General features: G+C 55.5%; 49 protein-coding genes and 1 pseudogene. 33 read left to right on the top strand and 17 right to left on the bottom strand.

Annotated features, from left to right (window positions below; all coding sequences use genetic code 11):
- Positions 1-924: 924 nt before the first annotated feature.
- From IQ254_RS08235 to IQ254_RS08220, 4 genes are all read left to right on the top strand, one after another.
- Positions 925-2895, top strand: a complete 1971-nt coding sequence (locus IQ254_RS08235) for a glycosyltransferase family 39 protein (RefSeq protein ID WP_193965691.1) — start codon at positions 925-927, stop codon at positions 2893-2895.
- 150 nt (positions 2896-3045) lie between these two features.
- Positions 3046-4206, top strand: a complete 1161-nt coding sequence (locus IQ254_RS08230; protein WP_193965690.1) for an acyltransferase family protein — start codon at positions 3046-3048, stop codon at positions 4204-4206.
- A gap of 292 nt (positions 4207-4498) precedes the next feature.
- Entirely contained in the window at positions 4499-6235 is a 1737-nt protein-coding gene (gene recN, locus IQ254_RS08225) for a DNA repair protein RecN (RefSeq protein WP_193965689.1), read from the top strand.
- A gap of 401 nt (positions 6236-6636) precedes the next feature.
- Positions 6637-8229, top strand: coding sequence for a sodium:proton antiporter (locus IQ254_RS08220; protein WP_193965688.1), 1593 nt, complete (start codon positions 6637-6639; stop codon positions 8227-8229).
- Between the two features lie 34 nt (positions 8230-8263).
- On the opposite strand, the gene IQ254_RS08215 is transcribed toward IQ254_RS08220, so the two are convergent.
- Together IQ254_RS08215 and IQ254_RS08210 are read right to left on the bottom strand one after the other, a co-directional pair.
- On the bottom strand, positions 8264-9109 hold the full coding sequence (locus IQ254_RS08215; protein ID WP_193965687.1) for a hypothetical protein: 846 nt from the start codon (positions 9107-9109) through the stop codon (positions 8264-8266).
- Positions 9110-9338: 229 nt separating this feature from the next.
- Positions 9339-11843, bottom strand: coding sequence for a cyclic nucleotide-binding domain-containing protein (locus tag IQ254_RS08210; RefSeq protein WP_193965686.1), 2505 nt, complete (start codon positions 11841-11843; stop codon positions 9339-9341).
- Between IQ254_RS08210 and IQ254_RS32035 the strand changes: the two genes are divergently transcribed.
- The 3 genes from IQ254_RS32035 to IQ254_RS08200 all read left to right on the top strand — a co-directional run bounded on the left by IQ254_RS32035 (position 11842) and on the right by IQ254_RS08200 (position 13840).
- A complete protein-coding gene (locus IQ254_RS32035; protein ID WP_255526986.1) occupies positions 11842-11964 on the top strand; it encodes a hypothetical protein in 123 nt (40 codons plus the stop codon). The two genes, IQ254_RS08210 and IQ254_RS32035, sit on opposite strands and share 2 nt — an antisense overlap.
- Positions 11965-12194: 230 nt before the next feature.
- The gene (locus tag IQ254_RS08205; RefSeq protein ID WP_193965685.1) at positions 12195-12824 is read left to right on the top strand and encodes an N-methyl-D-aspartate receptor NMDAR2C subunit; all 630 of its coding nucleotides are present in this window, start codon (positions 12195-12197) and stop codon (positions 12822-12824) included.
- Between the two features lie 200 nt (positions 12825-13024).
- Positions 13025-13840, top strand: coding sequence for an FkbM family methyltransferase (locus IQ254_RS08200; protein WP_193965684.1), 816 nt, complete (start codon positions 13025-13027; stop codon positions 13838-13840).
- 18 nt (positions 13841-13858) lie between these two features.
- Here the strand turns inward: IQ254_RS08200 and IQ254_RS08195 are convergent, their stop codons facing one another.
- Positions 13859-14506 (bottom strand): hypothetical protein, encoded by a 648-nt coding sequence (locus tag IQ254_RS08195; RefSeq protein WP_193965683.1) that lies wholly within the window; start codon positions 14504-14506, stop codon positions 13859-13861.
- Positions 14507-14748: 242 nt separating this feature from the next.
- Between IQ254_RS08195 and IQ254_RS08190 the strand changes: the two genes are divergently transcribed.
- Entirely contained in the window at positions 14749-15159 is a 411-nt protein-coding gene (locus IQ254_RS08190) for a hypothetical protein (protein ID WP_193965696.1), read from the top strand.
- Between the two features lie 4 nt (positions 15160-15163).
- Positions 15164-16420, top strand: a complete 1257-nt coding sequence (locus IQ254_RS08185) for an aldehyde dehydrogenase family protein (protein ID WP_193965682.1) — start codon at positions 15164-15166, stop codon at positions 16418-16420.
- Positions 16421-16538: 118 nt separating this feature from the next.
- On the opposite strand, the gene IQ254_RS08180 is transcribed toward IQ254_RS08185, so the two are convergent.
- A complete protein-coding gene (locus IQ254_RS08180; protein ID WP_193965681.1) occupies positions 16539-17360 on the bottom strand; it encodes a fatty acid desaturase in 822 nt (273 codons plus the stop codon).
- A gap of 141 nt (positions 17361-17501) precedes the next feature.
- Here IQ254_RS08180 and IQ254_RS08175 point away from each other — a divergent pair, with 141 nt between their 5' ends.
- Positions 17502-18713 carry a methionine gamma-lyase family protein gene (locus IQ254_RS08175; protein ID WP_193965680.1) on the top strand — a complete coding sequence of 404 codons (1212 nt, stop codon included), beginning with the start codon at positions 17502-17504 and terminating at the stop codon, positions 18711-18713.
- Between the two features lie 76 nt (positions 18714-18789).
- Here the strand turns inward: IQ254_RS08175 and IQ254_RS08170 are convergent, their stop codons facing one another.
- The 3 genes from IQ254_RS08170 to IQ254_RS08160 all read right to left on the bottom strand — a co-directional run bounded on the left by IQ254_RS08170 (position 18790) and on the right by IQ254_RS08160 (position 20068).
- A complete protein-coding gene (locus IQ254_RS08170; RefSeq protein WP_193965679.1) occupies positions 18790-19272 on the bottom strand; it encodes a photosystem I reaction center subunit XI in 483 nt (160 codons plus the stop codon).
- A gap of 121 nt (positions 19273-19393) precedes the next feature.
- Positions 19394-19519, bottom strand: coding sequence for a photosystem I reaction center subunit IX (psaJ, locus tag IQ254_RS08165; RefSeq protein ID WP_017301046.1), 126 nt, complete (start codon positions 19517-19519; stop codon positions 19394-19396).
- Between the two features lie 48 nt (positions 19520-19567).
- Positions 19568-20068, bottom strand: coding sequence for a Photosystem I reaction center subunit III (locus IQ254_RS08160; protein ID WP_193965678.1), 501 nt, complete (start codon positions 20066-20068; stop codon positions 19568-19570).
- Between the two features lie 195 nt (positions 20069-20263).
- On the opposite strand from IQ254_RS08160, the gene tsaD reads away from it, so the two are divergent.
- The 3 genes from tsaD to IQ254_RS08145 all read left to right on the top strand — a co-directional run bounded on the left by tsaD (position 20264) and on the right by IQ254_RS08145 (position 22286).
- Positions 20264-21322: a tRNA (adenosine(37)-N6)-threonylcarbamoyltransferase complex transferase subunit TsaD gene (gene tsaD, locus IQ254_RS08155; protein WP_193965677.1), complete on the top strand. Its 1059-nt coding sequence runs from the start codon at positions 20264-20266 to the stop codon at positions 21320-21322.
- Between the two features lie 72 nt (positions 21323-21394).
- Positions 21395-21805, top strand: coding sequence for a protein disulfide isomerase family protein (locus tag IQ254_RS08150; protein WP_193965676.1), 411 nt, complete (start codon positions 21395-21397; stop codon positions 21803-21805).
- Between the two features lie 133 nt (positions 21806-21938).
- Positions 21939-22286 (top strand): metal-sensitive transcriptional regulator, encoded by a 348-nt coding sequence (locus IQ254_RS08145; RefSeq protein ID WP_193965675.1) that lies wholly within the window; start codon positions 21939-21941, stop codon positions 22284-22286.
- Positions 22287-22298: 12 nt separating this feature from the next.
- On the opposite strand, the gene IQ254_RS08140 is transcribed toward IQ254_RS08145, so the two are convergent.
- Positions 22299-22712, bottom strand: a complete 414-nt coding sequence (locus IQ254_RS08140) for a hypothetical protein (protein WP_228040355.1) — start codon at positions 22710-22712, stop codon at positions 22299-22301.
- Positions 22713-22849: 137 nt separating this feature from the next.
- Positions 22850-24427, bottom strand: coding sequence for an adenylate/guanylate cyclase domain-containing protein (locus tag IQ254_RS08135; RefSeq protein ID WP_228040353.1), 1578 nt, complete (start codon positions 24425-24427; stop codon positions 22850-22852).
- A gap of 365 nt (positions 24428-24792) precedes the next feature.
- On the opposite strand from IQ254_RS08135, the gene acs reads away from it, so the two are divergent.
- From acs to IQ254_RS08120, 3 genes are all read left to right on the top strand, one after another.
- Positions 24793-26760, top strand: coding sequence for an acetate--CoA ligase (gene acs, locus IQ254_RS08130; protein WP_193965674.1), 1968 nt, complete (start codon positions 24793-24795; stop codon positions 26758-26760).
- A gap of 1168 nt (positions 26761-27928) precedes the next feature.
- Positions 27929-28309 (top strand): AbrB family transcriptional regulator, encoded by a 381-nt coding sequence (locus tag IQ254_RS08125; protein ID WP_193965673.1) that lies wholly within the window; start codon positions 27929-27931, stop codon positions 28307-28309.
- 74 nt (positions 28310-28383) lie between these two features.
- The gene (locus tag IQ254_RS08120) at positions 28384-29181 is read left to right on the top strand and encodes a CPBP family intramembrane glutamic endopeptidase (protein WP_193965672.1); all 798 of its coding nucleotides are present in this window, start codon (positions 28384-28386) and stop codon (positions 29179-29181) included.
- 33 nt (positions 29182-29214) lie between these two features.
- On the opposite strand, the gene cbiE is transcribed toward IQ254_RS08120, so the two are convergent.
- Both cbiE and IQ254_RS08110 read right to left on the bottom strand, forming a co-directional pair.
- A complete protein-coding gene (gene cbiE, locus IQ254_RS08115; protein ID WP_228040351.1) occupies positions 29215-30480 on the bottom strand; it encodes a precorrin-6y C5,15-methyltransferase (decarboxylating) subunit CbiE in 1266 nt (421 codons plus the stop codon).
- Positions 30477-31091, bottom strand: coding sequence for a precorrin-8X methylmutase (locus IQ254_RS08110; protein WP_193965671.1), 615 nt, complete (start codon positions 31089-31091; stop codon positions 30477-30479). Before IQ254_RS08110 ends, cbiE begins: the two co-directional genes overlap by 4 nt.
- Before the next feature lie 164 nt (positions 31092-31255).
- Between IQ254_RS08110 and holA the strand changes: the two genes are divergently transcribed.
- The 6 genes from holA to IQ254_RS08080 all read left to right on the top strand — a co-directional run bounded on the left by holA (position 31256) and on the right by IQ254_RS08080 (position 37219).
- Positions 31256-32242, top strand: coding sequence for a DNA polymerase III subunit delta (gene holA / locus IQ254_RS08105; RefSeq protein ID WP_193965670.1), 987 nt, complete (start codon positions 31256-31258; stop codon positions 32240-32242).
- A 149-nt stretch (positions 32243-32391) separates the two neighbouring features.
- Complete coding sequence (locus IQ254_RS08100) at positions 32392-32931, top strand: DUF4168 domain-containing protein (RefSeq protein ID WP_193965669.1); 540 nt, start codon at positions 32392-32394, stop codon at positions 32929-32931.
- Positions 32931-33968 (top strand): GTPase ObgE, encoded by a 1038-nt coding sequence (gene obgE / locus IQ254_RS08095; protein ID WP_193965668.1) that lies wholly within the window; start codon positions 32931-32933, stop codon positions 33966-33968. The genes IQ254_RS08100 and obgE overlap by 1 nt, the downstream gene beginning before the upstream one ends.
- Before the next feature lie 271 nt (positions 33969-34239).
- Positions 34240-35610: a GAF domain-containing protein gene (locus IQ254_RS08090; RefSeq protein WP_193965667.1), complete on the top strand. Its 1371-nt coding sequence runs from the start codon at positions 34240-34242 to the stop codon at positions 35608-35610.
- Between the two features lie 273 nt (positions 35611-35883).
- Positions 35884-36597, top strand: coding sequence for a response regulator transcription factor (locus IQ254_RS08085; protein ID WP_193965692.1), 714 nt, complete (start codon positions 35884-35886; stop codon positions 36595-36597).
- Between the two features lie 52 nt (positions 36598-36649).
- Positions 36650-37219, top strand: coding sequence for an FKBP-type peptidyl-prolyl cis-trans isomerase (locus IQ254_RS08080; RefSeq protein ID WP_193965666.1), 570 nt, complete (start codon positions 36650-36652; stop codon positions 37217-37219).
- 71 nt (positions 37220-37290) lie between these two features.
- On the opposite strand, the gene IQ254_RS08075 is transcribed toward IQ254_RS08080, so the two are convergent.
- Positions 37291-37803, bottom strand: a complete 513-nt coding sequence (locus IQ254_RS08075; RefSeq protein WP_193965665.1) for a 3'-5' exonuclease — start codon at positions 37801-37803, stop codon at positions 37291-37293.
- A 119-nt stretch (positions 37804-37922) separates the two neighbouring features.
- Positions 37923-38423 carry a hypothetical protein gene (locus IQ254_RS08070; RefSeq protein ID WP_193965664.1) on the bottom strand — a complete coding sequence of 167 codons (501 nt, stop codon included), beginning with the start codon at positions 38421-38423 and terminating at the stop codon, positions 37923-37925.
- Between the two features lie 145 nt (positions 38424-38568).
- On the opposite strand from IQ254_RS08070, the gene IQ254_RS08065 reads away from it, so the two are divergent.
- Entirely contained in the window at positions 38569-40170 is a 1602-nt protein-coding gene (locus tag IQ254_RS08065) for an NAD(P)/FAD-dependent oxidoreductase (RefSeq protein WP_193965663.1), read from the top strand.
- A gap of 75 nt (positions 40171-40245) precedes the next feature.
- Positions 40246-40344, top strand: coding sequence for a DUF4058 family protein (locus tag IQ254_RS33520; RefSeq protein WP_193965662.1), 99 nt, complete (start codon positions 40246-40248; stop codon positions 40342-40344).
- Positions 40345-40382: 38 nt separating this feature from the next.
- On the opposite strand, the gene IQ254_RS08055 is transcribed toward IQ254_RS33520, so the two are convergent.
- Positions 40383-40949, bottom strand: coding sequence for a DUF1028 domain-containing protein (locus IQ254_RS08055; RefSeq protein WP_193965661.1), 567 nt, complete (start codon positions 40947-40949; stop codon positions 40383-40385).
- Positions 40950-41049: 100 nt separating this feature from the next.
- On the opposite strand from IQ254_RS08055, the gene IQ254_RS08050 reads away from it, so the two are divergent.
- From IQ254_RS08050 to IQ254_RS31390, 3 genes are all read left to right on the top strand, one after another.
- Positions 41050-41517 carry a hypothetical protein gene (locus IQ254_RS08050; RefSeq protein WP_193965660.1) on the top strand — a complete coding sequence of 156 codons (468 nt, stop codon included), beginning with the start codon at positions 41050-41052 and terminating at the stop codon, positions 41515-41517.
- 288 nt (positions 41518-41805) lie between these two features.
- Entirely contained in the window at positions 41806-41991 is a 186-nt protein-coding gene (locus IQ254_RS08045) for a hypothetical protein (protein WP_193965659.1), read from the top strand.
- A gap of 252 nt (positions 41992-42243) precedes the next feature.
- A complete protein-coding gene (locus IQ254_RS31390) occupies positions 42244-42384 on the top strand; it encodes a hypothetical protein (protein ID WP_228040349.1) in 141 nt (46 codons plus the stop codon).
- A gap of 13 nt (positions 42385-42397) precedes the next feature.
- On the opposite strand, the gene IQ254_RS08040 is transcribed toward IQ254_RS31390, so the two are convergent.
- Entirely contained in the window at positions 42398-42634 is a 237-nt protein-coding gene (locus IQ254_RS08040) for a CDGSH iron-sulfur domain-containing protein (RefSeq protein ID WP_193965658.1), read from the bottom strand.
- A gap of 76 nt (positions 42635-42710) precedes the next feature.
- On the bottom strand, positions 42711-43409 hold the full coding sequence (locus tag IQ254_RS08035) for a pirin family protein (RefSeq protein ID WP_193965657.1): 699 nt from the start codon (positions 43407-43409) through the stop codon (positions 42711-42713).
- A 258-nt stretch (positions 43410-43667) separates the two neighbouring features.
- Between IQ254_RS08035 and IQ254_RS08030 the strand changes: the two genes are divergently transcribed.
- The 4 genes from IQ254_RS08030 to IQ254_RS08015 all read left to right on the top strand — a co-directional run bounded on the left by IQ254_RS08030 (position 43668) and on the right by IQ254_RS08015 (position 48948).
- A complete protein-coding gene (locus IQ254_RS08030) occupies positions 43668-44546 on the top strand; it encodes a LysR family transcriptional regulator (RefSeq protein WP_193965656.1) in 879 nt (292 codons plus the stop codon).
- 231 nt (positions 44547-44777) lie between these two features.
- Positions 44778-46787 (top strand): AarF/ABC1/UbiB kinase family protein, encoded by a 2010-nt coding sequence (locus IQ254_RS08025; RefSeq protein ID WP_193965655.1) that lies wholly within the window; start codon positions 44778-44780, stop codon positions 46785-46787.
- A gap of 79 nt (positions 46788-46866) precedes the next feature.
- Positions 46867-48222: a hypothetical protein gene (locus IQ254_RS08020; RefSeq protein WP_193965654.1), complete on the top strand. Its 1356-nt coding sequence runs from the start codon at positions 46867-46869 to the stop codon at positions 48220-48222.
- A 117-nt stretch (positions 48223-48339) separates the two neighbouring features.
- Positions 48340-48948, top strand: a complete 609-nt coding sequence (locus tag IQ254_RS08015) for a 2OG-Fe(II) oxygenase (protein ID WP_193965653.1) — start codon at positions 48340-48342, stop codon at positions 48946-48948.
- A gap of 162 nt (positions 48949-49110) precedes the next feature.
- Here the strand turns inward: IQ254_RS08015 and IQ254_RS08010 are convergent, their stop codons facing one another.
- Positions 49111-52773 carry a CAAX protease gene (locus IQ254_RS08010; RefSeq protein WP_193965652.1) on the bottom strand — a complete coding sequence of 1221 codons (3663 nt, stop codon included), beginning with the start codon at positions 52771-52773 and terminating at the stop codon, positions 49111-49113.
- Positions 52774-52967: 194 nt separating this feature from the next.
- Here IQ254_RS08010 and IQ254_RS33515 point away from each other — a divergent pair.
- A pseudogene (locus IQ254_RS33515) lies at positions 52968-53117 on the top strand (ABC transporter); the annotation flags it as partial.
- Between the two features lie 27 nt (positions 53118-53144).
- Entirely contained in the window at positions 53145-53735 is a 591-nt protein-coding gene (locus tag IQ254_RS08000) for a DUF6624 domain-containing protein (RefSeq protein WP_193965651.1), read from the top strand.
- The last annotated feature ends 73 nt before the right edge of the window (positions 53736-53808 follow it).

Below are 53808 nucleotides of genomic sequence, written 5' to 3'. Positions count from 1 at the left end.
TTTTCCCAACAGTCCGCCCACTCTACTTTTGTCTAAATTCATCGCCGCTAAGCTAGACTCCTGCCCCAGCGCTGGTGCACCTGACTTGGCGGCCTAGAAATCCAATCAAGAACTTAGGACTGCCCAGCCCTTAAATCTTTATCTAAAATTTACAGCCCTATAAAAAAATGGGTTTTTTTATGCTTTCCCTCTCCTTATTCCGGACGAAAGTAGTACCTTCTTAGGTGAAAGCTTGTTTGACATAAAATGTTTCAGGCTAAGTGATTTTTTGCTAATTTATTCGGCATTTTGGGTAAAGTTTCTAGGCTCGGAGTACACCTCTACTTTAGAGGTTCGGTGTCATAAAGTTTTTGACTGCTGTTTTTCTTATTTCAATAGTTCGGACACTTTTCTGGGCAAGTGCTAAAACCCTTGATTTCTCGTTGCCCGAGATACTGTTAAAGAGGCCTGAAACCCGCATTCTACCGTTAGCCATCAAAAACTGTCCGGAGTGTTGTTATTTCTTGTTTGGCCCCAGACTAATCAAGTCACCTACTTCTATGCAGTCCAGTATTCGTGAAAAAAGTTTTATGGCGATTCCTGGACGAGTAAGTTACACCTCGACTTGGGAGACTATTGAGATTAATAGACTTGAACATTTGACCTGCCCTTTATCCGAGTGAGAACCGCTATAGAATTTTTCTAAAAATCAATATAAATCATTTTCATACTCTGCATGGCGCTCACTATCTTGTCCTCCGAACTCACAGGAATATTTTATTAATATGATGTGAATGTCCCAAACCTGTCTTCACACAGTTCTAAATCCCAGTCCAACTAAATATCTTGCTCTTAGACACAAGAGCTTTAGCAATACATTAGCATTTAGATTATTCCTGGAAAACTAATTTCTAAGAAGTCTTATTTGAGGAGCCACCTAGCTCTATGTTTGCATTTCTTCCCTTAGTTAGCTTTGGTTTTATTTTCCTGATTCTAAATAGGAATAAAAAATGTTGTCGCGAGAATTTTCTATTATCGTCTGTCATTGTGGGCACCTCATTAACGCTCATTACTGAATTGTTAAGTCTTGGTAGCTTGCTAACATTTGGCTGGCTGTTAGGTTGGTGGATATCTATTAGTGTTGCTCTAGGAGGCATTTATCTGTATTCCACCAAGAAAAATTCTTATAGAGTATGGACTCGAAGATGGCTTTGCAGGATAAACATAACCAATAAGGAAAGCAGAAATTTATTAGAACACCGCCTCAAGATACAGCTACTAGGCATCATTTTTATCGTCGGGGCTGTTGGTCTGATTGCCCTGATGGCTCCTCCTAATGTCAATGACGCGCTAGGCTATCACATGCCTCGCGTCATGCACTGGATACAGAACCGCAATGTTGCTCATTTCCCAACCAACTATACTGCGCAACTGTTTTTATCACCCTGGGCAAACTATGTCATCTTACATTTACAGATTTTAAATGGAGGAGACTACTATGCCAATTTTGTACAGTGGTTCTGCATGATAGGTAGTATCCTCGGAGTCTCCCTGATAGCTCAACAACTGGGGGGGAATATTTATGGTCAGGTCTTTGCCTCCGTTTTCTGCTCAACATTACCCATGGGCGTAGTTCAAGGCTCAAGCAGCCAAAATGACTATGTAGCTGCCTTTTGGCTAGTGTGTTTAGCCTACTATGGTTTAAAAGCAGTAAAGACACCACCTGAAAAAGCTAACTTTCTATTAGTCGGCCTAAGTTTAGGGCTGGCCATCTTGTCTAAAGGAACGGCATATCTCTATGCTTTCCCTTTTCTAGTATGGCTTTTTGTGCTGCTCATTAGATCGCTTCGATTAGGCGTCTATAAACCTGCTTATCAGGTGGCCTTGCCAGCACTTTTAATTAACCTTCCACTTTTTGTCCGCAATTTTGAAATATTTCAGCATCCTCTAGGAAAATCTCCTGATTACATCATTTATACCAATAAGGCTATTAGTATTTCGATATTAGGCTCTAATATTATTAGAAATCTAGCGTTGCAATTCTCGACTCCCTCTCCTTCTATTAACAGGTTTTTTATTGAGAAGCTATCCTCCCTATATTCTTTTCTGGGATGGGATATTAATGATCCCCTATCAACATCCGGAAACTTCCAACTAAATAGCCTAATCAATCACGGAGATTTTGCTGGAAATCCTTTTCACTTGCTCTTGATAATCACTTCGGCTTTCTGCTTAGGGTTAGGGTATTTCTATAAGAAACTGCACAACCAGACATTATTGCTAAATTATATTCTATGTATTCTGAGTGGATTTCTACTGTTTTGCTTATTACTTGCCTGGACACCGTTTCACAATAGATTACACTTACCTCTTTTTGTTCTATCATCTGCCTTCGTCGGTTGTGTCTTGTCAGATTTCTGGGGCAGGAGGATAGTTCATGTCACTGCTATTGCCTTAATTATTGCAGCATTACCATGGATTCTCTTCGATGAAAATAAGCCTCTGGTTGCAAACAGTCATTTTCTCAAAACTGGGAAAATTGAAAATATATTTAATGTCAATAGATTAGACCTGTATTTTATCGGGAGGCCTGACATCAAAGAATCCATGATAAGGGCTGTAGATTTTATCAAATCTCAGCAATGCCCTGATATTGGGATGTCTTTTGATCGCCTGGATGTTTATGAATATCCCTTATGGGTGTTGCTTAATTCATCAGCAAATCAATATCGGCTCGAGCATGTGGATGTAGATAATCCATCAGTCAAAATGTACAGTGTTCAGCCATTCAAAGGCTTTCAGCCTTGTTTACTTTATGACACCTATTATGGAAAGGAAAAGATCCAAGTTCAAGGGTTAAACTATGCCCGAGGATTTTCTTCTCCACCAATCAACGTTTTAGCTAAAGCAGATTGATAGACTGTACTAGGTTTCTATTGATGATAAATTTTGCAAAACTGTGGTAGTTTTTATGGATTCAAGCTATATTCATGAACTCATCTGGTAGTACTCGTTATTTTTCATCTATGACAAATCAATAACCCTTTAAAAACAGAGGTAACACATATGTCTTGTCAGGAAAACTTTTCAACTCAAATTATCCATAGCTCTCCTGTAAGACAACAGAATGTATTTGAAGGCTTGCATTTTTTGCGTGCTATTTTTTCAATTTCAATTGTTGCATTAAAGACCTATGTTTTCTATATTCCAAATCTTTTTATAACTAGTGATGTAGTTTTTTTGCCCAGCGCAACTGTTGCATATTTAGCAGTTCCAGTATTTCTTCAAATCTCCTTGTTTCTCTTTTACTTTAAGAGTGATAATGAAGGGCTAGTCTATTTTGCTAAAAAAAGACTACGCCGCCTGATCTATACATACCTATTTTGGGTTGGCTCAATAACCATCTTTGAAGCCCTGTTTTGGCGGGGTTCTATAGAAAGCATCATTTTTTCTTTGAAGGGAGTAATAGAATTTATTGTTAGCGGCAATACCACTCCCTACTTTTTCTTCTTCTCTCTCATTTTTGTTACCTGCCTCGCTCAACTTCTCTTGTTGTCTTTTTTCAGGATAGAATCAAAGCTCAAAAAAGCTATCAGTTATTGTGGCCTCATACTGTCATGCATTATGGTGGTCGGATTTGCCACAGCAAATTTTTTTATGATCCAGAAAGGTTTCCAATGGCCTGGAATAGGGTTTTTCGACAGTCTCTCCCAGTGGGATTATAATCCTCTCGTTTTTATACCCTACATTTTCACAGCATTTATCACTGTTCAAGAATTAGAGGAGAATAACTTACAGCAATTCAATGGATCTTTAAGATTGAAGCTTTGGATTTTGTTTTCTTTGGCGATCGCTTTTTTTATTTTTGAATGGCATCTAACAGCTTTAGGTATCTTAATTAACCTGGGTCATGCTCCTCTCCAGCACTATATGAGACCCTCTCTCATCTTTGGCTCCTGGCTATTGTTGTACTTAGCTTTGCTGTCGGAGCAAAGGGTCCCTGTCATTGTCAAATTTATTTCCCAGTGTTCCTTAGGTATCTATGGCTTTCACGTCTTTCTCACTTTGCCAGGCTCGCTTGATATCCAGCAATTAGCCTATGTCGATGGAATTGCTCGATGGTCGTCAGTTCTGGTAATTCTTCTATACTTCATGCTTGTCTTCATTGGCTCAGTTGCTCTGACAGTGTTACTGAAGCGGGTCAAAATACTGAGAAGTTTTGTCTAACCTTGCCTGTAGCGGTTGTTAACTCTGGGCATCAGGGGTCTTACCCGTCAAATAAAGTAGATGAGCACTGAGGTTGTTGTAGGCTTTCCCGAAACGCTTTTGGGCACTTTTCTAGGTGGCCTACATCAATAAATTTATGCTAGGTATGAGGTAGTTTAGATGCTCCGCATCGGTTTTGGTATGGCCTGACTTTCTAGCGGCGAAAATGCGCGCCTCTAAATTCTTGCTTGTTTTCAGCGGCGTATCGGCAGGGCTTCCTATTAAAATACGTGGGTACTAACATGCTGCTCCCATGCTAACGGCCCTGCACATTGAGAACTTTGCCCTGATCGATCATCTCGATCTGCGGCTAGAGGCAGGGCTAAATGTGCTGACTGGCGAAACCGGGGCCGGCAAATCGATTATCCTCGATGCCATCGATGCGGTGCTGGGGGGCAAAGCTAACCAGCGATTGGTGCGATCGGGCAGCCAAAAAGCACTGGTAGAAGCCGCCTTTGAGGTACCCGACGAAATTCACACCTGGCTAGCCGAACAAGAATTACCCCTGGCGGATGGCCCTCTGATGCTGCGGCGAGAGCTGACCCTGGGTAAGACCCTGCGCAGTCGGTCGTTTCTCAATGACAAACCGGCTACGCGCCCTCAACTAGAGGGGCTGCGCCAAAAGCTGGTCGAGATTACCGCCCAGGGGCAGACGGTGTTGCTCGGTTCGGGCGATCGCCAGCGGGAGTGGCTCGATGGCTTTGGCGGTGCCCCCTTGGGAACCCAGCGCCAGCAAGTAGCTCTTGCCTATCAGGCTGCTACCCAGGCCCAAAAACGGCTCACTGCTCGCCGTAAAGCCGACCAGCAGCGCTGCGACCAGCTCGAACTGCTGCAAATGCACCAGCAAGACCTAGAGCAGGCCCAGCTTGACGACCCCCAAGAACTCGACCTGCTCACTCAGGAGCACCATCGCCTCAACCACAGCGTTGACCTCCAGCAAAACAGCTACCGGGCTTACCAGATTCTCTATGAGAGTGAGGCGGGGGATGATGCCTGCGCCGACCTGTTGGGCAAAGCTGAAGGCATTCTGGTCGATATGGAGCGCTACGACCCAGCACTTTCATCCATTCTCAGTATGGTGAGCGAAGCCCTCACCCAGGTTGAGGAGGCCGGGCGGGCGATCAACGCCTACGGGGCCAGCGTGGAGGCCGATCCCCAGCGCCTCGACGAAGTTGAAGAGCGTATGCGCCAGCTCAAGGGGCTGTGCCGCCGCTTTCGCCGCACTCTGCCCGAACTGGTGGCCTACCGCGACGAGGTGATGCAATCTTTGGCAGAACTGTCGGGGGAGGGTCAATCTGTCGAAGCCCTAGAAGCTGAGGTCGATAAGACCCAGGAAATTCTGGGAGAGGCCTGTGCCACCCTGACCCAGCTGCGCCGGAACGTGGCCCAGGAGCTAGAAACCCGCCTGGTGAGTGAACTCAAACCCCTGGCGATGGATCGGGTTCAGTTTGAGGTGGAGCTAAGGCCCATTACACCCACGGCAGCTGGGGCTGACAGCATTCGGTTTTTGTTTAGCCCCAACCCTGGGGAACCCCTGCAACCCCTGGCCGAAACCGCTTCCGGCGGGGAAATGAGCCGGTTTTTGCTGGCCCTTAAGGCCTGCTTTTCGCAGGTTGACCCGGTGGGGACGCTGGTGTTCGACGAGATCGACGTGGGGGTGTCGGGGCGGGTGGCCCAGGCGATCGCAGAAAAGCTCTACCACCTGGGCCGCCAGCACCAGGTGCTATGCGTCACCCACCAACCCATGGTGGCAGCCCTGGCCGACGCCCATTTTCGGGTCGGTAAGCAGGTGGTTGAAGCCGCTTTAGCCAAGGGGGGCAAGACTGCGGAGAACGCTACCGAACGCACCGTGGTACGAGTGCTACCCCTATCGTTGACTGAGCGGCGCGAAGAACTGGCTCAGCTAGCGGGGGGCGAGTCTCACCAGCAATCCCTGTCTTTTGCCGAGGCCCTGCTATCCCAGGCCGACGGCATTCGCCAGAAACAGTGATGAGCAATCGTGAAATTGTCCCCAAAACCCGAGGTAGGGGCGCAGGCCTTTGCCCTTTAGCCTGTGCCCTTTAGCCTGTGCCCTTTAGCCTGTGCCCTTTAGAAAGATCCCAAAGATTAGATATTATTTGATGCCAGAATCCTCCTAACGTCAAAGCCGAGCCTCTAAAAACAGGCCATGCCACAAATTTCTTTCTAAAATGCAAATGCCCGTGCATCTGAATGGTTTACGCTGAAGTCCTTAGAGTCATGGTGAGGTCGTCTGAGGCCCAGTGGTTGTAAGTAGGAAAGCGCAATTAAATGTAAAACCTGCGTAGGATGGGCAAAGCATTGCGTGCCCATCGCCTTCAGATCACGCCAGTGGTTGAGTCATCGCGTTGTAGAAAGCAGGATCAGCATTCTATGGATTTTTTGATTGCCGCCGAGCCCATTCTCGAAGATCCGACAATCGAAGCACACCTGCGTCAGTTTTGCCTGGTGCTATCGGTATCCCTAGGGGTTGCCACCTTATCCCGTGTGTTCAGTGTGCTGCGCAACATTCCCTACACCCTACTGCTGCTGCTCGTCGGTCTGGGGTTGGCGGTACTGGATGTCCGCCTGATTAATCTGTCGCCCCAGCTGATTTTGTTTATCTTTCTGCCGCCGCTGCTGTTTGAGGCCGCCTGGAACCTCAACTGGACGAGGCTGAAACAGTACTCGGTACCAGTTGTGCTCTACGCCATTGTGGGGGTAATTATCTGTGTCGGTAGCCTGGTCTGGGGACTGCAAGCCTTTGCCGGGGCCTCGTTAGCGACGGCGTTGCTAGTGGGGGCCAGCCTGTCGGCGACAGATCCGGTGTCGGTGGTGGCTCTGTTTCGCGAACTGGGGGTCGATAAAAAGCTCACCACCGTCATGGAAGGCGAGAGCCTGTTTAACGATGGCGTGGCGGTTGTCGCGTTTAACCTGGTGCTCGGGATTGCCCTCGGCCTAGAGCAGTTTGACGTGTCGGTTACCATTGCTCGATTTTTGGTGTTTGTGGGCGTGGGCATCAGCATCGGCGGGCTAATTGGCTTTGGCCTCTCCTTTTTGACCCAGCGGTTTGACATTCCTCTGGTGGAGCAGTCACTGACCCTGGTGTCGGCCTATGGCACCTACCTGGTCGCAGAAGAACTGGGCGGCTCCGGCGTGATTGCCGTGGTGACTACGGGCCTGATTTTGGGCAATTTTGGCTCGCGCATTGGCATGAACCCCCGCACTCGCCTGGTGGTGTCGGAGTTTTGGGAGTTTGTGTCGTTTTTTATTAACTCCATTGTGTTTTTGCTGATTGGTGACCAGGTCCGATTCGATGGGCTGGTGGAGGAACTCGACAAGATTGTTGTGGCGATCGCGATTATGCTGGCGGCTCGAGCGGTTAGCGTCTACGGGCTAGGGTTCATCAGCAATGCGGTCACGGGCCCTGAGATGGATCTGCCCATCAAGGGGCAAACCGTTTTGTGGTGGGGTGGCCTGCGAGGGTCGGTATCGGTAGCTCTGGCTCTGAGTGTGCCTGCGGTTTTGGGCGATCGCCAGGAAGTTATCGCCATTGTGTTTGGCGTCATGCTGTTTACCCTGCTGGTGCAGGGTCTGACCACAAAACCCCTGCTCGAGTACCTGGAGCTACTGGGCGACCAGCCCATAAAGCTGGCATACAAGCAGATGACCGCCCAGCGGGTAGCCCTTACCCGCGTCATGAACCGGCTGGATGAGATCAAAACTAACCAGGAGTTTGACCCTGAGTTTGTCGGCTACCAGATGGCTCTGGTAGAAGGCCAGCTATCAGAAGTCAAAGAGAAGATGGCTAAACTAGAGCAGCAAAACGACAGCATTCGAGAATTTGCCTCAGACCAACTGCGGGAAGAGCTATTGGCGATCGAGGCTGATACCTACGCTGAGTTCATTCGAGCGGGTCAGCTGAAGGATTCACTCACGCCGCTGCTGGATGGGGTACTGCCCGATCGCATTGGTGAGGCCCACTAGACAGGGAGGGGGTGGGCTGTGGCGTCAGGCGATGCTAGCCCAGCGTATTGTCTTGAAGCCAAATCTGCTCTTGCAACGCTTCGTTCTCTAGGCTGAGGGCAACGGCTCGCTGTTTAATGTTGTCGCGCTCAGCGGCAATTTGCTGGCAGCGGTGCTTGAGGCTAGTTTGCTGCTGAAACTGCTGGCCCAACTCAGCACTGAGTTCCGCAATTTTCTGCCGCTGGGCTTCGATGGTGGCCTTGAGCGCGACGGGGTCATCATCTAGGGCGGGTGCGTTGGCGGCGGGCAGGCTGGGTAAATCGCCAGCTTCACTCGGCCCCTGGCCGTCACCCTGGAGATAGGACTGCATGCGGGCTAGGGTGACCTGGTGGCTTGAGAGCGTGGTGTCGAGGTGCTGAATGTGTTGCCGGGCAGCCTGAAGTTGGCTGCTGAGACTGACGGTGAGCGATCGCGCAATCATCACCTCCGAGTTGAGGTCTAGCTCATGAGCTTGATGGCGCCCCACCGCCAAACTTTGGTAGTGATTTTTGATGCGTATTAGGTAGTCTTGTACCTCCGCCTGGCTCTGGTGAACCCGTACCCGCAGCCGCTCAAGCTCAAGATGCTGATCGGCAACGAGGCCCCTGACCCCAGTCAAAAGCTGATTCAGCACGTCGTGCTGCCACTGATCTTTGGCGGCGAGCTGCTGCTTTAGGTTGAGAATAATTTTTTGTTGAACGTTGGAGTACTCCTCGGTTTGAGCCAGGTGAGCCTGGAGCATGTCGTGGTTAGCCAACTGCTCCTGCATGTCTTCGATTGAGATCTTGGCTTGATCAAGGGCCTGCTGTAGCAGACATACCCGTTGCACCAGCTTAAAGTCCAGCGAACTGTCCTGGAACATGAGCAAAACCGCGAGGAGGAACATGAAGTGATGGAATGCACTGCACCCTTAGCCTGACTAGGGTAGATGCGTGCTGCAGCGAATGCGTGCTGCTGGGGCGAAATTTAAACTACCAGGCCCGGGGTAGTTGCGACTGTTGGGGGCACTACCCTGGGTGACCCAAGCACCAAAACTTTACCAGCCTAGGCCAGCTAAATCGACAGGGGCCACGGCCCTGATTGAGCCATCGTTAAAATCCCGGAATCACCCACCACAGGCTGAGTGTAAGCAGTCCTGTACATCCGTGCTGCAACCAACGCTGCCAGCCATAGCGACAGAGTTTGGCCGTTAGCCATAGTGAGAGGGTTAACCCCAGCAGTAGCGTTGCTCCCTGAAGAAAGGCTACCACTGCTGGGTGGGCAACCCAAACCGGCAAATTTAGCCCTGAGACCCCAAAGGTGGCAAAAGATACGGGCAAAATGCGGCCACCCTCCCCCAGACCTAGGCGCAGATAGTGGGCCAGGTTGGCGGCCCACACCAGGGGCAAATAGCCGTAGGCCCGCTTGACGAAGGTGCGACTTTGCCCCCGCGCCACCAGCCAGATCAGCCCTTCGATCGCCAGGGGCAACAGGGCCGGCAGGGCGAGCAGGGCGAGCGCGACTCCACTGTGGCCCGCGATGGTTGCCAGCGGTAGTTGCAGGCCCAGCCGCCCCTGCAATTCGGGCAGGCGGTGCAGGTATACGGCCCCTAGCAGCAAAAACATCAGCGCCACCTCGGCAGCGCGGGGCTGGTGGGTGGTCCACAGCTCAATGCCGGGGGGGCGCAGGTTGAGTTCCACTGAGCGGTGGGGACAGGCCTTAAGGCAGGTCATGCAGAGCACGCAGTCGCGGTTGTCTTCGAGCTGGGCCGGGTGGGAGTAAAGCGGGCAGCCCAGGGTTGCTTGGCCTTCGCCTTTCTCGGGGCCACCCTTGTAGCACTGGTAGGTGGTGCACTCGGCTGAGCAGGTGCCCTGCTGGGCCCGTAGCTCGGTCATCGAGAGCTTGGCAAACAGGCCATTCATGCCGCCAATGGGGCACAGGTAGCGGCACCAAAACCGGCGCTCAAACAGGGCCGAGAAAATCATTGCCCCGGCGGTAATCAGCAGCAGCAGGCAGGCCGATAGGTAAGCAACGTTTTCTAAATGCCATACCTCTTCCCAGATCAAAATTAAGGTAAACAGGCCAAAGAGAAACCAGGCCCCCCAGCGCTCTGCCGACTGCCGGGGCCAGCGTTTGAGCCTATCGGGAAACAGCTTTTTAGATATCCACTGGGTGACTTCACCGTAGATCATAAACGGGCACACCGCGCACCACAGCCGCCCCACAAACGGGAAGCTCAGCAGCACCAGGGGCCACCACCAGGCCCAAAACACCGTCAGCGCTACATTCTCTTCTCGCTGCTGGGGGCCAAACCAGAGCAAGGCGATTACCCCTGCAAATAGAGTCAGGGTAATGCCATAGTTGATGCGATCGGGCCACCAGGGGCTGCGCAGAAACCGCCGTAGAGCGGGGTAGCGGTTGAGCAAATTGAGCCGCAGCTGCTTCTTTTTGCTCTGGGCGGGCCAGATAATTTCTTCAGTAATCAACCCGCCCCCGGCTATCTGGGCTGCCGCCCGTTCTATCAGGTTCTCTAGCTCCCGCAGGTTGTTGGGGAAGTCATAGGATTGCAGGCGACGAATGGCTTCAGGGGTAACGGCTATGCGGCCTGTGCCCCGACGACGGCACACCAGCGATAGGTAGTAGTTGACCCAGTCTTCGATGTCGGCCTTACGCACCCGCAGCGGCGGCACCTTAATCGTGTCACTAACCAGGCCGTCAAGGGTGGGCACGGCTTGCTCTGAGAGCAGAATGATGCGGGCTTCGGCGGTGACTAGCGGAGTGGATTCGCCGTTGCGGCCTACGGGTCGATACTGCCCGGTTTCGAGCAGATGGGCCACCGGCTCGACCAGGTCGGCATCGAGTTCGTTGGGATTGTTGAGCACCAGGGTACCGGTACCTAAGGCCGCTAGCAGCCCCATGCGCCCCCCCGATCGCCCAAACAGATCGGCCCCACTGGTCTGGAGCTGGCCGCAGTCTACTTTGATGATGGGCTGTCGTCGCTGGGTTGAGCCAAAGTGAATCAGGGCGGCGAGGTTGTCTTTTTCTAGCCCCGGCTCGCCAAAGATCAGGATAGACCGCCGATGGCTAGCCGCTGTGCGAATTTGCGTACGCAGGCGATCGCCATAGCGACTGTGGCCAATTACCCCCCGCCGCGCCTTGGCCACCAGGTAGGGACGCAGCAATCCCTGGCGCTCTTGTTCGCGGTCAAACTGAAACGACAGCCGTTTGACTGCATCCACCAACTGTCGGGTAAAGGTGCGCAAAATATCGGGGTATTGCTGAATCAGGGTCTGGAACTGATCGCGATCGATAAACCAGAGCGTGCTGTCGGTAATTGTGCGGATAGTTTGTTCAGCAGACTGCTCCAGCAGCAACGCCTCCAGGTTCAGCACCGCGCCGGGCAAATAGCTCATACCGCCCATGGCGGTCTCGGTTTCCAGCCTACCCCGCCAAACAATATATAGCCCCTCGGGGTCTTGCCCTGTTTCGACGACGGGTTCCCCAGCGGCAACCGAGACGGCCTTTAAGCGGCGGGCGAGGGAGGCCAGGGTAGTCGCAGGCAGCAGGCTGAGGGGGGTGCGTTCCTGTAAAAAGATCACCCGGTCGGATACAGTCATGGCAGTTCACCCACACGCTACATGGTGTAGCCTCATGATGATGGCAAATGACCTTTGGGTGCCGCTGGCATTACTCAGCTTAATCATTGCGGCGGCGGTGGCCTTTAGCCGAGCGCAGTAGGCCAGCCCTATGGGCGCATCTTAGGGAGGGTGGCGTTATCGCGAAACCTGACACACCATTGGCAATACGTCTCATCCGGCGTGGTGCTGTGACGGTCGGTGTTGCTTGCTCATGGTTGGCTTCTATCGTTTCTTCGGGAGTTTCGGAGCTTACCTACTCGTCCAGTTTTTGGAATCCACTATAATCTGCTGCACATATAATCTGCTGCACAATGCCGCCGTTAGGTGATCATGAGACGGCAATCTAACTTTGATCGGGAAACCTTGCTTGCGGATCTGATAGAACTCGGGATTACACCCCAGATTGATGTCTTCAAGCCGCTGGCGATCGCCTACAGGGAGCCAACCCGCCACTACCATAGCCAGCACCATATCACCGACTGCCTGCGGCAGTTAGATCGCGTTCGTCATCTTGCTGAGCATCCCGCTGCGATCGCGATCGCAATCTGGTTTCACGATGCAGTGTACAACCCTCGCCGTACCGACAACGAAGCCCTCAGCGCCCAATGGGCAAGCGAATATTTAACCTCTGTAGGCGTCGATCCTGGCCTTGTCGCTAGCATCTCAACTATGATTCTCGCGACCAAAACCCACGCATCTACCAATAGCGACATCGACCTGATGCTCGATATCGACCTCAGCATCCTCGGCGCAGATCCAGAGCATTTTGAGGCCTACGATCGCGCCATTCGTCAGGAGTACGCCTGGGTACCCGAAGCTCAGTACCGAGCGGCCCGGCGCAATAGACTGAGCTCATTCCTCACCCGAGATGCGATCTTCACAACCCGCGAGTTTCGCCAACGGTATGAACGCCAGGCCCAGGAAAATTTGCGCCATAAGGTATCGCAACTGAGTGCCTAACTCGTACTCGAAGGCTGAAATATGTCCACCGTTTCGGATCGCTTGGCTCCCTAGCTCCCCTGCCCCCTAGCCCTAAGAAGAAGATTGCGCTCAATGGGTCGCCTCATGACGGTGCTTGCTGCGCTTGAAGCTCCCCGGCCAACTCTCCCCTTGGGCTGAAATCGTCTAGGCTTAAGACATATTTTCGTTAGGGCCACCTAATGCGCGTTGAAGCTTGTTGTCAGGCCCTGTTAGAACAGCTGTTGCCCGAGCTCGACCCCCAGCGCCAGGGGCTTTGTGTCGATGTGGGGGTGGGTACCTTTGCCTTTTACTGTGCGCTATTTGCCCGCCTAGGCTATACCACCGTAGCGGTAGAACCTTCCCCCGCCGATAAGCTGCGAACCATCTGTCGGCAACATTCCATTCAGCTGATTGAGCAGTGCCTATCTGATCGAGTCGGCGCTCAAACGCTACACATGGGGCAGTTTGCCAACCTGGCCAACAGCAACTTTAGCTCACTAGCGGCCGACTGGTTTGGGGCCTCTACCGACACCCGACAGGTGGCTACCCTAGACCTAGCCACGTTGCTCGCCCAGGTGAGCGCTACCCAAATTACCGCCTTTAAGCTCGACATTGAAGGCTGGGAACCAGTGGTCATTCAGCAGTTTGCTGACCTACCCGTGGCCCTGCTGCCCCAGGTGGTTATGTTTGAGTATGGTGGCGGCGGCAGTCGCCAAAAGGGTGAAAAGGGTTGGTCGCCTAAGTTTTTGGCGGGCACCTTAGACTGTCTGCACCAGCTACAGCAGCGGGGCTATGGGTTCAGCATCATGGTTGACTATGCCTCGGGTACTAGGGCCAAGGTTTTTGACCTCCAGACTCTCAACCTGGCTCAAGATACCCCCTTCTATGCCAATGGGGTGTATGGCAATATTCTCTGTTTTTATCAACAGTGCTTTTCGGCAACACAAATTCAGCGCATTTGCGCACCCTTTAGAGGCGGTCTAGCCAACTGGCTTGTGAGTAAGGTTGTCTCTTAACTCGCTATCGACTCAGGCCTAGGCATCCAAGCCTTCGGGTACCTGTTCGTCGTAGTAGTAATGCCACATAGACGCTACGGGCTCTTCAGCTTCGCTGTCGCGGCCAGCGGTGGCCGGGGCCGTTAAGAAAGCCGTTGGGTTAGCCCGGTAGGCCGCCAGCAGTGCTTTCTCTTCGATTGAGAGATCGGGGGAGCTATCTTCTTCCATTTCCTGAAGGGTGGCTTCGACCAACTCCATTTGGGCTTCAGCGGCGCTGAGTTCTTCGTGGGTGTCGGCACTGAGTAGCTGTTCTAAGGGCTGAAGTTCGGCGACGTGGTTGGAGAGGGCCTGTAGTTTGTCTTCGTAGGTTTGAGTCAGCTGCTGGAGTTCTTGCCGATGCAGCGCCTCTTGCTGTTCGAGGGCCGCCTCTAGCTGCACCTGCTGTTGGCCTAGGGTGGTCTGTAGGCGAGCGGTTTCGGCTTCAGCAGTCCGGAGTTTAGCCTGGTGAGCTTTGAGGGTCTTGATCAGGGGTACCACCTGGCCTTTGAGGGTCATATGGTCGACATCGAGCTGATGAAAGCGTTCGGACAGGCTAACGTAGGCGCGGCACAGACGAGTGTAGCGCTCCACCATTTGATTGACATGTTGAAAATTTCTCACTGCCATCTCCAGGCGATCGGTAGCCATAGGAATATCCTGCCCAGGCGGGCTAATGGGGGTCAGGGCTAAAGCTATTGAGTGATCCTTAGTTACCATGTTTATCTTCAAAATTTCAAGCGGCAGAAGATACATCTAGCGCTAAATCGAGCGGCCTTAATAAAGGCTTCGGGATTGACGACCTAGACTGGTTGTGTTTCGGCGGAGGTTTTGGTTAATGTGGCAGAATGATGGTGGTTACCGGCCCATCCCGCTCCCCCTTCGGCAGTGCTGTGCGTACCTACAAAAGCCAAAAGATTGACCAAAACGCTGACTATCCTTGCCCCTGTCGCCGCAATGGCTGTATTAAACCGATTACGCTCACCGAAGCTTTTGGCTGCGATCGCTGTCAGCAGATTTTCGTAGTGCAAGACGATGGCTACGTGATCGAGCAACTCTCTACCCACTATCCCTACAAACGCCTCTGGCGGTGGAGTGGGCAGCAGTGGCGTCTCGATCGATCGTCCTTGAGCGTGAGCTATTTGCCCCTGGTTGTACTGGCAGCCTTTGGCATCATGGTGTTTTTTTTGCTGCTGGCTACCCTACAAACCCCCGATAGCACACCCTCAACGGCTCGGTTGCTGACAACGTTGGCGGTATCACTGGCGGTTGTTGGTATGTTTTGGATGGCATCGCGGCGCTAAACCCATGGTAAATTTGGCTACCCAAGACGACTTTAGTGCCGCTGTAGAGCAGGTGCGCCAGGCTAGCTATGATTTGGTAGCCGCTGGAGCAGAGACCCAGAGCAAGCTGCTCCAGGCGGTGGCGACCCGGCTAGAAGCCAGCTTCGACGATATTCTCGAAGCCAACACCCTCGACCTAGAAGCCAGTCTCGACATGGCGGTGCCAGAGCGGTTACTCGACTGGCTTAAGCTCACCCCTGAGCGGCTACAAACCGCAGCCAAGATAGTGCGCCGACTGGCCTACCTAGGTGATCCTCGCGGGCTCATCCATCCGGCCGCTAGTCGATCGAGCAAGGCTGTGCTGGGCCATGGCCAGGTTGTGCCACTGGGAGTGGTAGCCCTGGTATACGAGGCCTTTCCAGAGCTATCGGCGATTATGGCAGGGCTGTGTCTGCGCACAGGCAATGGCCTCGTGCTAAAAGGCAGTAACGAAGCAAGCCAGACTAACCAAGCCATTTTGCGAGCGTTGCACCAAGCCCTCGACCAAATTGGCCTACCCCAGCACTGCCTGCTTTCGCTCACTGAAGAACAAGGGGATGTGGCCCGCACCTGGCTGCTTCAATCTCCCCAGGTCGATTTAATCATTCCCTACGGACGACCCGGGCTGGTGCAGCAGGTGGTGCGCCAGGCTGGGGTGCCAGTGTTGCCAATCGCTATGGGCAATTGCTACCTCTATTGGTCGGCTACGGGCCAATTTGATACCGTTGCCGCCATGATTACAGAGAGCCATCAGGGTGAGCCTGACGCGGTCAATGCCATCGAAAAAGTATTGATTCACCCAAGCTGTAGCCCATCGACCATTGTGCAGCTGTGCCACACCCTGTGGGATCAAGACTTTGAGCTCTTGGCCGACGAGGCTTTGCTCGGTGACCTGCCCGATGTTAAGCCCGCCACCGCCACCGACTGGAAGCGGCCTTTTTTGAGTAAAACCGTCGTTTTGGGTTTAGCAGACGATGTCACCGCCGCCGCCGCCTTTATGAACCACCACAGCAGTGGCCATGCTAACGCCATTGCCACCGAAAGCTATACCGAGAGCAACCGCTTTACCCAGTTGGTAACTAGCGCTGTCGTCTACATCAACACGTCACCACGGTTTACGCGTAACCCCACCCAAGCTTCTAGTATTGCCCTCGGGATGACGGCCCAGCGAGGTCGGTGCAGCGGCTTTGTAGGGCTGAGCGCCCTGCTCACCACCCAGCATATTTTGCGGGGGTTGGAGTAGACATCGAGATCTCTCAGCGTGAGTCCCGCTTTAAAGCGGCTTTACACAGCAATGGGGCAGCATCTCGCTGCCCCATTGCTGTGGCTTTACACTATGGCCCGAATGGGCGATCGGCAGCTCAAGCCTCAGTGGAATTAGCTAGCTTCACTTTTTTGGCCAGGCCTACTTTTTCTAGCAGACTAATGGTGAGCCAGGTGATATCAAACTCCCACCACTTGAGACCATGGCGGGCCGAGTATTGGTAGGCGTGGTGGTTGTTGTGCCAGCCTTCGCCATAGGTGACGAGGGCTGCCCACCAGCAATTGGTCGATCTGTCGGTGGTTTCATGACTGCGATAGCCAAACTTATGGGTGGCGCTATTCACTAACCAGGTGCAGTGGTAAACCACCACCAGGCGCACAAAAACACCCCACAGCACAAAAGACCAACCGCCCAGGGCATAGAGGGTCAGGCCCAGGGCAATTTGCATGGCCAGAAAATACTTTTCGCAAAATAAATAGAAGGGGTCGTCTTTGATATCGCGGATAAAGCGATCAATGTCGTTGGTCGCGGGCACCTCGCGCAGCATCCAGCCCATATGGCTCCACCAGAAGCCTTTGTTAGAGTCGTGGTGATCATTGCTTTGGTCAGAGTAGGCGTGGTGGTGGCGATGCAGGCCAACCCACATCAGTGGGCCATGTTGGCAGGCTAGGGTGCCGCACAGCACAAAGAAGTACTCTAACCACTTGGGTACCTGAAAGCTGCGGTGGGAGACCAACCGGTGCCAACCCAGGGTAATGCCCAGACAGCCCGTTAACCAATGTAGAAACAGGGCGACCCCAACCGCAGCCCAGGAGAAGTTAGCGGGTAAAAACGCTAGCGCCGCCAGACTGTGGACGGCAATCATAAACAGGATGGTGACCCAATCGCGGGATAAACGCTCGGTAGTTACAGCAGTCATGCAGAAGTCTCAGAATTTGGACAAGGGCCTAGACAAGACTCTTTAAAGATCAGAATTTTGCGCAGGCAGAGCAAATGTAGGGGAGAATAAGTACCCCTGTTTCTTAACGAAAAAATTTAACCATTGCAACAATCAAACCCAATGATGCTGCCAGACTCGACACTCCTTCCGATTTTTTATGGAATTGACGCCCAGGTCAAGCACAATCTGGGACGAGTGCTGAAAGCATTTAGACAGCAACGGGTTGGCAGTCACCACTTCCACAGCGTGTCGGGCTACGGCCACGATGATCTTGGCCGCGACACCTTTGATCGGGTATTTGCCGATGTGATGCAGGCAGAGGCTGCTCTAGCGCGATCGCAATTTGTGTCGGGCACCCACGCCATTGCCTGTGCCCTATACGGTGTGCTGCGTCCCGGTGATGAGATGCTAGCCATAGCAGGCACCCCCTACGACACCCTAGAAGAAGTAATTGGTTTACGCAGCGCCGGCCAGGGATCCTTAGCAGAATTTGGGGTGTCCTATCGAGAGTTACCGTTAACCGCCGCTAACACCCTCGATTGGGATGCCCTGGCTAGTGCAGTTGGGCCCAAAACCCGATTGGTGCACATCCAGCGATCGTGCGGCTACAGCTGGCGATCAACCCTTACCATAGCCGAAATCGAAAAAATAATACGCCTGGTCAAGGGGCAGAATGCCGATATTGTCTGTTTCGTCGATAACTGCTATGGCGAATTTTTAGAAGATCGTGAGCCCACCGCTGTCGGAGCCGACCTGATCGCCGGGTCGCTGATTAAAAACCCCGGGGGCACTATCGCCCCCACGGGCGGCTACGTCGCGGGTCGGGCCGATCTGGTGGCCGCCGCCGCCTGCCGCCTGACCGCCCCGGGGATTGGGGCCAGCGGTGGCTCGAGCCTAAATCAAAATCGACTACTGTACCAGGGGTTATTTCTGGCCCCCCAAATGGTGGGCGAAGCCATGAAGGGTAACTATCTGCTAGCGACCAGCTTTGACAATCTGGGCTACCCCGTCAACCCGCCCCCCAGCCACCCCCAGCGCGATGTCATTCAGGCTATTCGCCTGGGCTCACCAGAAAAGCTAGTTGCCTTCTGCCGGGCTGTGCAGCGCTACTCTCCCATCGATGCCTACGTAGAACCTGTCCCGGCCACCATGCCGGGCTATGACAGCGAGTTAGTGATGGCCGGGGGCACCTTCATCGACGGCAGTACCTCAGAGCTATCTGCCGACGGTCCCCTGCGGGAGCCCTACATTGTCTACTGCCAAGGGGGCACCCACTGGACCCATGTAGCCCTGGCGATCGAGGCGGCGGTAGACGCGATCAGGGCAATCTAGGTAGACGAACAATAAGGGACGATGAAGCTTGCGATTCACCGTCCCTGTATTAACTGACGAAATGGGCTGACTCAGCTTAGCTGTGGCCACCGCTAACCAGCGTAGTCAGCATCGGCATGTTAGCGGCCAGCAAGTAGGCAAAGGTAACCCCGCCGATACCACCGATCAAGAAGCCACCGGCAAACTCACTCCAGCCCTCATCGGTCTCAAGGCTAGCGGGCGGGGTGAAGGGGGTCGTGGTCTTAGTGACGGCAGTATTAACGCCAGCCCCCGAGTAGATCGAGAGGCAGGCGGTCAAAATGACCACCAAAGCGGCTGCGCTCAACAGCCCCGCCAACCCAGGAATATCAGAATCGCGCAGCGGGCCAAGGAGCGCGAACGGGCCATAGAGCAGGTACCCATGGGCCATGCCAATTTCTAGGCCGCGACGCTGGGGAGATAGCCCAACGCGATAGGCCGGCAAGTTACCGATAAAGGCTTTAGAAAACCCAGAGGAATTGATCGGTGTCTCTAGATTACCGATTTGTGGATCCCCGGCGGGCTTAATGAGATCTGTCATAGGGGAAGGTCTCCAACTCAAACAAAACACAGCAAGTAAAAAAGATGGTTTTAGGAGCAGCTAAGATCTCAAAAACCATCTTCATAGTTACCTCGAAAAGCGGCCTCTTCGAGGAGTTTCCCTAGGGATGCAGCAGTAAATCGGGAAAGAAGCGGTTGAATTCAATCAGAATACCGGCGGTAATCACCATCCACACCGTGGCGAGCACTGGCGCAGATGACAGATACCGAAGCAAGTTGTTGTCCATGGTCTAAAGTCTCCTGGGTGGTTGTCCTCGATCGGTACAGCAGGTTGCCTAGCGAGGCGATACGGTGATCTCGTCATCCTTGGCAAACATGGCACCGCTGGCGATGTCTTTAAACGCAGTCAGGGGCCAGGCAAACCCAGAGAGAGAGCATTTAATCGCCAGGGGCACGTCAATGATGATCTCTTTGTCTTCAGGGCTTTTGTCACCGCGCACAGCGATCAGGTAAGACCGGCCAACCCAGCCAATCCACCCGGTGATGTAGAGAAACAACAAGCTAGGAATCAGAAATTCCCCGGCGTGGGCCAGGTCGCCGTCTACTATGAGGTGAGGCAGACCGTCGCTGCCACAGAGCAAGCTAGAGTTGCCGTAAAAATCGAACCGAGCTTTGGCCTGCTCAGTTGTGGCACCTGCCGCCCGCTTCAAGAAGGCTTCATTTTGACCGCAGGGAGTGAGGCCCGATACATTGTCGCCCGCTAAGCTAGCGGAGGCCGGGGGGGCAAATCCGAACCAGAGAAAGACTACAAGCGCTACAGCAAAAAACCGTCGCATAAACCGTTCCTTTTAATTACCTAAGAAACTAGGGCGATTTGAACGTAAAGTTAAGTTTTTTGAACAAAAATTCACCCAACTTGGTCGTCATAATACCCCGCCGCCGAACCCCCGTAAAGCTAAGATCGGTAGGGTGTTTACATCTCTACAAATTACGGTGTATCCCGCTGTAGTCCTATTTCGGTAGTAATCACGATGGCGACAGTTTTAGCGTTAGAAACCAGCTGTGATGAAACAGCGGCGGCGATAGTGCGCGATCGCACCCTGCTCAGCAGCGTCGTGGCCTCTCAGATCGAGATTCACCGGCCCTACGGCGGCATCGTGCCCGAAGTGGCCTCCCGGCATCATGTGGTCACCCTGGGCGACAGCATCAGCGCGGCGCTGACCCAGGCTGGAGTCGGCTGGAACGATATCGATGGGGTCGCCGCCACCTGCACCCCAGGGCTGGTGGGCGCACTCATGGTTGGGCTAACAGCGGGCAAGACCCTGGCCATGGTGCGCCAAAAACCCTTCCTAGGCGTGCACCACCTGGAGGGTCATATCTACGCCAACTACCTGGCCAGCCCTGACCTCCAGCCGCCCTATCTCTGCCTGCTGGTATCGGGTGGGCACACCAGCTTGATCTATGTCAAAGGCTGTGGCCAGTACCAGACGCTGGGCCAAACCCGCGACGATGCCGCTGGTGAAGCCTTTGACAAGGTCGCGCGGCTGATGGGGCTAGGCTATCCGGGTGGCCCCGTCATCGATCGGCTAGCGCAGCAGGGTGACCCCAAGGCATTTCCTCTGCCTGAAGGTAATATTTCGCTGCCAACGGGGGGCTTTCATCCCTACGACTCCAGCTTCAGCGGGCTCAAAACCGCGATGCTGCGGCTGGTCGAAAAGCTCAGGGCTGAGGGCATAGACCCGCTGCCTGTGGCCGATCTGGCCGCCAGCTTTCAGGCGACAGTGGCCCGCAGTTTAACGCGGCGGGTGGTGGCCTGCGCCCGTGACTACGGCCTGTCTACGGTCGCCGTTGGGGGTGGGGTAGCGGCCAATAGCGGTCTGCGCCACCATCTGCAACAGGCGGCTACCGACCACGATCTGCGGGTTATCTTCCCGCCCCTCAGCCTCTGCACTGATAACGCTGCCATGATTGGCTGTGCCGCCGCTGACCACCTCAACCAGGGGCATCGCTCGGGGCCGGAACTTGGGCCGCGATCGCGGCTCGACCTGGCCCAAGTGATGGATCTCTACTCGCCCATACCAAGGCCCTGACGCTACACTAAGGGGGTCTGCTCACGGGGGCAAATCCTGGACAGCCCTCAGTTACTGATATCTCCCAGGCCTATGGTGCAGCTGTTGTATTCTTCGTCCCGGCGATCACAATCTTTAGTTGGGCTGGGGAGCCTACTGTTAGGGGCCGTGGTGCTATTTGGGTGCAGCCCCCAAGACCTCGGGGTCGCATCGGACAGCGCCTACGAAACTTCCCTGGCCGAGCATCTGACCAGCACCGGCAGTCTAATGTACGGAGCCTACTGGTGTCCTCACTGCGCTGACCAAAAGGCCATCTTTAACGACGCGGCTGATCTATTGCCCTATGTCGAATGTGCTGCCGATGGCGAAAACGCCCAGCCAGACCTCTGTCAGCAGCGGGGAATACAGGGCTACCCCACCTGGGAAATTGACGGTCAGTTGTATCCAGGCGTGAGATCCCTAGAGGAGTTAGCGACTCTTTCAGGGTTTCCGGCAGCCCCCTAGTTATTTCGGTTTTAGGTGACTTGGGCCAGCATGGTACAGCCGAGTCGTCACGTTGATTTCCAGGCCGCAGCCCCGATCCCCTCCTGCTCGATCCCCCCTCCTGCTCGATCTCTCTACTCATTGTTAACCTCCATTGCATAACCCTAGTTCCCACCCCCCTTCTCACCTCCATGAGGTTGCTGGTAAATCCGACAGCAGCGCCCACCCCCATGTGCACGATCCCGAGTCGCTGCGGCGCATTGTCAACCGCCTTGCCCGGGTTGAAGGGCATATTCGCGGCATTAAGACCATGGTGCAGGAGAGTCGCCCCTGCCCCGATGTACTCGTGCAGATCGCAGCGGTGCGCGGGGCCTTAGACCGGGTGGCCCGCATCATTCTCGATGAGCACCTGAGTGAATGTATCGGTCGGGCGGCCGAGGATGGCAATATTGAAGCTGAGATCGCCGAACTCAAAACAGCTCTCGATCGCTTCTTGCCCTAGGCACCGCCTGCTTTAAACTGAAATGAAGCGGCTGTGTTCCCGCAGCAGTTGACGCTCAAACTGCCTCACCCACTGACTAAATTGATCGGCCTCTTGGGCGGTGGCAAAGGTTAGGGGCTGAGCCATCAGCAAGGCTACATAGGTTTCCTTTGTCCTCACTAAGATAGCCGTTTGCTGGTCGAGTTCAATGCAAATGTGGGAGAACCCATCTAACTCTAGGGACGACATCAGGAGTGCCTTTAGCCCGAGGGCCTGAAACACGACCTGTACCCAGCTAGTGCTTTCGTTATCGGCAGTGATGAAATACTCTCGAGGTAGGCTACTAAAATCGAAAATAGAAACTCCCAGAATAGTCTCAATCAGAAGGTTCTGATTGGGGAGTGAAGGGATTTGCTGTGCCGGTACCGATGCCTTAGCCGTAGTCATAGACCCATGAAGATGACTTAGGTTGCTGAATGGGCAGGCCGCATGAAATAGGACCTGCGCGAAAAACCTCAATTAAGACTTTAGTATACCCAGCAGATGAGGAGAACTTGTGGCCCCAGGGCCGCAGACAACAATACCTAGATCGACTGGGCAGCAGTTACCGAGCGTTTAGATCGCAGCAAATAGGTAAGCATGTTCCCTTTGCCTTTTACCCACACCTCTCCACGTAATTCCAGGTTATGGGTGTTGCGTAGATAGGTGTAGGTGGTTTCGGTGACCTGAATATGGTCGGCTATGCCCATCGATTCCATGCGACTAGCTGTGTTAACGGTGTCGCCCCAGAGATCGTAGATAAACTTCTTAGTGCCAATTACTCCAGCTACCACTGGGCCGGTGTTGATGCCAATGCGCAATCGAAAGGCCTGGCCGGTGCGATCGCCAAAGGCTTGAGCGACGACCTGCATATCTAGCGCCATATTGGCCACCGCTTGGGCATGGTCATCGCGGGCGTAGGGAATCCCCCCCACCACCATATAGGCATCCCCAATGGTTTTAATTTTCTCTAGGCGATGGCGCTCAGCCAGTTGGTCAAACTGAGAAAACACATCGTTGAGGAGAGCGACCAAGTCTTGGGGACTGAGGGTTTCAGAGAGCTGGGTAAACTCGACGATATCGGCAAACAACACCGTTACCTCGGCAAAATGGTCGGCAATGGTATTGCGGCCCTGCTTCAGACGATTGGCAATGGGTAGGGGCAAAATGTTGAGCAAGAGTTGCTCTGATTTTTCTTTTTCTCCTTGAAGATCTAATTGCGCCTGTTCTCGCTCAGCCACCACGCTGGCCAAAATGAGCACCGTAAACGCCAAAACGCAAATGTACGCCTGCAACGACAGCACCGCCCGAGCCGAATCACCCGTGGCGATAATAAAGGGCCCCTGCCCCTGGGTAATGCCCCAGGTCGCAATCAAGGTAACCATAGCCGTGCCTAACGTTGCCCCCTGGGGGCCTAATCGTAGGGCCGCCCAGATCACAATGGGAAACACAATATACAGCGGGTAAGGAGGCTGTAGCTGGTTCCAGGGATCGCAAAATAAAAACCAGCTCAGGCTGATTAAAACTACCCCCCACAGGGCAATAAACGGTGGGAAAGAGAAGTTGCGGCAGCGCTGGATGCCCTGCCGCCAGGTCACCATCAGGGCTGTAATAACGACAACGCCTGTAACATTGCCAATCCACCAGTTAAACCAGGCGGTACTGAAAAAATCTCGGCTTACCAATCCCACTAGATAAAAGTAAGTAACGCCTAATGTGGCGCTGAGCGTGGCGGGTACGACTGCCCCTAAACCGATAAAAGCGCCGACGTCTTTAACGCGCCGGAGGGGGTTGGCAAACTTTACGCGCCGTAGCAGATAGAGGCCAACTAAGGGCTGAAGGGTGTTGTTAAAGGCGGCTAGGCTATCTCGATGCCACGTGTGGTCGGGAGACGTGAGGGTTTGTATCAGCGATCCCAGGGTGATACCAGGAGCCAGGGTAGCTCCAGTAATCAGCAATATGCCCTGGCTATAGCCCGCTGGTGGCCAGATTGGGAGCACCGAGGTCTCCATCCCCATCACGTGATAGCTGAGCTTAGCCACCAAAACATAGCCCGCAGCTACCATCAAAATAGCGGGCCATCGTCGCCAAAAACGCTGCATTGACGATACCAAATAGGCCATTGATACCCCTAAATGCAATAGTGACGACCCAAACCATGCCGCAACAGTGGCCGACTATTCCCTGGCGCTGGGCTCGAGATAATAGGGTGGGGTTGACTTTGATTAAATCAGTTGATGGAATGAAATCGGCGCTGCTCAATGAAGTCTTAAGTAGTTAAATGGGTCTTAGCCTTATCCTGCGGTGCCCTGTCCGCGCCACCGATCGCACGGTTAACCCAGGGGCATAACGCTGTAGAAAATTAAGACATCCCCAGAAAATATTCAAATGGCCGTCAAAAAACGTATGGTTTTCAAAGCATGTTGCTAGACTAGCGGCGGCTATGATAGGACGTTGATTTCTATTTTCACGAGACTTAGCATTGTCTATGGCTTCCCCCACCATCGAATCGATTCTCCACGAAAATCGCCTGTTTGCGCCTGTCGATGAGTTCGTTCAAAACGCCTCGATTAAGACCCTAGACGACTACCAAGCGTTAGCAGAACGGGCCGCGGCCGACCCGGCCAAGTTTTGGGCTGAACTGGCCAGCCAAGAACTGCACTGGTTTAAACCGTGGGATACCGTGCTCGATTGGCAGCCGCCCTTTGCCCAGTGGTTTGTGGGGGGCAAAATCAATATTTCCTATAACTGCCTAGACCGCCATCTCACCACCTGGCGGCGGAATAAAGCGGCCCTGATCTGGGAGGGCGAACCGGGCGATAGCCGCACCCTCACCTACGCGCAGCTTCACCGGGAGGTGTGCCAGGTGGCCAACGTGCTGAAGGGGCTAGGGGTGCAAAAGGGCGATCGCGTGGGCATTTATATGCCCATGGTACCGGAGGCGGCGATCGCCATGCTGGCCTGTGCCCGCATTGGGGCGGCCCACACCGTGATCTTTGGCGGCTTCAGCGCTGAGGCTCTCAAAGATCGCCTCAACGACGCTGAGGCCAAGGTCGTAATCACCGCCGATGGTGGCTTTCGCAAAGACAAAGTGGTGCCCCTTAAGGTAGCAGTCGATCAGGCGCTGGCGGAGGGCGGTGTGCCCAGCGTGTCGAGCGTATTGGTCGTGCAGCGCACCCAGGCCGAGATTGAGATGGTCGAGGGTCGTGACCACTGGTGGCACGAGCTTCAGGCTACCGCTTCGGCCCACTGCCCTGCCGAAGCAATGGACGCCGAAGACCTGCTGTTTATTCTCTACACCAGCGGCACCACCGGCAAGCCCAAGGGGGTGGTGCACACCACTGGCGGCTATAACCTCTATACCCACATGACCTTTAAGTGGGCCTTTGATATCAAAGACACCGATGTCTACTGGTGCACCGCCGATGTCGGCTGGATTACTGGCCACAGCTACATCGTTTACGGGCCGCTGTCGAATGGGGCCACCACGATGATGTACGAAGGGGTGCCGCGCCCCTCTAACCCCGGCTGCTTTTGGGATGTGATTGAAAAGTATGGCGTTACCATTTTCTACACCGCTCCCACCGCCATTCGCGCCTTTATCAAAATGGGCGATGACTTGCCCAAGGCCCGCGACCTGTCATCGCTGCGGTTGCTGGGTACCGTGGGCGAGCCGATTAACCCCGAGGCCTGGATGTGGTACCACCAGGTAATTGGCAATGAGCGCTGCCCGATTGTCGATACCTGGTGGCAAACCGAAACCGGCGGCTTTATGATTACGCCGCTGCCGGGGGCGATTCCGACCAAGCCTGGCTCCGCCACCCTGCCCTTCCCAGGCATTTTGGCCGATGTGGTCGATCTCGATGGCCATCCCGTCGCCCCCAACGAGGGCGGTTATCTGGTGATTAAGCACCCCTGGCCCAGCATGATGCGCACGGTCTATGGCGACGACAATCGCTACCGTCGCACCTATTGGGAGCACATTGCTCCGATCGACGGTCAGTATCTGTATTTTGCCGGGGATGGAGCCCGCAAAGACGAGGATGGCTACTTTTGGGTCATGGGTCGCGTCGATGACGTGATTAGCGTATCGGGCCACCGCCTCGGTACTATGGAAATTGAATCGGCGCTGGTGTCGCATCCGGCGGTAGCCGAGGCTGCTGTAGTGGGTCGTAAGGACGAGATCAAGGGTGAAGACATTTTTGCCTTTGTGATTTTAGAAGACCATTACAGCCCCAGCGATGACCTCAAGCAAGAACTCAAGCAACATGTGGTGAAAGAGATTGGCATCATTGCCCGGCCCGGCGATATTAAATTTGCCGATGCCCTGCCCAAAACGCGATCGGGCAAAATCATCCGCCGTTTTTTACGTAATTTGGCCAGTGGTGAAGCGATCGTCGGTGACGCTTCTACGATGGAAGACCAAAGCGTTCTCGATCAGCTGCGCCAAGGCTAACAACGAACTCTGGGCGGCTGGTTCTGAATCTTGCTAATGGCCTTCATTAGCAAGATTTTTTAGGCCTACCACCGAGGGTACTGCAGCCCACGGTGGTCATTGATGGCCAGGCAAATTCAATTGGGCGCTGGCGTCCTGTATCGTCTTGCCCAAGGGCAGTAATTGAGAGCTTAATTGTCCTTCGGGCTGATCAGGTGCGCTCTCAAATAGGGGGATGGTCAGCACAAGTCAGCCAGTTTTATCTGTACACCTGAGGAGGAGTTGATGCGGCTAAGCGTCACCGATTTTGCTCCTTACTTGAGCCCACTGACCGTTTAAAGCATAATCAAGCGATGGAGCGTGACTAGCACAGCCAATCCAGGGGGCACACCATTTATTAGAGTCTCGGTTGGCATTCGTACTCTGGCCTAGGCGGCTCGTTTCAGTTCCGCGATTAGCCATTGCTACGACGGCAGGGTCGGGGACTCAGCCCCCGAGGAAGTCACCCGCCGATACGACCACGATGAGGTCTGTAAGGCGGGGATTTACCTCAAGTTACTGTGATTTTAGGTCATCTTTGCGGTCGGCTGCTGCCATCGCTAGACTTTGCTAGAGCCATCGCGCACAGCGGATTATCTTGAACTCAGATTTTTATAACTTGGCATATATAACAAATCGTCCGCAATCTATTGGCAGACTCCATCTACTTGGGGCCTAAAGCAACCAGACTCTAGGATTATTCTCGCCCAAAAATAAATGATTCCCTGACAGACACTGGGTTAAAGGTTTAACCAAATTGGGCTTAGAGCAGTACCGTCGTTTAAATAAATAGATAACCATAGCCAGCCAAATCAGAGATAACCCCATGGCAAAGCTATTGTGCAGTCTACCCTAGAAATCCAGGTGGCAGCATAATCACGGCCAACAAAGGAGCAATTCCAGACGGCGATCGCGATGGCCTGTCCAGATTTCCTCAGGTCGAGAAATTTCTGAGATTCTCCTCTAATTTACATATTTTTCCGGTGACAGCTTTTAGCACCGTGATTATAATTAGTTGTGCAATCGAGCAAATTTATTTGCTATTATTCTTTTGCTATTCACTGGCGATCGTCAACGTTATACTTTAGCGATTGTCAGCGCTGTTTTACGGCATCTGGTCTTACGTCTTACATAAGGATTTTCCCTGACAATGGCAGAAAAACCCAACCCCCTAACTGGCAAAGCATTGCTGCAAAAGGTTAAAGACCTTGCCAACCTCACTAAGCGCGAAACGGCTAAAGAGTGCGGCTATTACACCTTGACCAAAGATAACCAGGTGAGGGTCAACCTCTCTGGCTTCTACGACGCTTTGCTTGAGGCTAAAGGCATTAACCTTGACCCTGAAAGCAGCAAAGATGGTCGTGGTCGTGAGCCGACTTATCGCGTTAGCGTTCACAAAAATGGCCAGATCGTAATTGGGGCTACCTATACTCAAGAAATGGGGCTCAAGTCTGGTGATGAGTTTGAAATCAAGCTGGGCTACAAGCATATCCATCTCAAACAGCTCGATGATGATTCTGACGCAGAATAGTACCGATTTACCATGACTTTTGCGTCGGTCAACCCGCTGGCAATTGCTCATCTGACCGTTTTTTTTTAAGTTGGATGGGGCTGGGCATTCCTGCCAGTTTGATTGTTGCTCGTATCGGTAAGGTTCCGCTGATCTATCCGGTGGCTGCTCAGCATAAGCTGCCGCTACTGCTGCCGCTATATCTGATGGTTCCGATTGCCGTTGAGGTGCATCGTCGATTGGTTTCAGGGTCTTGGGCTGACTATGGGATCGCCTGGAATAGTGCTTTCATGCTTACAGCGGCCTTAGGATTTGGGGTCGCGGCAACGGGTGTGATTGCGCTAGTGGCTTTGCAGGTCGGCTTTGGCTGGCGAACATGGTCGCCTTTAGCTCGGCAAGATATCGCTGAGTCATCGGCAACCATCAGCCCAAATGTGCCTCCGCCAGGGGTGGTGCTGCTTGCAGTACTGCCCCTGGCGCTGTTTATCGGCTGGATCGAAGAACTCGTATTTCGCGGGGTACTGGTGAACGGGCTAGGGCAGGCGCTGCCGCTGGGCGTCATGGCGATCGCAGTCTGCCTGATTTTTGCGATTTCTCACCTGGTCTGGGATGGCCCAGCCGGAGCGCCTCAGCTACCGGGGTTGGCCCTGATGGGTGCGGTGCTGCTGCTGGCCCGCTGGGCAACAGGCGGGAGCCTGGGCCTAGCCTGGGGCCTGCATGCCGGGTGGGTCTTTGCGATCGCGACGATCGATGCCCTAGCACTGCTGAAGCCAGGGCGGGCCGAGCCTATCTGGCTGGTGGGGCTACCTGACCAGCCGCTGACAGGGGTGCTGCCCCTAGGGCTGCTGCTGTTGACCGGAGTTGGGGTGTGGCTATTTGGCTCTAGTTTTTAAACCTGCCTCAGGTTTAAAAACTAGGGCTTTTTATTACTGGGGAAAGCGGGTCAGGCTAATCAGGGTAATGGGTGTCAGCGGTTGCCAGCGGGTCAGCGGCCCAACGCGCACCCCCTGCTGCACCTGAATCTGGCGCAGTTGCACCTGCCAAGAATGTTTGCTGACTTCCCTTTGATCGACCCAGGCCAGCACTATGCCCGTGTGCTCTAGGGTGGCTAAAGCCAGAACAATACGACCCCCGGGGCGAAGACGATGAGCCGCCAGATCTAGAATGGTGGCCAGGTGCCCGCCGCTGCCGCCGATAAAAATGCGATCGGGGTCGGGTAGAGAGGCCAGCACATCGGGGGCGACGCCATAGACCGGATGCAGATTATCGTTGCCCAAGCGGCGACGATTTTGTTGGATCAGCCCGTGGCCAGCGGCGGTTTTCTCCACGGCGTAGACCTGGGCCGTGGGGCACAGGCGGTTAATTTCGACACTGACGGATCCGGTGCCGGCACCAATGTCCCAAATGGTCTGGTCTGGGTGGGGGGCGAGGTCAGCCAAAATTTGAATGCGAATGTCGCGTTTGGTGATCAGTCCGGGGCGATCGCTAAAGGTGGCGAAGGCACGATCGGGCAGCCCAATCAGCGGTAGGTTTTCCAGCTCTGAGGGGGGCTCGCTCTGCCGCTGGAGCACCACCACATTGAGTGGGGCAAAGGTTTTGCCCCCTACGGTTTCGGGGGTAAGGCAGTGGAGGGCTTCGGTATCGCCCCCCAGGTTTTCACAAACCCATAGTCTGTAGCGATAGGGTAGCTCTAGGGCTGTGGCCAACTGCCCTATCGCCGCCGGATTGTGGGTGGGGTCGGTCAGCACCGCGATCAAATCGTCGCCTCGGCGTAGAGCTGCCGTGAGTGCGTCTAGCGATCGCCCATGGACGCTGATCAGAGTCGCTCCCTGCCAGGGAAGTTGGAGCCGACTAAAGGCCAGCTGTATGGCGCTGAGGTGCGGATGAAACGTCAGGCTTGCCGCCGGTAGCTGCTCCACCAGCAGTCGCCCTAACCCAAAGAAGAGTGGATCACCAGACACCAGCACCACAGCGATACCTGGCTTGCCCTCAGCCAGCCAGCCCCGCAGGCGATCGAGGGTGGCCTGTAGGTCGTTGAGGGGCCAGGTCTCCGCCGCTGCATCAGGAAAATAGCTCAGGTGGCGAGCACTGCCGATCAGTACTACGGCTTGCTCTACCAGGGCTAGGAGGTTGGCTGACAGCCCCATCTGCCCCGCTAGCCCGACCCCGACCACGTGAATTGGCGTCATCATGACTGTTCCCAGGCCAGCACCAGCAGCGCATTGAGGATGGCGGCGGCGGCAGGAGACCCCCCCTTGCGCCCGGTCACGCGTATCTGGGGCACCGGGGTCTGGGCCAGGCGCTGTTTTGAGGCTTCTACCGCTACAAAGCCTACCGGCGCGCCGATCACTAGGGCCGGGCAGGCGGTGCCCTGATCGATGCGATCGCACAAAGCCAGCAGGGCCGTCGGGGCATTGCCGATCACCACTAGCGCGTTGGGATAGTGATCTAAACAGCGCCGTAGACCGGTCTCGGTACGGGTGCGGCCGACCGCAGCAGGGTCCCCCGCCGTCACCGCCGTCAGCAAAGGATTCTGGAACGTACGCGCCACCATACTCGCCACTCCCTGACGCACCATCGTCACATCGACAACAATAGGCCCGCCATCGGCTAGGTGTTGCAGGGCGGCTGCGATTGATTCGGCACTAAAGGTCACCAATTGCTTAAATTCAAAATCGGCGGTGCTGTGGATGACTCGCCGTACTACCGCGTACTCCGCCGGGGTGAACTGATGAGGACCAAATTCTCGATCAATTAACGCCATGCTTTCTTCTAAAATAGGGCTTTGCATCAGCTTTGGCATACGTCAACCCTCGGTTTCCTAGGCGTTTTCCACCTCGATGGTGCCATCATCCCATGGCAAATGGCCAGGATTAGAGGTCGCCAGCTAGCGATGTTGAGCCAGCTGACAGGGTAAAAACATCCCCCATCTCTGCTTGCCTCAGCCCCTCAGATCCTGATCCTCCTATGCCCGCCTACTACTTCTGGGGTGATGACGACTTCGCCCTGCAAAATGCCGTTCGCGACCTGCGCCAGCGCACCCTGGATGAGACCTGGGCCAGCTTCAATTACGATGTCATTCCAGCGGATGCCCCCAACGGCCCGGCCCAGGCGCTCAACCAGGCGATGACACCGCCCTTTGGCCAGGGGCAACGGCTGGTGTGGCTGGCCAATACCGGGCTGGGCCAGCGCTGCCCGGAGATGGTGCTGGCAGAGTTTGAGCGCACCCTACCTCAGCTCCCTGAGACGGCTGTGTTGCTGCTCACCAGCGTGGCCAAGCCCGACGGACGAGCTAAATTTACGAAGTTATTTAAAGCCTGGGGAGAGGTGCGTGAGTTTGCCACGATCCCCCCTTGGAAGCATGATCAAATCCACCAGCAGGTGGTGGCGGTCGCTCAGGCGCGGGGGCTGGTGCTAGAGACCGCTGCCCTAGAGGCGCTGGCCGAGGCAGTGGGTAACGATACCCGGCAACTCCACCTCGAACTAGAAAAGCTGGCCCTCTACTGGGGGACTAACCCCCAACCCATTGCCGCCGCTGTGGTTACCGACCTGGTGACCATATCGACGCAGACGAGTCTCAAGCTGTCCCAGGCGGTAAAACAGGGCGATACCTCCACAGCCCTGACCCTGGTGAATGACCTGCTCGATCGCAATGAGCCGGCCCTGCGCATTGTGGCTACCCTGGTGAGCCAGTTTCGCCTGTGGCTATGGCTTAAGGTATTGGCTGGTTTGCGCAGCGATGCCGAGGTGGCCGCCGCTGCCGAAATCGCCAACCCTAAGCGGATCTATTTTTTAAAACAGGAGGTGCGATCGCTAACTTGCGACCAGTTGCAACAGAGCTTGCCTTTGCTACTAGAATTAGAGTCTAGTTTAAAGCAGGGCCGAGATGAACGCGCTACCCTACAGACGAAAGTGATCGAGCTCTGCCGGGTATTTAAGCCCGGTGGCCTTTAGCGCCGGAGCTGGAACTAGCCGGGGTTACCCCTCGTCTGGGTTTGGAAGGTTTTCGATCGCTCCGATGGATGCGATCGCTCCCGAAAGCGCTTTAATGGGTTGGAGCACAGGGTCATTCTGGTTCGAGCCAGTACAGGAGAAACACATATATGATTCATCCATTTATTAATTTTTTGCCGCCCGCTCGCCGTACCCTAGTCGTGGCATCTATGGCCAGCTTAGCCGTCCTAGTGGGCGGGGCAGGGATCCCAATCCCCGCTGGGGAAGGCATCAGGCTGGGGGCTGCTGCCCAGGCCCAGGATAGGGACATCTCGCCTGAAGAGATTGTGGGCTACGCCACGTCAGTGCTGGAGATGGATAGCCATCGCAGCGAAGCCTACGGTGAGATTCAAACGCTGCTCACGGGTACAGGCTACAATATTGGCTCGATCGATATTTCCTGCATGGGTACGGCCAACCTCAACCAGCTGTCTCGCAGCCTACGCAACAGCGTACGGGCCATCGTGGTCGACTACTGCAACCAGGCCAGCACTATCGTAGAAGCCAACGGACTTACCGTCAGGCGGTTCAACGCCATTACAGCCGCCCATCCCCAAGATCCGGCTTTGGCTGAACAGATTCGCACGGTGATGGTGGAGCTGCAGCAGTCTCAAGAGTCTTCTCAATCTAGTAACAGCAGCGCCAACTAATGCAATTTATCGATCAGGCCGAGGTTGAGGTCATTGCCGGTGATGGTGGCGATGGCATGGTCGCCTTTCGGCGCGAAAAGTACGTCCCGGCGGGAGGGCCAGCCGGGGGCAACGGCGGCCCCGGCGGGTCGATATACCTGCGGGCTACCCCACAACTACAGACGTTGCTCGACTTTCGCTTTGCCCACCGCTTCAAAGCCAAGCATGGCCAGCGAGGTGGGCCCAAGAACATGACTGGGGCCGCTGGCGCTGATCTCTACCTAGAGGTGCCCTGCGGTACGGCAGTGTACAACGTTGAAACCGATGAGCTCCTGGGCGATTTGGTAGAAGCTGAGGATCTGCTCTGTGTCGCCCAGGGCGGCAAAGGCGGACTGGGCAATCGCCACTTTCTCAGTAACCGCAACCGCGCTCCAGAACATGCCCTGCCGGGGTTGCCCGGCGAAACCTGCCACCTGCGCCTAGAGCTGAAGTTGCTGGCAGAGGTGGGCATCGTCGGCCTGCCTAATGCGGGCAAATCGACCCTGATTGCGGCCCTGTCGGCGGCCCGTCCCAAAATTGCCGATTATCCGTTTACGACCCTGGTGCCCAACCTGGGGGTAGTGCGTCGCCCTACCGGCGATGGCACCGTCTTTGCCGACATTCCAGGGCTGATTCAGGGGGCACACCTGGGTTTGGGGCTAGGCCACGAGTTTTTGCGCCACATTGAGCGCACGCGGGTGCTGCTGCACGTGGTCGATGCCACTGCCGAACACCCCATCGACAACTTTCACACTATTCAGCAGGAGCTGGCCGCCTACGGGCGCACCCTGAGCGATCGCCCCCAGGTAGTGGCCCTCAACAAGGTTGATGCCCTCACCCCACAGGTTCTAGCGGAGCTAATCGACCAGTTTAAAGCCCAGGTGCCGGGGCCAGTGTACGGCATCTCGGCGGTGGCGGGCATAGGGGTAGAGCCAATGCTCCAGCATCTGTGGACGGTGCTCGATCGCACTAAGGCTACAACCACGGCCGCCCTGGCTGAACCGGCCCAAGTGATTTAAGGCCATTCGCCATGGCCCAGCCCCCGCCTGCTCTGAGCCCAGCTTAACCTTCTCAATCGGCTCCTGATTTTCTAGAGTCTCAGCCCAGAGTTTAGTTAAAAAAGATACCGTTGATTTGCGTTGGCCGTTAGTTGGGCCAGACCTCTCGGGCATTCTAGGGTCTGTGTCGCAGCAAGGTTAAGCGTTGGCTATGAGCGGTTCTGTATTTTCAATGCCTCCTGAAGAGAGGTCAGCGAGAGGCCTTGATGGCACCTACTTAAAGACAGAAACATTGGCCGCCCCTGTAGCCCGGCCAGCCTGCGCCTTACCGGGGCAATCTCAGGCCGATCGCCAGCAGCGGCGTTGCCAGGCCATCGTCGATCTGGGCCTTGAGGGTCAGACCAGCATCCCTGCTTGGGACGAAGCCGCTCAGTTGGCGGCCCAGTTTTTAGCCATGCCTTTGGCGATCGTGACCCTTGCCGACAGCGCTACCGAATCGCTGCGAGCCGCCTATGGCCTGTCGGGCCTCGGGGTGGGTAATCCGCTGTCCCAACAGCGGCAGATTCGCCTAGATCAGGGACTTGGGGTATATATTTTGGACAGCGAACAGCCGTTGCTGTTGACCGACGCTACCGATGATACCATCCTGGCCCAGAGTGAGTTAGTGGCCACCTACGGCATTCGAGCCTACGGCGGCGTGCCCCTGATGACCACCCAGGGCGTCTGCATCGGCACCCTGGCAGTCATGGATACTCAACCGCGGCGATTTACCGAGCAAGATCTGGGCTTTTTGGCCATGGCGGCCCGCTGGGGCATGAGCGAGTACGAACGGCAGGTTGCCATGGATAGAACGATAGCTGGGCGATCGCATCTGTCCACCCCATCCCCCCTTGGGCAGGGAGCGCACATCGGCCTCCTCAGCCAGCTCACCCAGGATTTACGCGGCCCCATGACCACGATACTGGGCATGGCCACTATGCTCAGCCGCGAAATCTACGGCCCGCTGACCCAAAAACAGCGCGAATATACCGACATCGTATGTCGCAGTAGTCAGGGTCTTATGACCCTGGTGGATGAAATTCTCGATCTGGGGTGGCCCCAAGCCGAAATGCCCGCCCTGACTGCGACCACCATCGACATCGCGACCCTGGGGCAACGGGTGATGACGCTGCTCACCCCTCTGGCCGATAAGTCAGCTCAGACTCTCATTTTTACTGTCGAACCTGGCGAACAGCATTGGAGCTTAGATCAACGCACCGTCAAACAAATTTTGTATCACCTCAGTTTCAGCATTATGCAGGTGGCTGGGGCCCACAGTACGCTGTGTATTCACGCCTGCCGCCGGGGTCCAGCCTTGACCCTCATAGCCTGGCTAGCTAACCCCTGGCTCGAAGAAAGTTTGCCCATCGATGTGCTCGACTATTTCTCGAGCCCAGCCAGATCTGACTATCGTCCTGAGATGGGTTGCTCAGACCCCAGACCGGCCCGGTCTCAAACCCAACTGGGGCTGCGGCTAGTACAGCACCTGGCCCAACGCCACGGCGGATACATCAAGCTACAGGGCACAGCGGATAGCGGCTGTCGGCTGGCCGTGCTGTTGCCAGTGATAGATACCATCAAAGCCCGGCCTCAAGCCACCTCTGAATTGGAAACTCGACCCTAACCTGTAGGCTTAGCGAGGGATCCAACCCAGCCTGCTGATTGTGTATTTACACAAGCTTAACCAGAATCCGACCTTGTCTTAAGCTCAACCAGAGACGATGGCATCTTAATGTAGGCTGTTGGGCTGCGGCTTCGCATTAGAAGCTACTGTCTCACCAACGGGCCTGCTGTTTTTAGCGGTGCTGGTCAGTAGCTACTGGTCTGGTGCTTGTATGGATACTCCGTCGGGTTTCGCCTCGCTGTGCAAAAATTACCTTCTGGGTTGTCATTGCCCATGGCTCGAGAGCGCATTCTTGTCATTGACGATGAAGATCTGATTCGTGAAACCGTAGCCATGGCCCTGACAGAGGAAGGGTATGAAGTGGTGACGGCCGAATCGGGGCAGCGGGCGCTGGATTTGATTTTCCCGCCTACCGAAGAGAAGTTGAATGCGCTTGTGATCGATTTGGCCATCGTTGACCTGATGCTGCCCGGAGTTAATGGATTGGATCTATGCCGACTCATGCGCCACCACAATCTGGATATGCCCATCTTGATTTTGAGCGCGAAGGCCGCCGAAATGGATCGCGTGGTGGGCCTTGAAGTGGGGGCCGACGACTACCTGCCCAAGCCCTTTGGCATGCGTGAACTGATTGCCCGCTGTCGGGCACTGCTGCGACGACACCAGTGGCGTAGAGCGCAGCCCAACGCCGAAATTTTGACCTACAAAGATATCGTGCTGCACAGCAGCGAGTTTAGGGTGGTGGTCAAGGGGCAAGAGGTCAACCTGTCGCCGAAAGAATTTCGCCTGCTGGAACTCTTTCTGCAAAGCCCCAATCGAGTCTGGTCGCGGGAAGAGCTGATTCAGTCGATCTGGGGGGCTGATTTTATCGGCGATCGCAAAACCGTCGATGTGCACATTCGCTGGTTGCGCGAAAAGATCGAGCCTGACCCGGCCAATCCACAATACGTGACCACGCTGCGAGGGTTTGGCTATCGGTTTGGGTGAAGCATTTGCTATATGATCACGATATGAAGCGAGCTGCGATGGGAGATGTATCGTGCGAGAAATTTTAATTAGTCTGGGCGTTTTAGCTGCTTGTCTAGTGGTGCTGGTGGTCGCTCAATTCACCAGCCCCCAGCCCGAGGCTATGGCCTCTAATCTGAGTGCAGCGGCGGTCGTCGAAGCAGCTGCCTCCCTAGGCGATCGCACCGTTCAGATCGCCCAGGCTGCTGCTGATTTGGATTCTGAGAGTACCGCTGAGACCCCTGCTGACATGACTGACGAAACCCTGATTACCACCGACTCTGGCCTCCAGTACGTTGACCTAGTTGAGGGTACCGGAGCCATGCCCCAGTCTGGGCAGCGGGTTACCGTGCACTACACCGGCACCCTCGAAGATGGCACTAAGTTTGATAGCTCCCGCGATCGCGGGCGTCCCTTTAGTTTTCAAATTGGCGTCGGCCAGGTGATCAAGGGTTGGGATGAAGGCGTTGGCACCATGCGAGTTGGGGGGCAGCGCAAGCTGGTGATTCCCGCTGAGCTGGGCTACGGCAGCCGAGGTGCTGGCGGGGTGATTCCGCCCAATGCGACGCTGCTGTTTGATGTTGAACTGCTGCGCATTGGCTAATCCCAAATATTCATCGACGAACCCTACCGTACGACAGACCAGTCTAGGCCTGATCCTCGATGTAGGCAAAATCAAGGTTTTAGGGGGCTTTTAACAGACCCTAGCGCCGATGCGATCGCAATCTGGGCGCAGGCCTCCGCATCCGACAGTGCATCGTGGTGGTTGAGGGCAATGCCCAGGTAGGCGCACACGTCGGGCAGCTTGGTGGGGCGAATGTTCCACGCCTGCCGGGCCAGCTTGACGGTGCAGACAAACTCGGGGGTCGGCGGCAGAAGCCCGTAGGCCCTGCAGCAGGCGTAGAGCACGCTACGGTCAAAGGGGGCATTGTGGGCGGCAAAAAAGTCCGCCCCGGCCAACAGGGTCGCTATCTGAGGCCACAACTCTGCAAAATCAGGCTGATCTGCCACCTGAGCCCAGGTAATGCCGTGAATGTGGGTAAACTCAAACCCCGATCGCGGCGGGCGAATCAGGTAGTGGACTTTATCGACCACCTGACCCTGCTCGACCCGCACCAGGCCGATGGCGCAGGCGCTATCGCGGTAGCGATCGGCGGTTTCAAAATCGAGGGCGACGAAGATAGTCATAGCGGGGGTAGGCGGCGTGAGTTGGGTAACGATTGCCCTGAGCTAGAGCTTAGGAGCCCGGCGGCTAAAATAGTAGCTCAATGTCTGCCCAGCAATGCCCGTTCATGGCCTGACCCTAACTAATCGGTACCGGCCCAGGTCCAGCGAGGATTCCCTTCCCGCAATCCCTGATAGGTGATCACGGTGGTAAACCCGTTGGCATCGGCCATGCCGGTCATGTCGAGCATAGCCCTGATCTGGCCATCGACCAGCTGAATGCGGATATAGGAGTGCCCCTGGAACGCTTCGCCATCAATGCTATCCATACCGCCGGAGGCCTCGCAATGGCGATATTCTGGCTTGAGCCTGCCGACCCAGGTCGTACTAAAGTCATCCGACTGTAGGATCTGAATATTGGTAGCCACGTCCCGTAGTTTGATCATGCCGTTGGTGGCATAGCCCCCCTCAAAATAAGGCTGTGAGGTTTCGTGGGCAATTAACCCTGCCGGACAGTTGGCGATTGGCCCGTGGGTGGGCAATACAGTCATCTCAATGGTGTTGGCCAGCGCAGCGCCCCCCAGGTTGCTCAGCAGGCTCAACGGTAACCCTCCCAGCAATGCCCAGCCCAGGTTTAGTTTCATGGTTGTCTATCCTTTTGATGTAGCCTATGTCACCCTATACAGCGATCGGCCATAACATTCCTGACGGATAGTCAGCAGAATGGTGACTCCCCAGGTCAATATGGCATGATGAATTTCTGCGCTTCGCCCAGCCCGCCCTCGCCGTATGCTACGCCTCAGCCAAATCAAACTGCCCCTAGACCATTCCGAGGCCGCCCTTGAGGCCGCCATTCTCAAAAAGCTGCACCTGGCGGCGGCAGACCTGACCGCCTACACCATCTTCAAGCGCAGCTACGACGCCCGCAAAAAGAGCAACATCACCCTGGTCTATATCGTTGATGTAGAAACACCTAAGGAAAAAGCCCTGCTCAAGCGGTTTAAAAAAGATGCCCATGTGGTGCCGACGCCAGATATGACCTACCAACCGGTAGGCCAGGCTCCCGAGCACCTGCTACAGCGGCCCGTCGTCATTGGCATGGGGCCCTGCGGCATGTTTGCGGGGCTGCTGTTGGCCCAGATGGGGTTCCGGCCCATAATTTTGGAGCGGGGCAAGTCGGTGCGCGATCGCAGTGTCGATACCTTCGGGTTTTGGCTCAAGAAAACCCTCAACCCCGAATCCAATGCTCAGTTTGGCGAAGGCGGCGCAGGCACGTTTTCTGATGGTAAGCTCTACAGCCAGGTCAGCGACCCCCAACACTACGGTCGCAAGGTGCTGAGTGAACTGGTCAACGCCGGGGCAGCCCCCGAAATTCTCTACATCAACAAGCCCCACATTGGCACCTACCGCCTGGTTAAAATCGTGCAAAACCTGCGGGCCACCATTGAGTCCCTGGGGGGCGAAATTCGCTTTCAGACCCGCGTGGTCGATATCGATATCGACCAGGGCCAGGTGCGTGGCGTGCGGCTCGACAACGGTGACACCTTAACCAGCGGCCATGTGGTGCTGGCCGTAGGCCACAGCGCCCGCGATACCTTTCAAATGCTCTACGAGCGCGGCGTTTACATCGAGGCCAAGCCCTTTTCCATCGGCTTTCGTATTGAGCATCCCCAGTCGCTGATCGATCGCTGTCGGCTGGGCGACCAGGCCGGGCACCCTCGGCTTGGGGCCGCCGATTATAAGCTGGTGCACCACTGCGAAAACGGGCGTTCGGTCTATAGCTTTTGCATGTGTCCCGGGGGCAAGGTGGTGGCAGCGGCCTCCGAGCCGGGCCGGTTGGTGACCAACGGCATGAGCGAGTACGCCCGCGATGAGTCAAACGCCAATAGCGCCATTGTCGTCGGCATTACGCCCGAAGATTATCCTGAGGGGCCCCTGGCGGGCATTGCCCTACAACGACAATTGGAAGCGGGTGCCTTTCAATTAGGCGGCGGCACCTACGAGGCTCCTGGGCAACTGGTGGGAGACTTTCTGGCCCATCGCCCCTCCACCAAGCTTGGCACGGTACACCCCTCCTACAAACCGGGGGTGAAATTGGGAGATTTGAGTACGAGTTTGCCGGACTATGCGATCGCCGCCCTGCGCGAGGCTATCCCTGCCTTCGATCACAAAATCCCTGGCTTTGCCATGGCTGACGCCGTGCTCACCGGGGTCGAAACCCGTACCTCATCGCCTATTCGCATCCAGCGCAATGAGCAATTCCAGAGTCTCAACACCGTTGGGCTCTACCCCGCTGGCGAAGGGGCGGGCTATGCCGGGGGTATCCTGTCCGCCGGCATCGACGGCATTCGAGTGGCCGAAGCAGTGGCGCTGAGCCTGGTCAAGGGGTGACCCGGGGGATGACCTGAGCGTTGAGCTTTGGACTGGGGGCCCTGGGCTCAACGCTCAAGTCCGCACTTTACTGGCATGGCCCCCTACTTGGAATACGCAGACTTTTGGCCAGAGGTACATCACTGGCTGATGACGCTGATTGCCCAAACCCTTGTCCCCCAGATGATCAGGTAGATTGGGCCAATCAGATCCTAATCGAGAGTTGGGTGAAGCTAAACCGCCTCAGGTAGCCAAACGGCCCTATTTCGCTGGGGCACATTCAGCTGGCTGGGCATGCTCTGGCGGAGAGACTGGTAGTAGTCTTGATGGGCCTCACTGTGCAGCGTTCGCAGCATCGTAATTGGGTCATCGTGGTGGTCAACCCGCAGATCCAGATGTGGATACGGGGTTTTATCCATTACGTAGAGGGCGGCGCGCTTGTCGCCCCCAGCGGCTTCACCTGCTTCTAGGGCCAGCAGCAGGCGATCGCTCAAACCCATTCTCTCCCCGCCGTGGAACGCATCGGCCATCGACTCTAAAACGCCTGGCCCCGTCAGCATATTTCCCGCCACCGACACGTTGGCAAACGTGCGGTGCCCCGCCCAACCGGTGCAGTCGCGACCCGTCCAGGCGGCGGTGTGGCCGGTGTGATCAACCAGGTGTACCTGGCGCTGGTCGCGATCGCAGTCATTCTCCAACAGCCATTCCAGCACCACCTCGGCAGAGGCCTCGCTGAAGGGGCTTTCGGTGGCCTGACGCCGCTCTAGTAGCTCTAGGCCCCAGATGCAAGCATTGCTCATCTAAGTGCGAAGAAATATTTAGGTATAACAAATCACCATAACCCCACTGGGCACCTTGGGATGGAACCCATCGAGACCGCGCGATCGCGCCCTATCTGTCATGAATAACGCCTTACTCACCTCTGTCCAAAATGCTGATGGCCGCTACCTGACTGATACCGAACTTCGCCCCTTCAACGACATGGTGGAGGCCTTTCAAACTCGCATGAATCTCTACAGCTACGTTCGAGACCATGGCAAAGACCTGGTGCTCAATTCACTGCGACGGCTGATGCAGACTCCCCACCGCCAGGTATTGCAAGAGCATGGTCAGCAGTGTCAGCGCGATATGATGTTTACCCTTGAGTATATTTCCAAAGGCATTTTGCTCCACGACGAAGACGGCTTCATGGAAGAGTACTTGGTGTGGATGCAAAACATCATCCGCGCTTTTAACCGCCAGACTGCCTGTGTAGTGGCCTATCGTCTGCTCAAAGAAGAAGTGCGCAACACCATGCCCGGCGACCAGAGCAATCTAATGATGATCTACCTCGATAAGTTGATCAATGCCTTAGACACAGGGATCTAGTACCGAAAGGCAGCAGTAAGAAGGCAGAGGCAGAAGGCAGAAGGCGGAACGGGAACCCCAGGTCTCATAAGGGTTTCCGCGTGAATAAACAGCTGGGTCATTTCCGCCTCAGAGTACTAGCCTTTCACCCTTGATCTACCATTCTGTGATTAGCCATCTTGAGCCAGAATAAAGACTGGAGGTAATAAAAGTAACAATTTCTGACTGCTGCCCAACCAGTCTCCCACAAACTTAGACTACACTTTGACTAAGGATCTAAGACCAATAGTTAAGCCAACGCATTGCCCCATGGGAAAGTCTCGCCTTAGCCCTCGTCAGCGTGCCTACGAGGCCGATCTCATCAACCGACTATCCGACAATCACCAGCTCAACCAGGCTCAGCAGCGCATTAGCGGCCTGACCGAAAAAGATCGCGGTTTGGTTAGCGATCGCCTTAGTAGCCGTACTCGCGGTCGTCTGCGCCAGAACTACTAGTGGGTCGTTTGCTTCGGATATAGCCATTGCTAAATCGCTTGATTTAGCAGAATCAGGGCAAGTAGCCCTTCCCAGATTGGCGATGTTCATACCAAGTGACCCACTAGTACTCGAAGACTGAAATATGTCCACCGTTCCGGATCGCTTGGCTCCCTAGCTCCCTAGCCCTAAAGAGTAATATCTAAACTTGCGCCGTAGAGTACTAGCTATCGTCTAGAATCTGCACCCAAAGAGTTGTCATCGATCTGGGTAGTGAATCAAGCAGACACTAAGCAAAAGTCGATTGATATTCTTTTTTTCCAAAAAAATAAAACCACAGGTGCAGATTTAGACTACACCCGTGGTCTACCAGATAAAATCCTGTTACCTATCAGAAAAGCTGACAGCGTTTGAAGATTGGCTCACCCTAGAGTTTGCTGTGGCTCCCGTCACAGAAAGGGGTATTGTCGGTGTGTTTGCAGGCACAGAGAGCCACCTGCTTTTTTTCCTCTAGCGTAAACTTCATCGGGGTAAACTCGGTGCCCTGGTGGGCTCCGTTGCAAAAGGGTTGTTTACTTGACTGGCCACAGGTGCACCAGAAATAGTCTCCTGCCTCTAGTTCCATCACCACAGGCTTAGTATCGGCAATAACAGGTTCAGCCATCCGTTCTTCCTCTCCTACGAGTTTGTTTGCTTCAGACATCTTGCGGCGGCGAGTTACCCCCACCGCCGCAAGCTTGTTAGGCGGCCATGTCAAACAGCAGCACCTCGGCCTCATCCCCAGTGAGGGTCAGTATCTCTAGGTCGCTGACAGCGGCTCCATCCCCGGCGGTAAGGGCATGGCCGTTGAGATGAACTGCGCCCTTAGCCACCTGCACCCAGGCCACTCGGCCCGGTGCAAGGGTGTGGGTAGCCTGCTCGCCCTCGGCAAGGGTCGCCGCGTACAGGCTGACATTCTGGTGAATGGTGACCGACCCATCGCGGCCATCGCGAGAACCGACCAGACGCAACTGCCCCTGCTTGGCCTCGGGGGCCACTGAGATCTGCTCATAGCTAGGGGCAATGCCCTCTACCTCGGGCAACACCCAAATTTGCAAGAAGTGCACCGGGTCTTTGTCGGACGCGTTGAACTCGCTGTGACGAATGCCCGTTCCTGCCGACATCCGCTGCACATCCCCTGGGCGAATGACGGAGCCGGTGCCAATACTGTCTTTGTGCTCTAGCGCGCCGTCGAGCACGTAGGTGATGATTTCCATATCGCGGTGGCCGTGGGTGCCAAAGCCTTGGCTGGGCAATACTTTGTCTTCGTTGATCACCCGCAGGCTGACAAAGCCCATATGGCGAGGGTCGTAGTAGTTGCCAAAGGAGAAACTGTGACGAGAATCGAGCCAGCCAAAGTTAGCGGCACCGCGATCGCTTGCAGGACGAACCGTAATCATTAGAGACACCTCCTATTAGCGTCAATGGATTGGAAACATCCGAATAAATTAACGATATACTGATGCTAATCAATTGACAATAGGCAATTTAATTGACGCATTGTCGCTTGGAAGAAGACAATTGGTCTGTTTGCTATTCCTTGCCTGATTTGCCCGTGGGTCAGTCTTCAAACGCTTGCTGCAATTGGATTGCACTAGCATGACCCACGCTATCTACTCCCTCACCTACCCATTTCCTCACTCTCCCTCACCCCCAAGATGGACAAACTCGAAAGCATGCGCGCCTTTACCCAGGTGGTCGAGGCTGGGGGCTTTGCCGCCGCCGCCCGCAAGATGGATCTATCGCGATCGGCGGTGAACAAGCTGGTGATGAATTTGGAAACAGATCTGCAAACTCAGCTTTTGCACCGCACCACTCGCCGAGTTTCGCCCACCGATGCGGGGCGGGCCTACTACGATCGCTGTCTTGCCATTCTCGCCGATCTCGAGGAGGCCGAGCTGGCCTTGACCCGTCTACAGCAAGAGCCGCGTGGTAGCCTGCGCATCAATGCGCCGATGACCTTTGGCACCTGGCACCTGGCCCCGCTAGTGGTGGCGTTTATGGCCCAGTACCCCGAGCTGCACGTGGAATTGGTGCTGAACGATCGCCGTATTGACCCGATTGAAGAGGGCTTTGATGTCACCGTGCGGATTGCTGCCGAGCCGCCCGGCTCGGGATTGATCGCCCACCTTTTGGCTCCTTGCCCGCTGGTGCTATGTGCGGCCCCCACCTACCTGCAACGGCGCGGCACTCTGGCCCATCCCGATGAGCTCAGGCACCACGCCTGTTTGCACTATGGCCATCGAGCTCAAGATAATAGCTGGAATTTGGTAGGCGAGGTGCAGCACACCGTTACTGTTAACGGACCGCTGTGCTGCAACAATGGCGAGGTGCTACGAGCCGCTGCCCTGGCGGGGTTGGGCATTGTGATGCTGCCCGAGTTCATGGTCGGAAAGGATTTAGAGGAAGCGCGATTGTGTCCTATTTTGGTTGACTACCCGCCCCCGTCGATCAATATCTATGCGCTGTATCCGGTGAATCGTCACCTGTCGGCAAAGGTGACACGGCTGGTGGAGTTTTTAGCTGAGAAAATTTAGCTGGCAGGAGTTGTTTGCGATCGCTCAGGCAATCCCCCCAACCTACCCTAGTGGCTAGGTTGGGGGGGCTGGGAGCCAGACATATCCCTCTATGGGCGGCATTCGATAGGGGGAAGTAGGGAGGTCACCACCTGGGATTGTGGAGACAAACCGTTACAATAGTTTACGAGTATGGTTTGGGAATTAAGACCCAGGCTGTCTCAGGGTTTGATTTTCTTCACCGAGCTGGCTATGGCTTTTGACACCACTCAGGATTCGGCCCACCGCAGCGGGGGCTCTATCGACATTATCGATGCCGAAGCGATTACGGTAACTGGCGAGGTGTTGGCCGCAGATGTCGTAACCCCACCCCGCACCCTGGCCACTAAGGCCCAAGATCCCTTTGAAGAATTTGGCTACGACCCCGATGCGATCGCCGCCCACTACCGTCGCCGCCCGTTTCAGGTATGGACGCGGTTTATCGGTATTTTCTTGCCGCTGATTGGTTTTTTTGCCCAACTCTGGCTCGACCGCCGGGGTGGCCGCAGTGCCCAAAATGAAGCTAAGCGGGCCGCCCAGCTGCGCAAGATGTTGACCAAGCTAGGTCCGGCCTACATCAAGATTGGTCAGGCGCTCTCGACCCGGCCTGACCTGGTGCCGCCAATTTTTCTGGAAGAATTGACGACGCTGCAAGACCAGATTCCACCCTTTCCCAATGCGATCGCCTATCGCTTTATCGAAGAAGAGCTGGGTGCCCCCCCTAGCCAGATCTACGCTGAAATTTCTGAAAGCCCTGTCGCCGCCGCTTCCCTAGGCCAGGTCTATAAGGGCAAACTGCACAGCGGCGAAGACGTGGCGATTAAGGTACAGCGCCCCGGTTTAGCCCAGCGCATCGCTCTCGATCTTTATATCATTCGAGGCCTGGCTCGGTTTGCGACCAATCGCATCAGCCAGATTCGCAGCGACCTGGTCGCCATTATGGATGAGTTTGGTGAGCGCATCTTTGAAGAGATGGACTACACCCACGAGGGCGAAAACGCCCAGCGCTTTGCCAGACTCTACGGCCACATTGCCGATATCTACGTGCCCCACATCTATCCGCAGTACACCGCCCGCCGGGTACTCACCATGGAGTGGATTGAAGGCACCAAGCTCACCAACATCGAGGTTCTGAATCGCAAAGGCATCGACGCCACCCATTTGATCGATGTGGGGGTGCAATGTTCGCTGCGGCAGTTGCTGGAGCACGGTTTCTTTCACGCCGACCCCCACCCCGGTAACCTGCTGGCCATGGCCGATGGTCGGCTGGCCTATCTCGACTTTGGCATGATGAGCGAGGTCAAACCCTACCAGCGCTATGGTTTGATTGAGGCGGTGGTACATATGGTCAACCGCGACTTTGAGGGGTTGGCCAACGATTACGTCAAGCTCGAATTTCTCACCCCCGATACCGATCTCAGCCCAATTATTCCGGCGCTCTCCGAGGTGTTTAGCAACGCCCTGGGGGCCAGCGTGGCCGAGCTGAATTTCAAGAGTATTACCGATGAGTTTTCGGCGCTGATGTACGAGTACCCCTTTCGGGTACCTGCCTACTACGCCCTGATTATTCGATCGCTGGTGACGCTAGAAGGCATTGCCATTAATGTTGACCCTGAGTTTAAGGTGCTGAGCAAGGCCTACCCCTACGTGGCTAAGCGCCTGTTGACCGATCAGTCGCCTGAACTGCGCGCCTCTCTGCAAGACTTGTTGTTTAAAGATGGCAGCTTTCGCTGGAACCGGCTCGAAAATCTGCTGCGCAACGCCCGCGATAGCGACGAATACGATATGGAGCGGCTGATCGACCAGACCCTGGGGTTTTTGTTCTCAGACGGGGGCTCGTTTTTGCGCGATCGCATCGTTTCTGAGTTAGTCAACGGCCTCGATAGCTTTGGCCAAAATACGGTGCAATCGATCACCATCGCCGTACAGCGTCGGTTGGGTATCAAGCAAGATGCCCCCGTTGTCGATGCCGCAGCCCCCAGTGATCTAGATAACCTACGCCGCATTCTCGATATTCTCAAAGACACCCCCGGCTTTGACGCGGCCCAGGTGGCGACCCGCATTCCCCCGCTGCTGTTTAAGCCCGAAACCCAGGCCATGGGCCAACAGGTTGTCGCCGGTCTCGCCCAGCGGGCCCTAGCTCGTCTGATTCGCACCCTGTTGCTCGAAGGCGAACCCAGTGACCTGCCGCCTCAGCTGACTCCTGCTTCGGTGCGATCTTAGGTCTAGCACGGTATGCCGCTCCAACATCTCGCTTGCCAGTAAGATATGAGGCTAAACCGTCGGCAGGGCGAGGCTCAACATGGCAGAGAATTCTTCTGCCCCAGGAAATTTGGCTCGGTTTGGGCTCAAAATTGCGGCAGTATGCAGTGTTTATCTGCTTGTACAGGCCGGTGTACTGCTGGCGACTGGGACAGGCTGGCAAAAATTTTGGGTGTTGCAGCCCATTGACCAGTTTGACTATAACGATGCCATCCACTACGCCAACTTAGCCGTTAACCCTGGCTGTAGCGCGTTTTACCCCCTCTGGCCAGGGCTAGTGCGGTGGTTGGTGTCTCCCGCCACCGCAGCTGAGGCGCTAAAGGTCGCTCTCCCAGGGTCAGAGGTGATTTTTTTGGCCTCTTTGCCCCTGGCACTGTGGACCTTTGAGCGCATTTTGCGTCATCGGGCGGCGGCGTTGGTGGTGCTGGTGCTCTACGCACTGGGGCCCAACGCTATTTTTCAATCGATTGGCTACACCGAGAGTTTGTTTGGGGTATTGAGCCTGCTATTTTTGCTGTGCCTGCACGAGGTAGAGCAGTCGCCGCTGTCTCAGGCCAAAACGGTCGGCCTCTATACAGCGGTGTTTGGGCTGTCGGCGTTGCTCAACCTGTTGCGCCCGGCGTTGGTGCAGTCGTGGTTTGCGATCGCGTTTACCCTATCCATGCTGCTTTTGATGCAGCGGCTCTCGCTAATATCCCCAGGGCGCTGGGGGCTGCCGACCCGCCAGCTCATACTGGCCAGCCTGATTGGGGCAGGTAGCCTGGTGGGCTACGGCGTGGTTGGCCTGACTTGCCTCAACACCGTAGGTGATTTCTTCGGTCCTTTTCATGCTCAGGTGACCTGGGGTCGCAGCCTCGCCTTGCGCCCGTGGCTGCTGGTGCTGCCCCGATCGCTGCTGTTCGACCTGCATGGTCTCTACACCCCTATGTTGGTGTTTGCGGCCCTGGGCTGGATCATCTATGGGGCCTATCGGCAGCGAGAGCTGCTAACCCTCAGCCTGCCACGGCAGCCCTGGTTGTATAGTTTGCTGGTGCATCCTCTGGCGTTTATTGGCGCAATGGCAGGGCTGGGGCACTTTGGTAAAGCTAGGCTGACGGCGCTGCCTACAAGTTCACCTACAGCAATGCTGCAACTAGTAGGGCGGTTTTCGGTGCTCTATGCGATCGCCTTCTCAGGCGTACATTCCATCATCAACTTTTTGGCCAATTCTGGATACCTCTACAGCACATCGCGCCACTATTTTGGCACCCCCTTCGCCTTTGTGGGCATTGGCGCTATGCTGGCGGTTCTAACCCTACCCGCGCTCAACCGGTTGATGTGGGTTTTAGCCGCTGTCGGGTTGTTCTTGCTGGCCCAGCAGTGGGTTAGCTTTAGCGCCAGCCTTTGGTTAGGGTAGTCGGGTGCTAAGCTAGCACGGTTTCGGGTTTACGGTTTACGGCCTACCCTTAAACCGTTTGCCTGATACCTTGTACCCTAGGCCATGCCTTGATGTCTCAGCCTTTGCACTCCCCCTATGCCCTACTATCGCTGCCAACCCGAGGCCTTTTCCACGGCCTATCTCCACAACCTGCGGGGTGGCATTCAGGCGTGCCGGTACTTCGCCACCAACAACCTCAACCGCGATTTTGTCGCCACCAAGGGGTTTTCGGTGGTGTTTACCCGGTCGGGCCGAACCGAGGTCGAGCGCCAGTTTCCGTTTTTTAAGCCCTACCTCGATCGCGCGCTGCTGCCCGACTGCAATGCCTTTTATCTCAACCCACTACTGCTGAACCAGGGGTCGCGGGTTGACCCCCATATCGATCGATCGCTGCGGTCGTACTGCAAAACCATTGAACCGCCCGATCAGGTGAGCGTGCTCTATGTGCAGGTGCCCGCCGACCTGTCCAGCGGCGAGTTGGTGCTCCAGCAGGGACGGCGACGAGTGGCGCAGATTCGGCCGCAGCCGGGGCTGTTGCTGCATTTTCAGGGTGACCTGACTCATTCGATCAACGCTATGGTCAGCGGGGGCAGCCGCCTCAGCCTGGTGTGCGAACAGTATGCTCTCGACGCCAAGGAACTGGAGGACATTCCTGGGTTTTTGATTGAGTCGAGGGCAATTGCCGCTGCCAAAACCAGGCGTTAGGGTAAGCAACCGGGTACAACCTGAGTCTGGCATCAGCTTTGACCTTTGGCAAACAAGCCTGCCCGCCCTCCTTGGAGGGGCTGTTGGTTTAGAACCTGATTCTTTTGCTCCGGTTTCTGCTGACGGGCTTCGATCTCCCAGCATCCTTGTTGTCCCACTGATCTAAAACGTCATGGGGGCGATTGGTTCGATATCGGGATCGTGTCCGCCTACCTGGCTGGTGCGCAGCACCCAAGCCGAGGCCCCGTACTTGAGAAATTTGTGCACCACCACATCGCTGGCCTTGCGGGGCAGCACCGTTCGCCAACTGCCCAAACCCATAATCAGGTTACGAATTGGTTCGTCTTCGATGGAGCTACCGAGATTAAATTCATTCTTTTCCCAGTCGGGGCGAGAACTGCCCAGGGGCTGTAGCGTGCTGATGAGATCCTGGCCAAAGGCTTCGAGCTGACGTAGAGCATTCGCCTGGTCGGGGTGCTGCTCGCTCCAGGCCTTGAGGGCATCGGCATGGCGATCTAGGCTGTGGGTCATGCCTTGCAGGCTGGCAAACAAAGCCTGGTTAGAATCTTGGGAGCAGTTGTTTGACGGGCCGACAAAGGTGCCGCCGGTGCCATCGCCAATGCGATAGCGGGCGGTCATGGCTTGCAGGTGAGCCTCCATACGGGTAAGGGGTGAACGGACTTCGTTTTTGAAGTGATAGGCCCGGTTAAACAAATCGAGCTTGACCAAAATATCGCAGGTGGGGCGGGTGCCCAGCCAACCTCGCTGGCGATCGCCCTGATACCGCGACCAGTGTAGCGTCCCAGCAATCAGCCCGTCGATATTGTGGGCATAGACCTGGTAGTAGCGGATCTCAAACCGCCGCTCGTCGGCCAGCGGGTCGTGCACGACCTCGGCTCGCCCGTAGGCAAAATGACCAAAGAAAATGGGGCTAAAGGCGGCGGGTTCCTTTTTATGGCCGCCGATGCCGCCGTAGGTATGCAAGATCAGGGCGCGATCGCCCACCTGCCACTCGTCGATGGCTTCTGCGATCGCCTCCGGGCGGCCATTGTCTCTCGCTGTACAGAGCACCGAGTTGACCTTGCCCTTCTGGGCTACCACCTCAGCCCAAGCCCCTTGGCGAATATAGCGATAGGACGCCTTAGCTCCCCCAAACACTACCCGCTCAGGTTGCAGGCGAAACAGCGCCCGAGGGCCAAGCGATTGCACCTTGAATAGGCCGCTGACATTCTGCGCTCCGTAGACATACCAACCCGACTCGTTATAGGGCGATTCTTCAAGATCTTGCGAGGTCGATGGCTCGCTGCCATAGACCCCCATCTCCTGGGGCGCAGGCAGGCTGACTATTTCCTCGGGGCCATCAAAGGTGCGGGTTACCCGGTTAAAGTGTCGCACCCGCCATTGATCCTCTACGGTCGGCCCCACAAACTGCACCAGGCCGTAGTAGCGCCCGGTCACCTCCATGGGCTGGGCATCGATCAGCAGAGTAGCCCCAGCGGTACCCAGCACCACCTCGGGGTTCTCGACCACCACAATCATGTCGTCGCCCGGCAGCGATCCCGCCAGGGATTCTAGCGGGTCAACCCGCAGCCAGTGGTTGAGCCGCACGGGGTTAATGACGCCGCCAAAGCGACTGGCGTATTCAGCATCGGCGCTAAAGTGCACGTCATGGGTCACCGCCTGCACCAGCTTTTGGGTGAAAGGATGGTCTGACCAGCACAGCTTAACCACCTGACCCACTAGCCCCCAGTGCTCCGCCGGAGCGTGGTGAATCTCATAAAACGCCCCGCCAAATCGTTCGGCTTTCGCCGGCAAAATCAGGCGGCCAATCCAGTCGCCAATAGGCCGGTAGAGGCTGGGGTCGGGTTGCCGGTCAAGGGGATAGCTCTGGTATTGCACCAGGGGAGTAGCGCTAAAGGCATCGTAGTTGTTGGTCTGGCTACCGCGCTCTAGCCCCGTTTCTAGCATTTCACCGCGCAAAATGGCATTGATAGTATCCAGGGTCTGCTGTAGAGAACTGCGGCCATCGGGCAAAATCAATTTGGGGTCGAGAATGCCCCCCGGCACCTGGTGCCCCACCGGCCCCATAGAAATGAACGAAATCTTGCCCCGGCGCTTGGCCCGGTTCCAGTAAGACAGCGGAAACAGCTGCCACCGACCGGGGAAAATTTTCGGGCCCAGTTTTTCTACCACATCCTTTTCACCCACTAGGTGATAGAGGTGCTCTAGCTTGAGGATGTTGATATTGGCGCTGATGACTCCCCCCAAAGAAATCACGTCGATGGGTGCTCCCAGCGCTCGCTTGAGATAGGGGGCATTGGCGCAGGACATTTGCCCGCCGCCACTATAGCCAATGAAGGTCACCGGGGTGCCGCTCCCCACCTGGTAGCCATTCTTCACCAGACCGTTAAATACCACCTGGGCAATACCCTGGTTGTAGAGCGGGCCGTAGCGCTTGTCGGCGGAGACGCCCACAATCAGGATATTGCGAATGTTGACCAGCAGCCCCAGTACGCTCATCGGATTGGCAAACCGCAGTTTGTCGGCGTAGCGCCAGAGAAACGCCAGGGGGCGGTCTTCATCTAGGGGGGCATTCATCACCGAGTAGGGCATGATGCCGCGAATCAGCGCTACATCTTCGGGTAGTGTAGGAGCCAGGGTATCGAGAAATTCTTCAATATCGGGCAGGTATTCAAAGCTGGAGATGCCAATGCCGTCGAGATACACCACGTAGCGGCTGATCTGATTGGTGTCAGCCACGGGCTCTGCCAATTCCCCAGCGTTGAGGGTGGTGTTGACGTCGTCGTCGTACCACCCTGCCCACCAGCCCAAGGTTTCTAGAGGGGCCAAAAGACCCGCTACCACCAGGGCCACTAGGCTAATCCAAACTAGATTTAGTACCAGCCGCACCAGGGTCGGCAGACCGTTGAGCCAACCAAACCACCATTCGCGCAAGGGCCTCAACAGCACCAATACCACCAATGTCAGCACCACCATGGCAAGCAGCCCCAACCCCGTTTTGAGCCCGCTGCCCAGGCGTTCTGCTTTGGGGCTAGCGCCTACAGAGACGGCAGCAACAGTACCTCCCGCTCCCGCGATCGCGATCGCCGTGGGTTCTCCGGCCATGGCCGCCATCACATTGCCCCGATTGAGGGCGTCAATACTTTGGGTAAATTCTTCCTTCCAGCGGCTGGGGGTCTGGGCCAGAGAGGCTTGAAATGAGTCTGCCAGATCGCTGCGACTCGTGACCAGATCTACTCCGGCAGCTCGGTTGGCGATGCGTTTGCCTAGGCTGGCAATGGGGCGACCGATGGTGTTTTGCAGCACCTGCAGCAAAATCCAGCCGAAGGCGACGTAACCAAAAGCATTGCTAATGTCCAGGTTGGCGATCGCGCCCAAGCCCACCACCATGGCCAGTAGATTCCAAACCGACAGCAGGTTTAAAATCGGCACCCCAAGGTAGGGCATGGCGCCTAAGAAACTAAATAGCAGCGGTGCGTAGGCCAACCCCAGCACCGTCACGAGTTGGCCCAAGGGCAAACTTTTCGACCAGGGCGCCAGGGTGACCAGCCAGGTACTGAGCACCAGGGCTAAAAAGCCACAGGCAAACAGCACGGCATTAATCAGCAGGCTAAAGACAAACCGCGCCGGCTTAACCTGGTTGACGAACAAAACAATGCCCTGACCAATGCCCTGGGACAGCCCCGCCAGCAGCACCACCAGCATCGCCAGCCCCTGGCCAGCCGGGACGGTGGTGGCAATGCGAAAAGCTTCACCGTTGAGGGCAAATACGTAGCCCAGCACTTCCCAGAAACGATCTAGCATTGGCCCTGCCTCAACGATGTGTCGAGATCTTACTCCAGGCCCAAAGCTTAAGATACTGCTGTCAGGCTAAATGAAGGATTTTGAGAAACCTTAACTCCTCCTCACTCCTCTCCTACATTTCATCCAAAGCCAGCCTTGTCTCGGCTAGTCCAACGCTAATATCGCCCCGGCGGCGAGCTTCCAGACGCCGCCGACTCGCCCACCGCCTCTCGACTATTCGCCACTGCCACTGCATCTACGTAATGGCCGACGGCGAAATCGTCGAACAGGGTCGCCACGCAGAACTGCTAGAGCTAAACGGCATCTACGCCAGCCTGTGGCGGGTGCAGTCGGGCTTGCGCTAGCCTGGTCGTGCATTGGGAGAGACCTGCATGGACAATGACCTACTCAAACAGTTAGAGCTCCTCAAAAAGAAAGACACTGATACAAGAAATAAGCTGCTTGAAGAAGGTGAATTGTATGGCACTTACCATGAGGCCATGCGAAGCGTTCACAGGGAAAATGCAATAGCCCTAGATAAAATCATAGAAGAGCACGGCTGGCCCGGGATCTCAAAAGTGGGATTAGAAGGGTCTAGAGCGGCGTGGCTAATTGCCCAGCATTCCATTTGTACCCCTGCCCTGCAACGGAAATTTCTTGACCACCTCTCCAACGCAGAAAAGCAGGGAGATGTACCCGGCAAACAAGTGGCATTACTGACAGATAGAATCAGATTTAACGAAGGGAGACCACAAGTTTACGGCACCGTGCTCGACTGGAATGAGACCGGAGAACTAACCTGCGAAGTCGAAGATGAGGAAAACATTGACCAGCTAAGGGAGCAGGTAGGGCTACCCCTCTTCCAGCAGTCATTGCACCACCACAGACTCGAAGTTGAAGCCGAAGGTGGAAACGCACCTGAAGATTTTAGAGTTTACAAACAGGCGAGTGATGACTGGGCCAAAAGCGTTGGGTGGCGATAAATTTCACAAGCCGACGCTAACGTGAACTTATACCGATGCTATTTGCCCCCCCCTGCCCCCCACTCCTTGACTC

The organism is Nodosilinea sp. LEGE 07088, from assembly GCF_015207395.1.
In the GTDB taxonomy this organism is placed as follows: domain Bacteria; phylum Cyanobacteriota; class Cyanobacteriia; order Phormidesmidales; family Phormidesmidaceae; genus Nodosilinea.
Note: the sequence above shows the minus strand (reverse complement) of the source record. Positions and strands in the feature narration are given on the sequence as shown.

What these genes read in the sequence shown, in the direction of transcription:
- IQ254_RS08140 (WP_228040355.1), bottom strand. Translation starts at nt 22,712, where the DNA reads ATGACTACGGCTAAGGCATCGGTACCGGCACAGCAAATCCCTTCACTC.
- cbiE (WP_228040351.1), bottom strand. Translation starts at nt 30,480, where the DNA reads ATGATGACGCCAATTCACGTGGTCGGGGTCGGGCTAGCGGGGCAGATG.
- IQ254_RS08210 (WP_193965686.1), bottom strand. Translation starts at nt 11,843, where the DNA reads ATGACTGTATCCGACCGGGTGATCTTTTTACAGGAACGCACCCCCCTC.
- IQ254_RS08040 (WP_193965658.1), bottom strand. Translation starts at nt 42,634, where the DNA reads ATGGCTGAACCTGTTATTGCCGATACTAAGCCTGTGGTGATGGAACTA.
- IQ254_RS08000 (WP_193965651.1), top strand. Translation starts at nt 53,145, where the DNA reads ATGGACAATGACCTACTCAAACAGTTAGAGCTCCTCAAAAAGAAAGAC.
- recN (WP_193965689.1), top strand. Translation starts at nt 4,499, where the DNA reads ATGCTAACGGCCCTGCACATTGAGAACTTTGCCCTGATCGATCATCTC.
- IQ254_RS08235 (WP_193965691.1), top strand. Translation starts at nt 925, where the DNA reads ATGTTTGCATTTCTTCCCTTAGTTAGCTTTGGTTTTATTTTCCTGATT.
- holA (WP_193965670.1), top strand. Translation starts at nt 31,256, where the DNA reads ATGCCCGCCTACTACTTCTGGGGTGATGACGACTTCGCCCTGCAAAAT.
- acs (WP_193965674.1), top strand. Translation starts at nt 24,793, where the DNA reads ATGGCTTCCCCCACCATCGAATCGATTCTCCACGAAAATCGCCTGTTT.
- IQ254_RS08175 (WP_193965680.1), top strand. Translation starts at nt 17,502, where the DNA reads ATGATGCTGCCAGACTCGACACTCCTTCCGATTTTTTATGGAATTGAC.
- psaJ (WP_017301046.1), bottom strand. Translation starts at nt 19,519, where the DNA reads ATGGACAACAACTTGCTTCGGTATCTGTCATCTGCGCCAGTGCTCGCC.
- IQ254_RS08220 (WP_193965688.1), top strand. Translation starts at nt 6,637, where the DNA reads ATGGATTTTTTGATTGCCGCCGAGCCCATTCTCGAAGATCCGACAATC.
- IQ254_RS08025 (WP_193965655.1), top strand. Translation starts at nt 44,778, where the DNA reads ATGGCTTTTGACACCACTCAGGATTCGGCCCACCGCAGCGGGGGCTCT.
- IQ254_RS08055 (WP_193965661.1), bottom strand. Translation starts at nt 40,949, where the DNA reads ATGAGCAATGCTTGCATCTGGGGCCTAGAGCTACTAGAGCGGCGTCAG.
- IQ254_RS08195 (WP_193965683.1), bottom strand. Translation starts at nt 14,506, where the DNA reads ATGGCTACCGATCGCCTGGAGATGGCAGTGAGAAATTTTCAACATGTC.
- IQ254_RS32035 (WP_255526986.1), top strand. Translation starts at nt 11,842, where the DNA reads ATGGCAGTTCACCCACACGCTACATGGTGTAGCCTCATGATGATGGCA.
- IQ254_RS08035 (WP_193965657.1), bottom strand. Translation starts at nt 43,409, where the DNA reads ATGATTACGGTTCGTCCTGCAAGCGATCGCGGTGCCGCTAACTTTGGC.
- IQ254_RS08185 (WP_193965682.1), top strand. Translation starts at nt 15,164, where the DNA reads ATGGTAAATTTGGCTACCCAAGACGACTTTAGTGCCGCTGTAGAGCAG.
- IQ254_RS08045 (WP_193965659.1), top strand. Translation starts at nt 41,806, where the DNA reads ATGGGAAAGTCTCGCCTTAGCCCTCGTCAGCGTGCCTACGAGGCCGAT.
- IQ254_RS08030 (WP_193965656.1), top strand. Translation starts at nt 43,668, where the DNA reads ATGGACAAACTCGAAAGCATGCGCGCCTTTACCCAGGTGGTCGAGGCT.
- obgE (WP_193965668.1), top strand. Translation starts at nt 32,931, where the DNA reads ATGCAATTTATCGATCAGGCCGAGGTTGAGGTCATTGCCGGTGATGGT.
- IQ254_RS08120 (WP_193965672.1), top strand. Translation starts at nt 28,384, where the DNA reads ATGGGGCTGGGCATTCCTGCCAGTTTGATTGTTGCTCGTATCGGTAAG.
- IQ254_RS08100 (WP_193965669.1), top strand. Translation starts at nt 32,392, where the DNA reads ATGATTCATCCATTTATTAATTTTTTGCCGCCCGCTCGCCGTACCCTA.
- IQ254_RS08215 (WP_193965687.1), bottom strand. Translation starts at nt 9,109, where the DNA reads ATGTTCCAGGACAGTTCGCTGGACTTTAAGCTGGTGCAACGGGTATGT.
- IQ254_RS08110 (WP_193965671.1), bottom strand. Translation starts at nt 31,091, where the DNA reads ATGCCAAAGCTGATGCAAAGCCCTATTTTAGAAGAAAGCATGGCGTTA.
- IQ254_RS08200 (WP_193965684.1), top strand. Translation starts at nt 13,025, where the DNA reads ATGCGCGTTGAAGCTTGTTGTCAGGCCCTGTTAGAACAGCTGTTGCCC.
- IQ254_RS08070 (WP_193965664.1), bottom strand. Translation starts at nt 38,423, where the DNA reads ATGAAACTAAACCTGGGCTGGGCATTGCTGGGAGGGTTACCGTTGAGC.
- IQ254_RS08015 (WP_193965653.1), top strand. Translation starts at nt 48,340, where the DNA reads ATGCCCTACTATCGCTGCCAACCCGAGGCCTTTTCCACGGCCTATCTC.
- IQ254_RS08180 (WP_193965681.1), bottom strand. Translation starts at nt 17,360, where the DNA reads ATGACTGCTGTAACTACCGAGCGTTTATCCCGCGATTGGGTCACCATC.
- tsaD (WP_193965677.1), top strand. Translation starts at nt 20,264, where the DNA reads ATGGCGACAGTTTTAGCGTTAGAAACCAGCTGTGATGAAACAGCGGCG.
- IQ254_RS08150 (WP_193965676.1), top strand. Translation starts at nt 21,395, where the DNA reads ATGGTGCAGCTGTTGTATTCTTCGTCCCGGCGATCACAATCTTTAGTT.
- IQ254_RS33520 (WP_193965662.1), top strand. Translation starts at nt 40,246, where the DNA reads ATGGCCCCCTACTTGGAATACGCAGACTTTTGGCCAGAGGTACATCAC.
- IQ254_RS08160 (WP_193965678.1), bottom strand. Translation starts at nt 20,068, where the DNA reads ATGCGACGGTTTTTTGCTGTAGCGCTTGTAGTCTTTCTCTGGTTCGGA.
- IQ254_RS08135 (WP_228040353.1), bottom strand. Translation starts at nt 24,427, where the DNA reads ATGGCCTATTTGGTATCGTCAATGCAGCGTTTTTGGCGACGATGGCCC.
- IQ254_RS08205 (WP_193965685.1), top strand. Translation starts at nt 12,195, where the DNA reads ATGAGACGGCAATCTAACTTTGATCGGGAAACCTTGCTTGCGGATCTG.
- IQ254_RS08170 (WP_193965679.1), bottom strand. Translation starts at nt 19,272, where the DNA reads ATGACAGATCTCATTAAGCCCGCCGGGGATCCACAAATCGGTAATCTA.
- IQ254_RS08020 (WP_193965654.1), top strand. Translation starts at nt 46,867, where the DNA reads ATGGCAGAGAATTCTTCTGCCCCAGGAAATTTGGCTCGGTTTGGGCTC.
- IQ254_RS08065 (WP_193965663.1), top strand. Translation starts at nt 38,569, where the DNA reads ATGCTACGCCTCAGCCAAATCAAACTGCCCCTAGACCATTCCGAGGCC.
- IQ254_RS08075 (WP_193965665.1), bottom strand. Translation starts at nt 37,803, where the DNA reads ATGACTATCTTCGTCGCCCTCGATTTTGAAACCGCCGATCGCTACCGC.
- IQ254_RS08085 (WP_193965692.1), top strand. Translation starts at nt 35,884, where the DNA reads ATGGCTCGAGAGCGCATTCTTGTCATTGACGATGAAGATCTGATTCGT.
- IQ254_RS08010 (WP_193965652.1), bottom strand. Translation starts at nt 52,773, where the DNA reads ATGCTAGATCGTTTCTGGGAAGTGCTGGGCTACGTATTTGCCCTCAAC.
- IQ254_RS08050 (WP_193965660.1), top strand. Translation starts at nt 41,050, where the DNA reads ATGAATAACGCCTTACTCACCTCTGTCCAAAATGCTGATGGCCGCTAC.
- IQ254_RS08125 (WP_193965673.1), top strand. Translation starts at nt 27,929, where the DNA reads ATGGCAGAAAAACCCAACCCCCTAACTGGCAAAGCATTGCTGCAAAAG.
- IQ254_RS08230 (WP_193965690.1), top strand. Translation starts at nt 3,046, where the DNA reads ATGTCTTGTCAGGAAAACTTTTCAACTCAAATTATCCATAGCTCTCCT.